The 57,342-nt window shown below is 67.5% G+C and carries 49 protein-coding genes (2 of these 49 only partly in view); 13 read left to right on the top strand and 36 right to left on the bottom strand.

The features are described from left to right. Both xacC and C5C07_RS16725 read right to left on the bottom strand, forming a co-directional pair. On the bottom strand, positions 1-819 hold the 5' portion of the coding sequence (xacC, locus tag C5C07_RS16730; RefSeq protein WP_115805606.1) for a pentonolactonase XacC. 36 nt of this gene lie to the left of the window's left edge; 819 of the gene's 855 nt are visible here — the first part of the coding sequence; the start codon lies at positions 817-819; its stop codon lies off the left edge, out of view. 77 nt (positions 820-896) lie between these two features. Beyond that, a complete protein-coding gene (locus C5C07_RS16725; RefSeq protein ID WP_162832780.1) occupies positions 897-1,658 on the bottom strand; it encodes an SDR family oxidoreductase in 762 nt (253 codons plus the stop codon). 100 nt (positions 1,659-1,758) lie between these two features. Between C5C07_RS16725 and C5C07_RS16720 the strand changes: the two genes are divergently transcribed. From C5C07_RS16720 to xacK, 6 genes are all read left to right on the top strand, one after another. After that, the gene (locus tag C5C07_RS16720; RefSeq protein ID WP_008097042.1) at positions 1,759-2,523 is read left to right on the top strand and encodes an L-arabinose 1-dehydrogenase; all 765 of its coding nucleotides are present in this window, start codon (positions 1,759-1,761) and stop codon (positions 2,521-2,523) included. Between the two features lie 296 nt (positions 2,524-2,819). Further along, positions 2,820-4,130 (top strand): ABC transporter substrate-binding protein, encoded by a 1,311-nt coding sequence (locus C5C07_RS16715; protein WP_181950722.1) that lies wholly within the window; start codon positions 2,820-2,822, stop codon positions 4,128-4,130. 55 nt (positions 4,131-4,185) lie between these two features. Beyond that, positions 4,186-5,139 carry a xylose/arabinose ABC transporter permease XacH gene (gene xacH, locus C5C07_RS16710; protein WP_008097040.1) on the top strand — a complete coding sequence of 318 codons (954 nt, stop codon included), beginning with the start codon at positions 4,186-4,188 and terminating at the stop codon, positions 5,137-5,139. 2 nt (positions 5,140-5,141) lie between these two features. Further along, positions 5,142-6,071, top strand: a complete 930-nt coding sequence (gene xacI, locus C5C07_RS16705) for a xylose/arabinose ABC transporter permease XacI (RefSeq protein WP_004972182.1) — start codon at positions 5,142-5,144, stop codon at positions 6,069-6,071. Positions 6,072-6,074: 3 nt separating this feature from the next. Next, positions 6,075-7,226, top strand: a complete 1,152-nt coding sequence (xacJ, locus tag C5C07_RS16700; protein ID WP_115805605.1) for a xylose/arabinose ABC transporter ATP-binding protein XacJ — start codon at positions 6,075-6,077, stop codon at positions 7,224-7,226. Between the two features lie 2 nt (positions 7,227-7,228). Further along, positions 7,229-8,380: a xylose/arabinose ABC transporter ATP-binding protein XacK gene (xacK, locus tag C5C07_RS16695; RefSeq protein ID WP_115805604.1), complete on the top strand. Its 1,152-nt coding sequence runs from the start codon at positions 7,229-7,231 to the stop codon at positions 8,378-8,380. Between the two features lie 327 nt (positions 8,381-8,707). Here the strand turns inward: xacK and C5C07_RS16690 are convergent, their stop codons facing one another. Beyond that, a complete protein-coding gene (locus C5C07_RS16690) occupies positions 8,708-9,946 on the bottom strand; it encodes a xylonate dehydratase (protein ID WP_115805603.1) in 1,239 nt (412 codons plus the stop codon). Positions 9,947-10,126: 180 nt separating this feature from the next. Between C5C07_RS16690 and C5C07_RS16685 the strand changes: the two genes are divergently transcribed. Continuing rightward, complete coding sequence (locus tag C5C07_RS16685; RefSeq protein ID WP_050460034.1) at positions 10,127-11,575, top strand: 2,5-dioxovalerate dehydrogenase; 1,449 nt, start codon at positions 10,127-10,129, stop codon at positions 11,573-11,575. 312 nt (positions 11,576-11,887) lie between these two features. On the opposite strand, the gene xacR is transcribed toward C5C07_RS16685, so the two are convergent. From xacR to cobN, 14 genes are all read right to left on the bottom strand, one after another. Continuing rightward, positions 11,888-12,643 (bottom strand): HTH-type transcriptional regulator XacR, encoded by a 756-nt coding sequence (gene xacR / locus C5C07_RS16680; protein WP_008097029.1) that lies wholly within the window; start codon positions 12,641-12,643, stop codon positions 11,888-11,890. Positions 12,644-13,258: 615 nt separating this feature from the next. Further along, positions 13,259-14,686, bottom strand: coding sequence for an MATE family efflux transporter (locus C5C07_RS16675; RefSeq protein WP_115805602.1), 1,428 nt, complete (start codon positions 14,684-14,686; stop codon positions 13,259-13,261). After that, entirely contained in the window at positions 14,686-15,534 is an 849-nt protein-coding gene (locus tag C5C07_RS16670; RefSeq protein ID WP_115805601.1) for a polysaccharide deacetylase, read from the bottom strand. Before C5C07_RS16670 ends, C5C07_RS16675 begins: the two co-directional genes overlap by 1 nt. Next, positions 15,531-17,510, bottom strand: coding sequence for an IucA/IucC family siderophore biosynthesis protein (locus C5C07_RS16665; RefSeq protein ID WP_115805600.1), 1,980 nt, complete (start codon positions 17,508-17,510; stop codon positions 15,531-15,533). Before C5C07_RS16665 ends, C5C07_RS16670 begins: the two co-directional genes overlap by 4 nt. Then, complete coding sequence (locus C5C07_RS16660) at positions 17,507-18,880, bottom strand: lysine N(6)-hydroxylase/L-ornithine N(5)-oxygenase family protein (protein ID WP_115805599.1); 1,374 nt, start codon at positions 18,878-18,880, stop codon at positions 17,507-17,509. The genes C5C07_RS16665 and C5C07_RS16660 overlap by 4 nt, the downstream gene beginning before the upstream one ends. After that, positions 18,877-19,578 (bottom strand): GNAT family N-acetyltransferase, encoded by a 702-nt coding sequence (locus C5C07_RS16655; RefSeq protein WP_049968725.1) that lies wholly within the window; start codon positions 19,576-19,578, stop codon positions 18,877-18,879. The genes C5C07_RS16660 and C5C07_RS16655 overlap by 4 nt, the downstream gene beginning before the upstream one ends. Continuing rightward, positions 19,575-21,356: an IucA/IucC family siderophore biosynthesis protein gene (locus tag C5C07_RS16650; RefSeq protein WP_049968724.1), complete on the bottom strand. Its 1,782-nt coding sequence runs from the start codon at positions 21,354-21,356 to the stop codon at positions 19,575-19,577. The genes C5C07_RS16655 and C5C07_RS16650 overlap by 4 nt, the downstream gene beginning before the upstream one ends. After that, the gene (locus tag C5C07_RS16645; RefSeq protein WP_115805598.1) at positions 21,353-22,906 is read right to left on the bottom strand and encodes an aspartate aminotransferase family protein; all 1,554 of its coding nucleotides are present in this window, start codon (positions 22,904-22,906) and stop codon (positions 21,353-21,355) included. Before C5C07_RS16645 ends, C5C07_RS16650 begins: the two co-directional genes overlap by 4 nt. After that, positions 22,903-24,333 (bottom strand): diaminobutyrate--2-oxoglutarate transaminase, encoded by a 1,431-nt coding sequence (locus C5C07_RS16640; RefSeq protein WP_255563891.1) that lies wholly within the window; start codon positions 24,331-24,333, stop codon positions 22,903-22,905. The genes C5C07_RS16645 and C5C07_RS16640 overlap by 4 nt, the downstream gene beginning before the upstream one ends. A 253-nt stretch (positions 24,334-24,586) precedes the next feature. After that, positions 24,587-26,371, bottom strand: coding sequence for an IucA/IucC family siderophore biosynthesis protein (locus C5C07_RS16635; protein WP_115805597.1), 1,785 nt, complete (start codon positions 26,369-26,371; stop codon positions 24,587-24,589). 142 nt (positions 26,372-26,513) lie between these two features. Further along, the gene (locus tag C5C07_RS16630) at positions 26,514-27,716 is read right to left on the bottom strand and encodes an ABC transporter substrate-binding protein (protein WP_008097018.1); all 1,203 of its coding nucleotides are present in this window, start codon (positions 27,714-27,716) and stop codon (positions 26,514-26,516) included. Positions 27,717-27,790: 74 nt separating this feature from the next. Beyond that, on the bottom strand, positions 27,791-28,606 hold the full coding sequence (locus tag C5C07_RS16625; protein WP_008097017.1) for a cobalt-precorrin-7 (C(5))-methyltransferase: 816 nt from the start codon (positions 28,604-28,606) through the stop codon (positions 27,791-27,793). Further along, positions 28,599-29,279 carry a precorrin-8X methylmutase gene (locus C5C07_RS16620; protein ID WP_008097016.1) on the bottom strand — a complete coding sequence of 227 codons (681 nt, stop codon included), beginning with the start codon at positions 29,277-29,279 and terminating at the stop codon, positions 28,599-28,601. Before C5C07_RS16620 ends, C5C07_RS16625 begins: the two co-directional genes overlap by 8 nt. Continuing rightward, positions 29,272-33,132 (bottom strand): cobaltochelatase subunit CobN, encoded by a 3,861-nt coding sequence (cobN, locus tag C5C07_RS16615; RefSeq protein ID WP_115805596.1) that lies wholly within the window; start codon positions 33,130-33,132, stop codon positions 29,272-29,274. The genes C5C07_RS16620 and cobN overlap by 8 nt, the downstream gene beginning before the upstream one ends. Positions 33,133-33,176: 44 nt before the next feature. On the opposite strand from cobN, the gene C5C07_RS16610 reads away from it, so the two are divergent. Beyond that, positions 33,177-35,300: a VWA domain-containing protein gene (locus C5C07_RS16610; RefSeq protein ID WP_115805595.1), complete on the top strand. Its 2,124-nt coding sequence runs from the start codon at positions 33,177-33,179 to the stop codon at positions 35,298-35,300. Positions 35,301-35,336: 36 nt separating this feature from the next. On the opposite strand, the gene C5C07_RS16605 is transcribed toward C5C07_RS16610, so the two are convergent. The 11 genes from C5C07_RS16605 to cbiT are packed head-to-tail and all read right to left on the bottom strand — an operon-like array spanning position 35,337 to position 44,014. Beyond that, positions 35,337-36,593 (bottom strand): PQQ-binding-like beta-propeller repeat protein, encoded by a 1,257-nt coding sequence (locus C5C07_RS16605; RefSeq protein WP_115805594.1) that lies wholly within the window; start codon positions 36,591-36,593, stop codon positions 35,337-35,339. A 5-nt stretch (positions 36,594-36,598) separates the two neighbouring features. Further along, positions 36,599-36,976, bottom strand: a complete 378-nt coding sequence (locus C5C07_RS16600; RefSeq protein ID WP_008097013.1) for a DUF3209 family protein — start codon at positions 36,974-36,976, stop codon at positions 36,599-36,601. A 2-nt stretch (positions 36,977-36,978) separates the two neighbouring features. Next, positions 36,979-38,199 carry a CbiX/SirB N-terminal domain-containing protein gene (locus C5C07_RS16595; RefSeq protein ID WP_049968716.1) on the bottom strand — a complete coding sequence of 407 codons (1,221 nt, stop codon included), beginning with the start codon at positions 38,197-38,199 and terminating at the stop codon, positions 36,979-36,981. Next, a complete protein-coding gene (locus tag C5C07_RS16590; protein WP_115805593.1) occupies positions 38,196-38,867 on the bottom strand; it encodes a cobalamin biosynthesis protein in 672 nt (223 codons plus the stop codon). The genes C5C07_RS16595 and C5C07_RS16590 overlap by 4 nt, the downstream gene beginning before the upstream one ends. Further along, the gene (locus tag C5C07_RS16585) at positions 38,864-39,118 is read right to left on the bottom strand and encodes a ferredoxin (protein ID WP_115805592.1); all 255 of its coding nucleotides are present in this window, start codon (positions 39,116-39,118) and stop codon (positions 38,864-38,866) included. Before C5C07_RS16585 ends, C5C07_RS16590 begins: the two co-directional genes overlap by 4 nt. A gap of 1 nt (position 39,119) precedes the next feature. Next, the gene (gene cobJ / locus C5C07_RS16580; protein WP_049968714.1) at positions 39,120-40,100 is read right to left on the bottom strand and encodes a precorrin-3B C(17)-methyltransferase; all 981 of its coding nucleotides are present in this window, start codon (positions 40,098-40,100) and stop codon (positions 39,120-39,122) included. 3 nt (positions 40,101-40,103) lie between these two features. Next, positions 40,104-40,961 (bottom strand): precorrin-3B C(17)-methyltransferase, encoded by an 858-nt coding sequence (locus C5C07_RS16575; RefSeq protein ID WP_049968713.1) that lies wholly within the window; start codon positions 40,959-40,961, stop codon positions 40,104-40,106. After that, entirely contained in the window at positions 40,958-41,926 is a 969-nt protein-coding gene (gene cbiG / locus C5C07_RS16570) for a cobalt-precorrin 5A hydrolase (protein ID WP_049968712.1), read from the bottom strand. Before cbiG ends, C5C07_RS16575 begins: the two co-directional genes overlap by 4 nt. Next, positions 41,923-42,759: a precorrin-4 C(11)-methyltransferase gene (cobM, locus tag C5C07_RS16565; protein WP_008097005.1), complete on the bottom strand. Its 837-nt coding sequence runs from the start codon at positions 42,757-42,759 to the stop codon at positions 41,923-41,925. Before cobM ends, cbiG begins: the two co-directional genes overlap by 4 nt. Beyond that, on the bottom strand, positions 42,756-43,463 hold the full coding sequence (locus C5C07_RS16560; protein WP_049968711.1) for a cobalt-factor II C(20)-methyltransferase: 708 nt from the start codon (positions 43,461-43,463) through the stop codon (positions 42,756-42,758). The genes cobM and C5C07_RS16560 overlap by 4 nt, the downstream gene beginning before the upstream one ends. Then, positions 43,460-44,014: a precorrin-6Y C5,15-methyltransferase (decarboxylating) subunit CbiT gene (gene cbiT, locus C5C07_RS16555; RefSeq protein ID WP_049968710.1), complete on the bottom strand. Its 555-nt coding sequence runs from the start codon at positions 44,012-44,014 to the stop codon at positions 43,460-43,462. Before cbiT ends, C5C07_RS16560 begins: the two co-directional genes overlap by 4 nt. 170 nt (positions 44,015-44,184) lie before the next feature. Between cbiT and C5C07_RS16550 the strand changes: the two genes are divergently transcribed. The 4 genes from C5C07_RS16550 (at position 44,185) to C5C07_RS16535 (ending at position 46,188) form a co-directional block, all read left to right on the top strand. Then, a complete protein-coding gene (locus C5C07_RS16550) occupies positions 44,185-44,370 on the top strand; it encodes a CbtB domain-containing protein (protein WP_008097001.1) in 186 nt (61 codons plus the stop codon). Between the two features lie 2 nt (positions 44,371-44,372). Beyond that, positions 44,373-45,227, top strand: coding sequence for a CbtA family protein (locus tag C5C07_RS16545; RefSeq protein ID WP_115805591.1), 855 nt, complete (start codon positions 44,373-44,375; stop codon positions 45,225-45,227). Next, positions 45,227-45,568: a ferredoxin gene (locus C5C07_RS16540; protein WP_049968708.1), complete on the top strand. Its 342-nt coding sequence runs from the start codon at positions 45,227-45,229 to the stop codon at positions 45,566-45,568. The genes C5C07_RS16545 and C5C07_RS16540 overlap by 1 nt, the downstream gene beginning before the upstream one ends. 125 nt (positions 45,569-45,693) lie before the next feature. Beyond that, entirely contained in the window at positions 45,694-46,188 is a 495-nt protein-coding gene (locus tag C5C07_RS16535; RefSeq protein ID WP_008096998.1) for an Lrp/AsnC family transcriptional regulator, read from the top strand. Between the two features lie 57 nt (positions 46,189-46,245). Here the strand turns inward: C5C07_RS16535 and C5C07_RS16530 are convergent, their stop codons facing one another. Together C5C07_RS16530 and C5C07_RS16525 are read right to left on the bottom strand one after the other, a co-directional pair. Further along, the gene (locus tag C5C07_RS16530) at positions 46,246-47,658 is read right to left on the bottom strand and encodes an APC family permease (RefSeq protein WP_115805590.1); all 1,413 of its coding nucleotides are present in this window, start codon (positions 47,656-47,658) and stop codon (positions 46,246-46,248) included. 260 nt (positions 47,659-47,918) lie between these two features. Continuing rightward, entirely contained in the window at positions 47,919-49,298 is a 1,380-nt protein-coding gene (locus C5C07_RS16525; RefSeq protein WP_115805589.1) for an NAD-dependent succinate-semialdehyde dehydrogenase, read from the bottom strand. Between the two features lie 260 nt (positions 49,299-49,558). Between C5C07_RS16525 and C5C07_RS16520 the strand changes: the two genes are divergently transcribed. Beyond that, positions 49,559-50,869, top strand: a complete 1,311-nt coding sequence (locus C5C07_RS16520; protein ID WP_008096995.1) for an aspartate aminotransferase family protein — start codon at positions 49,559-49,561, stop codon at positions 50,867-50,869. Between the two features lie 32 nt (positions 50,870-50,901). Here C5C07_RS16520 and C5C07_RS16515 read toward each other — a convergent pair whose 3' ends face one another. The 6 genes from C5C07_RS16515 to C5C07_RS16490 all read right to left on the bottom strand — a co-directional run. Next, positions 50,902-51,432, bottom strand: a complete 531-nt coding sequence (locus C5C07_RS16515) for an Lrp/AsnC family transcriptional regulator (protein ID WP_007274222.1) — start codon at positions 51,430-51,432, stop codon at positions 50,902-50,904. Positions 51,433-51,637: 205 nt separating this feature from the next. Next, positions 51,638-52,753, bottom strand: a complete 1,116-nt coding sequence (locus C5C07_RS16510) for a DUF917 domain-containing protein (RefSeq protein ID WP_115805588.1) — start codon at positions 52,751-52,753, stop codon at positions 51,638-51,640. Then, complete coding sequence (locus tag C5C07_RS16505) at positions 52,750-53,838, bottom strand: DUF917 domain-containing protein (RefSeq protein ID WP_049968705.1); 1,089 nt, start codon at positions 53,836-53,838, stop codon at positions 52,750-52,752. The genes C5C07_RS16510 and C5C07_RS16505 overlap by 4 nt, the downstream gene beginning before the upstream one ends. Beyond that, on the bottom strand, positions 53,838-55,382 hold the full coding sequence (locus C5C07_RS16500) for a hydantoinase/oxoprolinase N-terminal domain-containing protein (RefSeq protein ID WP_115805587.1): 1,545 nt from the start codon (positions 55,380-55,382) through the stop codon (positions 53,838-53,840). The genes C5C07_RS16505 and C5C07_RS16500 overlap by 1 nt, the downstream gene beginning before the upstream one ends. Next, entirely contained in the window at positions 55,375-56,466 is a 1,092-nt protein-coding gene (locus tag C5C07_RS16495; protein WP_008096978.1) for a DUF917 domain-containing protein, read from the bottom strand. The genes C5C07_RS16500 and C5C07_RS16495 overlap by 8 nt, the downstream gene beginning before the upstream one ends. Further along, on the bottom strand, positions 56,463-57,342 hold the 3' portion of the coding sequence (locus C5C07_RS16490; RefSeq protein WP_008096977.1) for an ABC transporter ATP-binding protein. Its footprint extends 194 nt past the window's final position; 880 of the gene's 1,074 nt are visible here — the last part of the coding sequence; the start codon falls outside the window, past its right edge; the stop codon is at positions 56,463-56,465. Before C5C07_RS16490 ends, C5C07_RS16495 begins: the two co-directional genes overlap by 4 nt.

Raw genomic sequence — 57,342 nt, 5'->3', positions numbered from 1 at the left:
ACCGGTCGCCTCCACGTCGAGGCGAAACAGCGCCCCGGCCGCGTCGCCTGCTCTCCCGTCCGGGTCGCCGCCGGCGGTCGTCACGTAGAGCGTATCGAGGTCGGACCCGCCGAACGCGACGCTCGTCACTTTCTCCGTCGGCACGTCGAACCGTTCGAGTTCGGTTCCGTCGCCGTCGTACTTGACCACACAGCCCCCCTCCCAGCGGGCGGACCAGATGTTGCCCGCCGAATCGACCGTCATACCGTCCGGCAGTCCGGGGGTGTCCGGCGATTCGACGAACCGCTCGCGGTCCGAGACGGCTCCCGTCTCCTCGTCGTAGCCGTACCGATAGATGGTGTGTGCCTCGGTCTCCGTGAAGTAGAACCGCTCGCGGTCGCGGGTGAAGCCCATCCCGTTCGGAATACCGACGCCGGTCTCGACCGTCGTCACCGTCCCGTCGGTGTCGAGGCGGAACAGCCGCCCGCCCGCGGATTCCGTGGGCATCGTCCCGCAGAACACCCGCCCGGCGGGGTCGGCGATGACATCGTTGAACCGGGTCGGCGAGTCGACAATTCGCGTCACCGCTTCGAGTTCGCCATCGACGACGCGGCCGACGCGACCGCGGTCCATGAACGCCAACAGCGACCCGTCGCGCTGCAGCGTGACGCCGGCGAGAACCGACGTTTCGACGGGACAGTCGTGCGCTCCCGTCTCGGGGTCGTAGCGGTGGAGCCGCCCGGCTTCGATGTCTACCCAGTACAGCCGCTTTTCGTCGGGGTGCCAGACCGGCCCCTCGCCGAGCCGGCACGACGTGTCGACCGCTCGTGTGACAGTCATGGCCGTTCGTTCGCAATCGACCGCAAAATACGCTTCCCCCGAGTTCGCGGGGGTCGCCGCCACTCTCGTCGACGCCTTCAGAAGTGCGAAATCTTGTCTCGCCGGTAGAGGTCGAGCGAGAGCACCGTGTTCGGCGACCGCTGCCGGACCGCGTAGGCGATGGCGTCGGCGACCTCTATCGCCTCCGTCACCTCGCCCTCGTCGAACGACTCCGCCTGCGTCTCGCCGCTCTCGGAGCCGAACTCGGTCCTGACCTCGGTCGGGTTGACGCAGGTCACGCCGACGTTCTCCTCGCCGATGGACCCCTGCAGGCTCGACGCGAACCCGCGGACCCACCACTTCGTCGCGGCGTACACCGGGTTGTGGGGTCGCGGGTGGTTCCCGGACATACTCCCGAGGAAGACGATATTGCCCTCCGTCTCCACGAGGTGCGGAATCGCCTCTCTCGCCGTGTAGAACATCCCGTCGACGTTGACGCCGGTCATCAGCCGGTACTCCTCGTCTGTGAGTTCAGCGACCGGCTTGTCGACGCCGAGACCGGCGTTGCAGACGACGATGTCGAGCGAGCCGAACCGCTCGACGGTCGCGTCGACGAGCGCCCGGACCGCGTCGGGGTCGGTCACGTCGGTCGGCACGACGCTCACGGCGGCGTCCGTCGCCGCGCGAATCTCGTCCGCGAGCGATTCCAGTCGCTCGACTCTGCGGGCGGCGAGACATACGTCCGCGCCGTCTTCGGCGAGCACGCGCGCCGTCGCCGCGCCGATTCCCGAACTCGCTCCCGTGACGAGCGCCGCCCGCCCGTCGAGCGGGTCTTCCAAAGCGGTTGGTCGGTCGACCATACACCGTGATTGTGACCCTGTCGCATACGTGTTTTCCCCGTGGCAATCCGGCGACGGGCGCTTGGAACACGTTTATTAGACTTCCGTCGATTGTCATTGTATGGCACGTATTGCGGTTACCGGAGCGGCTGGCAACGTCGGAAGAGTCACGGTCGAGACGCTGGACTCGGACCACGACGTGACGCCCATCACGCACCGAGAACGCGAGGGACTCGATAGCATCATCCTCGACGTGCGCGACGAGGACGCGCTGACTGAGGCGTTCGAGGGCCACGATATCGTCGTTCACCTCGCGGCCAATCCGAACCCCGACGCGGCGTGGGACAGCGTCTACGAGGTCAATATCGGCGGCACGTACAACGTCTACGAGGCGGCGCTGGCGGCCGACGTCGACCGACTCGTCTTCGCCAGCACGAACCACGTCCACCAGATGTACAACATCGCCGACCCGACCCGCCCGGAGACCCTGGCCGCCGACGCCGAGGCGGTCGGCGTGTCGGACCCGGCGCGTCCCGACTCGTACTACGGCGTGAGCAAGGTGTTCGGCGAGGCGCTGGGCAACTACTACGCGGACCGACACGGACTGGAAGTGCTCAACCTCCGCATCGGGTGGCTCCTGACGGCCGAGGAGGTCCGCGAGAAGATGGACGAGGAAGAAGACGTCGCGCGCTACGTCCGCGCGATGTGGCTCAGCCCCGACGACTGCGCACAGGGGATGCGCCGGGCCGTCGAGGCTCCCCTCCCGGACTCGCCGCTCGCGGTCAACCTCGTCTCCGCGAACGACGACCGGTACCTCTCGCTCACGGAGACGATGCGCGCCATCGGCTACCGCCCGCGGGACAACTCGGCGACTGTCGTGGAGTGAGCGGGGACCGGAGCGAACTGTGAGTGAGGTTCCGACCTGCCGCGAGGCGCGCCGCGGCTGACGACGCCCGTCCCCGCTCGCCGGTTGGTTCACCCGTCGAACGCGGTTCCGAACTATTATTCAGGAGAACGAACGCGAAACATTTTCGAGACGAGTTGATTCGACCCATCCGTTTTTATATCATCATCAGTCATTCACAACCTATATATGAGGGAAGATAACATGGGTACAACATGGCTGAGCATGGCTGTAGCGATGAAAGTGTGAACCGCCGAAAGTACCTGAAAGCCCTGTCCGTGGGTGCCGCCGCCGGCCTCGCTGGATGTACCGGGGGTGGCGGCTCCGAGACCGAGGCCACCGAGAGCGGGAGCGGTTCCGACGGCTCCGGCGGCGACACCGAGACCGGTGGGGACAGTTCAGGCAGCACGTGGGACTCGGAACTCGAAGTCCTTCACGGCTGGGCCGGCGGCGACGGCGAGGCGGCGGTCACCGCGCTCATCGAGGCGTTCGAGGAGGAGCACCCCGAGATGGATACGAACTTCCAGGCGGTCGGGGCCAGCGCGAACGTGAACCTCAACGCGACGATTCTTCGACGGCTCGCGAACAACAACCCGATGAGTTCGTTCGCCAACTGGCCGGGGAAGAACCTCGAACGGTACTCGGGCGCACTGATGGACCTCGAAGCCGACGTGTGGGACGCCGAGGGATTCAAAGACACCATGCAGTCCCGCGCGGTGGAACTGTGTAAGTTCAACGACAAGATGCCGGCGGTCCCAATCGGGTCCCACCGGATGAACAACCTGTTCTACAACACCGCCGTCTTCGAGGAGGCCGGCATCGACGCGTCGAGCCTCGATAGCGTCGACGCGCTCCTCGACGCGCTCGAAACCATCGACCAGAACACGGACGTGACGCCGATGGCGCAGGCGATGGTCGCGCCGTGGACGAACCTCCAGCTTTGGGCGCAGATTCTGACGAGCCAAAGCGGCGTCGAGGCGTACACGAACTTCATCGAGGGCAACCCCGACAGGGCGGCCGTCGTGGAGGCGCTCGAGGCGCTGAAGACTATCAACGAGAACTACATCACCGCCGACGCCTCGTCCATTAGCTTCACGACGGCGGGCCAGAAGGTCATCTCGGGGAAGGCGGCCACCATCCACCAGGGGAACTGGGTCTACGGCATGTTCCGCGCCGACGACAGCTTCAACTACAAAGAGCAGTGGGATTGGATACCGTTCCCGGGCACGGAAGGTATCTACTTCTACCACGTCGACTCCATCGTCGCGCCGAGCAACAACCCGAGCCGCGAGGAGACCATCGCGTGGCAGAAGTTCGTCGGCTCGAAGAAGGCCCAGATCGCCTTCAACAACCCCAAGGGGTCGGTTCCGCTCCGCACCGACATCGACCCGAGCGAACTGACCGACTTCCTCGCGATGACGTACGAGGACCTCACCGATTCGGAGGCCTACCCGCCGACCATCGCCCACGGGCTCGCAGTCACGCCCAAGACGATGGGCGCGTGTAAGACCGCCTTCGGCGACAACTTCATGGGGCCGTTCAAGGTCGAAGCCACCGCCGACGCGCTCATCGAAGCGGTCTCCGAGTAGGGCTTCGGTCGAAACTACACCTTTATCACTCACAAATAAAATAATAGGTATATCCATGGCCACACACGACAACACGGAGCACGTCTCCGACGCGACCGACGAGGCGGTCGGGTGGGAGTCGAAGCTCCAGTATTTCCTCAACAGCGACTTCGTTCGCTCCGCGCCGTACTGGGGAATCCCGTTCGTCCTCATGAGCATCGCCGTCTACGGTGGCATCGGCTACAACTTCGCCATCTCGTTTACGGACTACGAGGGCCTCGGAACCCCCGATTACTCCGTTCTCGACCTGGAGATGTACGCCCAGGCGCTGTCGAGCGACGCGTTCATCGCCGCCGCGCAGAACAACTTGGTCCTCCTGGTAGGCTTTACGACTATCTGTCTGGTACTCGGACTGTTCCTCGCAATCCTGTTGGACCACGGCATCCGCTTTTCCGAGAAGTTCCAGACGGTCTATCTCCTCCCGATGAGCCTCTCGTTCGTCGTCACCGCACAACTGTGGCTCTGGATGTTCAACGTCGAAAGCGGCATCCTCAACCTCGTCGTGACGACCCTCGGGTTCAATCCCGTGGACTGGCTGGGGAACCCATCAATCGCGCTCGGTGCGGTGATATTCGCCCTCATCTGGCAGTTCAGCGGGTACACGATGGTCGTCTACCTCGCGGGGCTCCAGTCGATTCCCGACGACCAGTTCGAGGCGGCCCGCGTCGACGGCGCGAGCATCACTCGGACCTACCTCCGCATCATCGTCCCGCAACTGAAGGAAGCGTCCGTCAGCGCGGCCGTCGTGTTGATGGTGTTCGCGCTGAAGGCGTTCACCTTCCTGTACGCTCTCGTCGGACGCTACCGCCCGCCGAACGGGACGGACATCCTGGCGACGCTCATGGTGCGCCGCGCGTTCAAGTTCGGTGAGTGGGCCTACTCGGCCGCCATCGCGACCATGCTCCTCGTCATGGCGCTCGGCGTCATCGGACCGTACCTCTACTACCAGTACAAACAGGGGAGTCTCTGACCATGTCACAGTCGTCATCCACAGGCAGTTTCGACGTCGCATCGCTCGTCGAGGACGTGAACCTCCGGCGCGTCGCCCAGTACGCGCTCGTCGTGTTCTTCCTCGGCTTCTTCCTCGTCCCGCTAGAGACGGGAATCATGACCGCCATCAAGACGAACGAGTCGGTCGCCCGCTCGCTCCCCTTCGCGCCGCCGGTCGGCGAGGGCTTCACCCTCGGTAACATCCAGTTCGCCCTCGAACAGCTCTCGGGGTCGTTCTTCAACTCGCTCATCATGTCGATTCCGGCGACTATCGGGAGCGTCCTGTTCGGGAGCATGGCCGCCTACGGCCTCACGATGGTCAACTGGCGGGCCCAGATGGGCGTGCTGATGCTCTTCGTCGTCGGCGTCTTCGTCCCCTACCAGGCCGTGTTGGTCCCGCTCGCGCGCTTCTGGAACAACATCTTCCCGCTCGCGCGGATGATAGAGCCGATGGTGGCGTCGATACCCTTCTTCCAGGGGTACCACGCGGAACTCGTCCCCCTCGTCATCACCCACATCGCCTACGGGATTCCCATCTGTACGATACTGTTCCGGTCGTACTACCAGAGCCTCCCGAACTCGCTCGTGGAGGCCGGTAAAATCGACGGCGCGAGCATCACGAAGATTTACCGGCGCATCATCCTGCCCATCTCGAAGCCGATGTTCGGCGTCGTGTTCATCTACCAGTTCACGCAGATTTACAACGAGTTCCTCTTCGCGTTCACGCTCGTCACCGGGTCCGACGCGCCCGCAGCACCGGTCACGCTGGTGCTGCCCGCAATCGGGGCGTCGACTTCCGGCATCGACTTCGGTATCAGGATGTCCGCGGCGTTCCTCGCCGCGGTTCCGACGCTCATCCTGTACGTCGCGTTCGCCGAGCAGTTCGCCAAGGGACTTCGCACGGAGGCCTAAGCTATGGGACAGATTCAACTCACCGACCTGACGAAGCGCTTCGGCGACACGGTCGCCGTCGACGACCTGTCGCTCGACATCGCCGACGAGGAGTTCCTCGTGCTCGTCGGCCCGTCGGGCTGTGGGAAGTCGACGACGCTCCGGATGCTCGCCGGCCTGGAGACCCCGACCAGCGGGGACATCTACATCGGCGGGGACCACATGAACTACCGCGTCCCGCAGAACCGCGACATCGCGATGGTGTTCCAGGACTACGCGCTGTACCCCCACATGACCGTCCGGCAGAACATCCGGTTCGGGCTGGAAGAAGAGGAGGGATACACGTCTGCGGAGCGCGACGAGCGCGTCGTCGAAGTCGCGGAGACGCTCGGCATCGCCGACCTGCTCGACCGCAAGCCCGACGAACTCTCGGGCGGTCAGCAACAGCGGGTCGCGCTCGGGCGCGCCATCGTACGCGACCCCGAGGTGTTCCTGATGGACGAGCCGCTGTCCAACCTGGACGCCAAGCTCCGGGCGGAGATGCGCACCGAGCTCCAGAACCTGCAGGACCAACTCGCCGTCACGACCGTCTACGTCACCCACAACCAGACGGAGGCGATGACGATGGCCGACCGTATCGCCGTCATGGACGACGGCGAACTCCAGCAGGTTGCCTCTCCCTTCGAGTGCTACCACGAGCCGAACAACCTGTTCGTCGCGGAGTTCATCGGCGAGCCGATGATAAACCTCGTCCGCGGAACGCGCTCGGAGTCGACGTTCGTCGGTGAACACTTCTCGTACCCGCTCGACGAGGACGTGATGGAGTCCGTCGACGACCGCGACGACCTCGTCTTGGGGGTGCGCCCCGAAGACATCGAAGTCGCCGACGCGGCCCCCGACGACGCCGCGCTCGACGATCACGAACTCCAGATGGACGTGACTGTCGTGGAACCCCACGGCGACCAGAACGTCCTCCACCTCTCGCACCCGGACCAACCTTCCGACGACGACGCGTTACAGGCGGTCACGGAGGGAATGCACCTCGTCACGCGGGGCGACCGCGTCACGGTGAGGATTCCGCCGGACACGATTCACGTGTTCGACGCGGAGACCGGAACCGCGGTACACAACCGCCGACACGACCAGGAAGCCGACCTCACAGAACTCGAACAGTAGCTATGGCACGATTGACACTCGACGACGTAACGAAGGTTTACACCGAGGACGGCGGCGGCGACATCGTCGCCGTCGAAGAGATATCGCTCGACATCGACGACGGGGAGTTCCTCGTGCTCGTCGGTCCGTCGGGGTGCGGGAAATCGACGACGCTCCGGATGATGGCTGGACTCGAAACCGTCACCGAGGGCGAACTCCGACTCGAAGACCGCGTCCTCAACGACGTGTCCGCGCAGGACCGGGACATCGCGATGGTGTTCCAGTCGTACGCGCTGTACCCGCACAAGAGCGTCCGCGGCAACATGTCGTTCGGCCTCGAAGAATCGACCGACCTGCCGGACGACGAGATACGCCAACGGGTCGAGGAGACGACCGATATGCTCGGCATCTCCGACCTGCTCGACCGCAAGCCTAGACAGCTTTCGGGCGGCCAGCAACAGCGGGTCGCGCTCGGGCGCGCCATCGTACGCGACCCCGAGGTGTTCCTGATGGACGAGCCGCTGTCCAACCTGGACGCCAAGCTCCGGGCGGAGATGCGGACGGAGCTCCAGCGCCTCCAAGAGGAACTCGGCGTCACCACCATCTACGTCACCCACGACCAGACGGAGGCGATGACGATGGGCGACCGCGTCGCCGTCCTCGACGACGGCGAACTCCAGCAGGTCGGGACGCCGCTGGACTGCTACCACCGGCCGAACAACCTGTTCGTCGCGGGCTTCATCGGCGAGCCGTCGATGAACTTCTTCGACGGGTCGCTGGAGGGTGGCACCTTCCGCGGCGACGGCTTCGACTACCCGCTTTCGGACGCGACCAGAGACCAACTCGGCGGCGCGAGCGCCCTCACGCTCGGCATTCGACCCGAGGATATCGAGGTCGGCGAGCGGCGCTCCGGCGACCGAACCTTCGACGCCGAGGTGGTCGTCGTCGAGCCGCAGGGTAACGAGAACACCGTCCATCTGCGGTTCGCCGAGGGCCGCGAGGGGACTCGGTTCACCGCGACCACCACTGGACGGTCGAGGGTCGAATCGGGCGACCGGGCGACCGTCTCGTTCCCCGAGGACGCGATTCACCTGTTCGACGGGGAGACCGGCAACGCGCTGAAGAACCGAGAGCTCCCGTCGAACCGCGCCATCGGCGCGTTCATCTCCGACTGACGACTCGGTCGACACCCCCTGTCGCCGTTCGTTCTTTCACCCCTGCGAGCCCTCCAGGCACCCCACCTCCTCGGACTGACCATCCACACCTTCTCTCATCTTTTGTTCGCAAGCGCTGCTCCGGTAGTCGTCAGTACTCGCCTCCCGGCAGCGCGGTAGCGACGTGCGCGAGTCGCGCCGCTCCGGTATCGAACGACTGCGAGTAAAAGGCGGCCGCGGCGGACGCGCCGCGAGCGGTGAGACGCTCACTTCTCTCGGCTGCGGTGTCGCGTCCAGTCGGTGTGTTATGTCAGGCTGATGCGGCCGCTGTGGGACAGTTTTCTCGGGTTACTCCTCGTCGAAGAGGGTCTCTCCTTCGACCATGTGTTCTCCGACGGCGTCGAGGTCGAGCGTCAGCCCGAGGCCGGGCTTTTCGGGAATCTCCATGCGACCCTCCTGAATCAGGTCGTCCTCCTCGACGAGGTCCTCCCACCAGCCGAGCTGATAGGAGTGGTACTCGAGGGCAAGCGAGTTCGGGATGGCCGCGGCGACCTGCGCGGAGGCCATCGTCCCGATGGGCGACGAGACGTTGTGCATCGCCACGGGGATGTAGTACATGTCCGCGAGGTCCGCAATCTTCCGCGTCTCGCGCATGCCGCCGACGCGGGGCAGGTCGGGCGCGATGATGTCCACCGCCTGCGGTTCGAGCAGCGTCCGCTGGCCGAACTTCCGGTAGACGTTCTCGCCGACCGCGATGGGCGTCGTCGTGGACTGGGTCACGAGCTTCTGCACGTCGTGGTTCTCCGGCGGAACGGGGTCTTCGAGCCACCACACGTCGTAGTCTTCCAGCTCGGACGCGAGGCGCTTGGCGCTCCCGCCGGTAAAGGACCAGTGGCAGTCGAACGCGACGTCGGCGCGGTCGCCGACGGCCTCGGTGACGGCCTCGACGATTTCGACCTTGTGGTCGATTTCGGGGTTGCGGAGGTGGCGGTTCGCGCGGTCCTTCTCGTGGCCCGAGGGCACGTCGAGGTCGAACTTGATGGCGTCGTAGCCGAGCTCCTCGACCACGCGGACGCCCTCCTCGGCGCAGGCCTGCGGGTTGGCCTCGTCTTCGGTGTGGAGGTCGCAGTAGACGCGCACCTCGTCGCGGTACTTCCCGCCGACGAGCTGGTAGGCGGGCACGTCGAGGAGCTTCCCGGCGACGTCGTGAAGCGCGATTTCGATGCCCGAGATGGCTGAGATGACCTTGCCCGAAACCGAGCCCTCGCCCGACATCTTCTGGACGAGGTGCTCGTAGAGACGGTCGATGTCGAGGGGGTTCTCGCCGACGAGGAACGGTTTCATCCGCTCGATGATGGCGGTGTCGCCGCCGCCCCAGTAGGCCTCGCCGGTGCCGACGACGCCCGCGTCGGTGTAGACGCGGACGAGAATCCACGGGTAGTTCCCGTCGACCATCGTCGTCTGTACGTCCGTGATTTCGGCGTCGCGGACGCCGCCTCGCGGATTCGTGATATCCATCGTCTCCGCGGACAGGTCGCGCATCGTGTACTCCGCGTTCGGGTCGCTAAGCTTCGCTTGCTCAACCATTGCGCACGTATATCTCGAAAGCCACTACAAAAGTGTGTGGGTTGGTAGTTCGTCGCTCAGTTCGCGTGTACTCCCCGAGCAGTAACCGTCGCTGTCGCCCGAGCACCGGCCGTCGTTGACGGCTTACAAATGGTGACAATTTCGCAAGAATTGTATGTCGGAAGAGAGAACACACGACCGATGACGGAACCCAGTAAAAACTACGTCAACGGTGAGTGGGTCGCTTCGGAGACCGGCGAGACGGCCGAGGTGACGAACCCCGCGAACCCGAGCGAGGTAGTCGCGACGTACCAGCACTCGAACGAGAACGACGCTGCGGCGGCCGTCGACGCCGCCGTGGCGGCCGAAGACGAGTGGCGAAACACGCCCGGCCCCGAGCGCGGGCGCATCCTCCGCGAGGCGGGCACGCTCCTCGCCCAGCGGAAGGACGAACTGACGGAGATTCTCATCGCCGAGGAGGGGAAGGCGCGGCCCGAAGCGGCGGGCGAGGTACAACGCGCAATCGACATCTTCCACTACTTCTCGACGAAGGCCGCCGACCTCGGCGGCGCGAGGAAGGGTGCGAGCGGACCGAACACGAACCTCTACACGCGGCAGGAGCCCGTCGGCGTCGCGGCGCTCATCACGCCGTGGAACTACCCCATCGCCATCCCCGCGTGGAAGCTCGCCCCGGCGCTCGCCGCCGGCAACACCGTCGTCCTGAAGCCCGCCTCCATCGCGCCCGGCGTCGTCGTCGAAATCGCCCGCGCGCTCGACGAGGCCGGCCTTCCGGACGGCGTCCTCAACGTCGTCACCGGCCCCGGTAGCTCGGTCGGTAGCGAGTTCATCGGCAACGAGGGCACGGACCTCGTCTCGTTCACCGGTAGCAGTCAGGTCGGCGAGATGGTCTACGAGCAGGCCACAGACGCCGGCAAGCGCGTTCAGACCGAACTCGGCGGGAAGAACCCGACGCTCGTCGCCGACTCGGCCGACCCCGCCGAGGCCGCCGACATCGTCGCTAACGGCGGGTTCGGAACCACCGGCCAGTCCTGTACGGCGTGTTCCCGCGCCATCGTCCACGAGGACGTGTACGACGACTTCGTCGCCGAACTCGTCGACCGCGCGGAATCCCTCGATGTCGGCCCCGGAACCGACCACGAGATGGGCCCGCAGGTCAGCGAGTCCGAACTCTCCTCGACGCTGGAATACATCGATATCGCCGAGGGCGAGGGCGCGACCCTCGTCGCCGGCGGCGGCGTCCCCGAGGGCGAGGAAGTCGAGACGGGCCACTTCGTCGAGCCGACGGTGTTCACCGACGTCGACCCCGACATGCGCATCGCACAGGAGGAGGTCTTCGGTCCGGTCGTCGCCGTCATCGAAGTGAGCGACTTCGACGAGGGACTGGCGGTCGCGAACGACGTCGACTACGGCCTGTCGGCCAGCGTCGTCACCGACGACCACACCGAGGCGAACCGCTTCGTCGACGAGGCCGAAGCCGGCGTCGTGAAGGTCAACGACAAGACGACCGGCCTCGAACTCCACGTCCCCTTCGGCGGGTTCAAGCGCTCCTCGTCCGAGACGTGGCGCGAGCAGGGCGACGCCGGTCTCGACTTCTACACCATCGAGAAGACGGTCTACGACAACTACTGAGCGGCTCCCGACGGTCGTCGACAGCGACCGTCTGCAATCGTCTCGTTCTTTTCTCTCGTCTCCTCTCGTTTCCTCTGCTGTCGTTTTCTCACCCGTCATTCGCACCCTCACCCGGCCGAGACTGTTGGCTCAGCCCGCTCCAAACACGATTCTCTATAACAGAACGGCACTCTACGGGTGACTGCAGTATGGGTTACACGACTAGCTGTGTAATTTTCACTCGTAATCACACGCCGAGAGCTGTGTTAACACGGCTCTACATCGAGAATTCGAGGGGTTCGCGGTCTGTTCCGAGATAGCGAACAGGGTGCGTCAGTAGTTGATGTTGAGCTCGACGACGTTCGCCGCGCTCAGGACGCGTTCGGGGAGCGACCCGTGGAGGTCTTCGTCGCTGACCCGGCTGGCGGGTGCCGAGACGCTGATGGCACCGAGCACCTCGCCGGAGGACGATTTGATGGGTGCCGCGAGGCAGCGCAGCCCTTCGAGGCGCTCGCCGTCGTCGATGGCGTAGCCCCGCTCTCGAACCGCTTCGAGCACCTGAAACAGCTCCTGTCGCGTGCCGATGCTCTTCGGCGTCTTCTGTTCGAGACCGTGACGCTCGATTATCTCGTCCACCCGCGACTCCGGGAGGTTCGCGAGAATCGCCTTCCCGAGGGCGGTCGTGTGCAGGTTCGTTCGGAGGCCCGCGTAGGTGTCGAGGTCGACGGCGTCGTCGCCTTTCGCCCGCATCAGGTAGACGCCCATCCCCTGTTCTTCGACGAGGAGGTTGGCGAGTTCACCCGTGTCGGCGGCGAGCGACTTGACCTCGGGTTCGGCGACCTGATACACCTCCATCGACTTCCGACTGTGACCGCCGACTTCGAGGAATTTCAGACCGACGCGGTAGTCGTCGCCGTCCTTGAGAACGTACCCGTGTTTCTGGAGGGTCGTCAGGTGGTTGTGGACCGCGCTTTTTCCCATGTGGAGGTCGCTCGCCAACTCCGTGACTCCACAGGGTCCTTTCTCCATCAACTCTTCGACGAGCGCCAGTGTCTTCTCGGTGGTTCGCACCGGATGTTTGGCGTCCATAGCTACTCGTTGTCAAGTATCTGAATAAGTGTTCTGGTCCGGAGAACGGTGACGCCGAGTCGCAGAAAGGCGTCCCGTTCGACTCGGAAAACCGCTTTCGATGGTTGATGCTGAGCGTAACGCGAGAGTCGGCGGTGGGCGTTCATGAGTTGGACTTGTCACGGCGTCCGCCGCCGCCTCGCGCGTACTGGTATGACTGACACGTCACACGGTCGGACCGCTCGCGCCGACCACGCGTAACCTCGTGCCGGAGCATGATATTTTTTGGCATGGGTGTAGAGCTTGCCCGGCGGTCGTCTCCTCGGCGCGACCGGTTTGCCGTCGCGACCGGTGGTACCTCCCCGACGCTCACCTCGATTATCGACTGAATTTATTTATGGATATTTACATAGTTCCTATAAAATAGTCAACGAATCTCGATGATTCGGTCCCGTTTGACTCATATCTGAATAGTCGTTTTTGTCGCTGGGAATGGGCTCTTACAGGATGTCTGGGCTACAAGTGAGTCTGCGAATAATCTCGTCTACCCCTACTGCGTAAACGTGTCAGATATCTCGCCCCAAAATATATTCAATCTGTGATTTCGTCGATGAGTCCTCGGCCGCCCCGCGGGCGTCAGTCGTCGCCGGTCACGGCCCCCCTCACACCGCTTCGAGCGAGCGAGCGCCGCCGGGCGGTCCGGTAGAACCACAGCGACGCGACGCCGCCGCCGACGACGTTCGAGGCGGCGAACGCGACCCAGATGCCGCCGGGACCGAGGGCGCTCGCCCCCCACAGCGCAGCCGGAATTCGCACGACGCCGAGGGCGAGGATAACGATGAGCGACGCTGCTATCGTCCGCCCCGCCCCGCGAAGCCCGCCGGTGAACACCCGCATCAGTCCGACGAATCCGAACGAGGGGGCAATCGTTCGGAGGAAGGAAACGCCGGCGTCGACGACGGTCGCGTCGGCCGCGAACAGGCCGACGAGCGGACGGGCGGCGACCCAGACGACGACGCCGCAGGCGCTCATGGCGCCGAACAGGAACGCCGCGGCGAAGCGGTTAGTCGCCGTCGCGCGGTCGGTCGCTCCCGCGCCGAGGTTCTGTCCCGTCATCGTCTCGACCGCGCTCGCGAACGCGACCGTCGGGAGGATGACGACCGAGAAGATGCGCGTCCCGACCCCGTAGCCGGCGACCACGCCGGTCGAAAACAGCCCGACGACGGCCAAGAGGAGGTTGATTGAGACCGCCCGTCCGGTCTCTTCGAGGGCGGTCGGCAGGCCGAGTCGGAACAGCCGCCTCGCGGCCGCGGCGTTCGGGACGAACTGTCCCGGTCGGAGCCGAAGCCCGCGTCGTCCGTCGAGGAGGATGCCGACGCCGACGACGGCCGCCAGCCCGCGACAGCACACCGTCGCTATCGCCGCCCCGCGGATGCCGAGTTCCGGCGCGCCCCACCAGCCGAAGATGAGAATCGGGTCGAGGACGACGTTGAGCGCGACCGACCCCGCCATGACGAGCATGGGCGTGACGGTGTCGCCGCGGCCCCGCATGAGCGAGATGAACGCGTAGAACGCGAACACGAACACCATCCCCAGCGAGACGATGCGCATGTAGGCGGTCGCGAGCGGGAGGACTGCGGGTGACGCGCCCATGAACGCGAGCACGTCGTCGACCGCGACGTAGGCGACAGCGCCGACGCCGACGGCCGCGATGGCCGCGTACGTGAGCGTCTGCGCCGCCGCCCGTTCCGCGTCGAGCGATTCGCCCGCGCCGGTGTGTTGGGCGACGAGAACGCTCCCGGCGATAGAGAGTCCCAGTCCCAGCGAGAGGAACAGGAACACCAGCGGGAACGCGAACGAGATGGCCGCCAGCGCCTCGGTGCTGTAGCGCCCCAGCCAGAGCGTGTCCGCGACGTTGTACGCCGTCTGGAGCAGGTTCGTGACGACGATGGGGAACGCGAGGTAGCAAAGCGGCCTCGCGATGCCTCCCTCGGTCAACTCGAGTTCGGACGGTCCGACGAACAGGCCGTCGAGGCGCGCTCGGAGCTTCGTCACGCGACCCATCAGTCGTATCGGTCGCGCCAGTAGCGCGCGAGTTCCGCGCAGGTCGTCACCCACGTGTCGCCGGTCGAGAGCATCCGCTGGAGCAGGGACTCGAGCGCGTCGACGCGGCTCGCTCGGCCCACAATCTGCGGATGCATCGTCAAGACGAACAGCCGACCGCGCTCGCGAATGCCGTCGAACTCGGCTTCCCACGTGTCGAAGACGGGACCGTGCGGCGAGATACCCGACTGAAACTCGAACGTCGGACCCATGTTGAACCCCCAGTAGACGAAGTCGTCCAACAGGTAGTCGTTGGGAATCTCCACGAGGTCGCGGTCCTCGCGGAGGTACGGCATATCCGTGTCCTGCCACGAGGCGTCGTACAGCATCCCGGCGTCCTCGACGAGGTCGAGCGTCTGGTCGCGCATCCCGCCGACGGTCCGGTAGCCGACCGGGGGCTCGCCGGTGAGGTCTTCGACCACCTCGATGGTCCGCCGGAACTCGGTCGCCTCGCGCTCGGCGGACATCTCGCGGGGCGAGACGTGCGTGTAGCCGTGGTGGGCGATTTCGTGGCCGTGTTCGTGGAGGAGCTTCACCGCCTCGGGCCACTCTTCTGCGACCTTGCCGGGGACGAAGAACGTGCAGTTCACGTCGTACTTTTCGAACAGTTCGACGAGCCGCGGCACGCCGACTTCCGGCCCGTAGTCGCCGCGGTAGTCCAACCGGGCGAACTCCGGGTCGAGCGCGGCGGCCGCGCGCCACAGTTCGTTGGCGTCGAGGTCGAACGTGAACGTCGCCGCGGCGCAGTACTCGCCCCACGGGTCCGGCTTGTGGTTCGAATCGACGCGCGCGAACAGTTCGTCGCTCATCGGTCGCCTCTCGCGTCGCTCTCCGGGACCCGGTCTCCGTCCTCGATTCCCGCCCGCGTCGCCGGTTCGAGGTCGAAAAGCGCGTTCGAGACGGTCCCGTGGGCCGTCACCGCCGGCGGCGCGTGGTCGTCGTCGTAACCGTACTCCACAAGCCGATTCCGGTTCAGACAGAGCTTGTCGTACTCCGGTTTGAACAGGTCGAACAGCTCGAAGCGGTCTTCCAGTTCCGGGAACCGCTCGTGGTACCGCTCGATGCTCGCGCGGACCTGCCGCCACAGGCGTGTCTCGTCGTAGCCCTCGCGGCGCTCTAGTCGGTCGGCCACGTAGCGCAGGACGCAGACGAACAGCGTGCCGACGATGTGCTGGCACATCCCGTCCGGCGACTTCCGGTGGACGATGTCGTCGTGTTCGTACAGGTCGTCGGGGAGTCTGTCGAGTTCCGGCAGTCGCGTCTCGCTGACCGCGATTTCGTCCACGTAGTCCTTCACCGCCAGCCGGGTCGGCCGGCCGTCCCGAAGGACGAGCATCGTGTTCGTCCCGTGGGGCATGAACACCATCCCGTAGCGGTAGAGGTAGTGCAACAGCGGTGGCAGCAGCACGTCGAAGCAGTCGGCTAGCCACTCGTCGATGGAACAGCCGGCCCGCTCGGCGAGCGTGGAGACGACGGGCGTGCCGTCGGCGTCCTCGTGCATGAGCGCCGAGAGCGTGAGCACCTGCTCGTCGTCGTCGACGAGGGCTTCGACGCTCTCGCGCCACACCGCCCCGAGCAGTTCGTGGTACTGGTACGGCGCGTCGTCCAGTTGCGAGAACTCGGGGTGGTCGTAGTTGAGACTCGCAATCTCGCCCGGCAGCACCAACTCGCAGTCGTCGCGGAGGAACGGGTCGTCGTCGCGAATCGACTGCACGTACTCCGTGACCCGGGGCGCGGCGCGCGCCTGCTCGCCGGGCAGTCCCCGATAGACGATGGTGTTCAGCACGCGAATCGGGACCTTGACGTGCGGCTTTTCTGGGTCCGTGAGGTTCGTCAACGTCCGCACCGACTGCTGCGGGAGGTAGCTGTCGGGACCGGTCCCCAGCGGGACGATGTCGCCGGCCGCGATGTCCTTGGCGAACAGCTGCGCGACGGTGTTTTTCCACTGCCACTCGTGGACCGGGAGGTAGTAGTAGTCGTCGGGGTCGTGACCGCCGGCCCGGAGCGTCGCGTCGAACTCCGCCGCGGCCTCGCCGAGTTGCTGGGCCATCAGCGATTCGTACCGCAAGCCCTCGACGCTCCGAAAGTCGGCGCGGTCGCGGTGTGCAGCGACCCAGACGAGCGACTGCGGCGTCTTGCGCTCGGGGGCGTACGCCCGGTAGTCGTCGTAGCCGAAGCCGATACGACCCTTGTTGATGGTGAACCACGGATGACCCTCCATCTCGCCTTCGACCGCGGCGTACGGCATGTCCAGTAGGCTCTCGTCGGCATCGGCCTTGCGGGCGTCGATGTGGGCGTCGGCGACCAGCGTGTTGTTGTACTCCCGGACGAGGTGACTCGCCGTCTCGGGGGCCACGCCGAGCGACCCCCGCGCGTCGAGGAGGAACTGGACGGGGTCGGTCGCGGGCCGCCAGCCCTCTCCGTCTCCGTTTCCGTTCGGGTTCTCGTCGGCGTCTTCGCTCTCCACCTCGCCGCCGACGTCTCCGTCCCGTCGCTCGATGCTGTCGGGGTCGACCCGATAACTGTCGAACGGCCGCGATTGGGCCGCGAACCGGTAGACGACGCCGTCGTAGTCGAGCCGGTACCGGGTCCACTCGCCGTCGGTGCCGCGTGCTTCGGGGTCGAGCAGCTCCTCGTACAGGAACTCCTCGAACAGCTTCGTGAGCAGGTCGCGGCTCACGTCCGCCCACCGGTCCGCGTCGAGCGCAGTCTGGAGCGTCTCCAGTCCGTCTATCTGTCCTGTGCGTCCTGTCCGTCCGTTCGTCCGCAGTTCCGGTCCGTTCATTCGTCTTCCTCCGCCGTCGATGCCGCCGCGGTCGCGCCGCCGGTCGTTTCGAGGAACCGCTCGACGGCGAAGTCCTGAAACACGGTGTCCTCGTCTTCGGGGTAGACCGTTCGGTCGCAGAGTCGGTTCACGATGTGCGCGTTGCGATAACAGCCGAGGCCGAGGTCGGGCGCGCCGACGCCGTGGGTGTGGCGTTCCGCGTTCTGGACGAAGATGCGCCCCGTCACGTCGTCGTCGAGGCGCAGTCGGTAGTCGTCGGTGACTCGGTAGCGACCCTCGTCGTCCCACTCGATGCGCGATTCGAGCGACGAGAGGAAACTCGGCGTCGGCCGGTGGTAACCAGTCCCGAGGACGACGACCTCGCTCTCGTGGGCGAACGGCGTCCCGGACTGCCACTGCTCGCAATCGAGGCGGTAGCGCGGCCCGTCGGGACCGGACACCCGCTCGATGCCCTCCACCGAGGTCATGGCGAACAGTCCCACGTCGGGGTCGCGGTCGCCGATGGAGCGACGGTAGAGCGCGTCGTATATCTCCGCGCTGGTGTTCACGTCGATGCCCTTGTACAGCAGGTCCTGTTCGGGGTACACCTCGTCGCGGGTCTCCTGCGGGAGGTCGTTGAAGTACGACGTGTACTCCGGCGTGAAGTGCTGGAGTCCGAGCTTCGAGTACTCCATCGGGAAGAACCCCTCCGAGCGCGTGAGCCAGTCGAGTCGGTAGTCCGCGTCGGCCTGCGCCTCCAAGAGGTCCAAGAACACCTCCGCGGCGCTCTGGCCCGACCCGACGACGGTTATCGAGTCGGCGTCGAGACACCGCTCTTTTCGGCTCCGGTACGCCGCGGTGTGGAACACGTCACGCTCGGGGTGTCCCCCCAGATTATCGGGGACGTGCGGCCGGCTTCCGACGCCGAACACCACGTCCTCGGCCCGGTAGCGGTGCTCCGCACCGCTTTCGGGGTGGCGGGCGGTCACCTCGAAGTAGCCGTCTTCGACCCACTCGACGTTCGTCACGCGGCGTTCGAACCGGCAGGCGTCGAGTCGCCGGCTGACCCAGCGCAGGTAGTCGTCGTACTCCCGCCGGGGAATCTGGAACGTCTCGTAGAAGTAGAACTCGTAGATGCGGCCGGTCTCCCGCAGGTAGTTGAGGTAGCTGTGGGGGTTCGTCGGGTCGGCCAGCGTCACGAGGTCCGCGAGGAACGGCACTTCGAGGGTCGTCCCCTCGATGAGCATCCCCTCGTGCCACGCGAACTCGGCGTCCTGTTCGAGGAACACCGCGTCCACGTCGTCGGGCGCGCCGTCGAGCATGGCGGCCAGCCCGAGGTTGAACGGCCCGAGGCCGACGCCGACCACGTCGTGGACGGGGGTGTCGCTCATCGCCCCACCTCCGTCTCCGCGTCGGCCGCGACGTCGACACACCTATCGGTGTCCCCGTCTGTGTTCGCGTCCGCGGGTTCCGCCACCGCGTCGAAGAACCGCTCGCGCTCGCAGTGCATCAACAGCGCCTCCTTGTCGGGGAGGTCGATGCGCCCCTGCGGCTCGTAGCCGCACCGCTCGAAGACGCGGATGGCGATTTCGTTGCGAACGTCCGGTTCGCTGACGACGCGACCCGCGTCGGTCGCGCGGAACTGAAACGCGGTAATCGCCCGCAGGAGGGGAACCGCGTAGCCGTGTCCGAGGTACTCCGGCGGCCCGATGAGTAGGTGGACGCCGCGGTCTTCGGGCTCCGCGTCGTAGCGCTCGCCGACCACGTCGTCGGCCGCGCGGTACGCCTCCCAGTAGCTCATCGGCGTGTGGTCCAACAGGCCGACGTAGGGCGTGAGGTGGTCGTCGCCGAGCTTCGAATCGAGCTTCGCCCGAAACGCCGCCTCCGGCAGGTCGAGTTGCCAGTACGGCTTGACGTGGTCGGAGCCGAACCACGCGCGGAGCCGGTCGAAATCGAGAGTCGGGTCGACCTCGGCGAACGCGACGGTCCGGTCGATACGCTCGTTTCGAACCCGATACGCGTACTCGCGGCCCGCGCCCGCTCGCGCCGCCACGGTCGCGGTCGCCGAGTCGGCGTTCGAGCCGGTCATGGCGTCGGCACCTCCAGTTCCGTGACCAGCGGGTTGTCGATGTCCGCGTACACCGACTGGTTCGCCAGCGAGCCCTCCAGTTCGTCCATGTCGTGGAACCGCGTGAGTAGGTTCGCCTTGCAGGGAATCGTCTCCCTGGTGAGGAGGTCGTCGAGCAGCGACGACGACGGCCGGTCGTACCGGCGGAGCGATTCGAGTTCCTCGCGGAGGACGCCCAAGAGGCGTCGCTCGTCGACCAGTCCGGCCGTGCCGAAGGCGTTGACGAGGCCGAGGGCGTTGTTGATGATGACGTAGTACCGGATGCGCTCGTCGGCGACGGCGTCCGGGCAGACGGTGTCGGCGCGCTCGCCGATGCCGGGCAGGAGCGCGTCCACCTCGTCGTACGTCGACTCGGGGAGGTAGTAGCCCTGATTGTCGCGGTAGCGGAACGTCTCGGGATAGCCGCCGTCGAGCGTCAGGACGCTGTTCTGCTGGTGGGCTTCGACGCCCAGTCCGCGTTCGAGATAGAGCCACAGTACCGGCCGAACCGACAGTTCGAGGTACTGGCGGAACCAGTCTTCAGCCACCGCATCGGTCGGTCTGCCCTCGTGCTCGGCGATTCCCTCGACGAGCGTCGCCAGCCGCGACGACCCGTCGCCGAGGTGGTCCTGACAGAGGCCGACCACGGGCGTCGCGTTCGCCGCCGCGTTGCCGCGGAAGGGGTTCTCGCGGAGGACGGTCTCGAAGCCGGACTCGCCGTCGCCGAGGTCGACCGTCAGGTACGCCGGGTCGCGGACGACGTCGAACGCCGGGAACCGCTCTTCGAGGTCGTCGCCGAGTTCGGTGTCCAGCAGTTCGGTGACGGCGACGCCGCGCTCCAGTTCGGGGAGTTTGTTCGTCCGCTCGGAGTTGGTGATTTTGACGTTCAGCGAGCCTTTGACCATGAACGGCGCGTCCGGCGAGTACAGCGTCCGAACCGAGGAGGTCGGGTAGAACTCTCTGCCGACCTGGCCGACGTATTCGAGGCCGTCCCCGAGGTGCGCCTGCACTTCGGGTTGCGCGCGGAGGTAGTCCGCCTGCCACGGGTGGACGGGAATCAGCACCTCGTCGGCGTCGACGCGTTCGGCGACGAACGACTCGGGGACCGACTCGTCCGCTCGGAGCGCCGACGCGACCCACTCGGCTGCCGACTCGCCGCGCGCGGAGTCCTGCGAGACGAGCGAGGGGTCGGCGCTGAAGTACGCCAGCGGGAACGACCCGCGGAGTTCGGGCGCGTAGGTCCGCGACTCGTGGTCGGGGATGCCCTGTCTGCTCTTCGGCGTCGGGTGTAGCGGGTGGCCGAACACGAGCGACTGCTCGGCGTCGCGGAAGGTGGTGTCGAAGCCGTAGAGTCGCTCCTCGTCGCCGCGGCGGGCCTCGACGAACCGCTCGATGTTCTGACAACTCTTGACAACTCGCAAGAGGAGTTCGTCGGCCGCGCCGGTGTCGTCGCGGTCGAGTCTGAGTTCGGTCGTGACGAGCGTCACGAGCATCGTGTACTCGAGCGGGAGCGTTTCGCCCCGGGGAAGCCGGTAGACGCCGGGGAGGTCGAACAGGTGGCGGTCCGTCGGCGACCGGTACGAAAGCGGGACGTAGAGGTCGACGCCCTGGTGGAACAGCGGCGCGTGGACGACTTCGTCGGCGTCCGTCTCGACCGGTGCGTCCCCGGCGGGGACGACGGTGTAGTCGCCCGTCTCCCGGAGGTAGCAGTTCAGGAAGCTGTGCATCGTCGCTGACTCGGCCGTGTCGTTCGGATTCATGCGTGTCGGTCGTCGGTCGTCGTTTCGAGTGCGGTGCCGCGGGTCGAAATCTCGCGCAGGAGTTCTCGGAGGTCCTCGCGCGTCGTTCGAGGGTTCAGGAGCGTCAGCTTCAAGCACGTCTCGCCGTCGACGGTGGTCCGGGCCACCACGGCCTCGCCGTCGTCGAGAAGGGAGTCGCGGATAGCTTCGTTCACCTCGTCGGCGCTGCGTCTGTCGGGGTCATCGTCCCGTCCGTCGCCGGGGACGTACCGGAAGACGACGACGTTCAGTTCGGAGTCGTGGACGAGGCGGAGGTCGGGGTCGGCCTCGACGAGCCTCGCGGCGTCGTCGGCGAGGTCGATGGTGTACTCGACCATCGACGCCAGCCCCTCGCGGCCGAGCGCCTGCATCGTGACGAAGGGTTTGAGCGCGTCGAACCGCCGGGTCGTCTGGACGGACTTCGAGACGAGATTCGGCACGCCCGCGTCGTCGTCGCGCTCCGGGTTCAGGTAGGCCGCGTTGCGGTCGATGAGGTCGTACGCCGACTCGTCGCGCACGAGGACCGCGCCGCAGCTAATCGGCTGGTAGAACAGCTTGTGGAAGTCGACCGCGACGGAGTCCGCGGCCTCGACGCCCGCGAGTTTGTCGGCGTGGTCGTCGCTCAGTGCGAGCGCACCGCCCCACGCGGCGTCGACGTGGTACCAGCAGTCGAGTTCGGCCGCGCGGTCGGCCAGCGGCCCCAGCGGGTCGATGCTGCCGAAGTCCGTCGTCCCGGCGGTCGCGACGATTGCGAACGGGCGCTTTCCGCGCTCGCGGAGGTCAGCGACCGCCTCGTCGAACGCTTCCATCGACAGGCGGCGGTCGTCGTCGGTCGGGACGGTGACGACGGCGTTCTCGCCGAGACCGAGGTGCGAGGCGGCCTGCTTGGCGGTGAAGTGGGCGTCGGCCGAACAGAGGATTCGGAGGTCCCTCGCTTCCGGCGGGAGGCCGGCCTGTTGCACGTCGACGCCGTACTCCTCCAAAATGACCTTGTTGCGGGCGAGGAGTAGGCCGACGAAGTTCGACTGCGTGCCGCCGCTGGTGAACACGCCGTCGCCGTCCTCGTAGCCGAACAGCTCGCACAGCTCGTCGACGAACCGCCGTTCGAGCTGCGTCGCGGCGGGGCTCTGGTCCCACGAGTCCATCGACTGGTTCGTCGCCGTCAGGAGCACCTCGGCCGCGAGCGCCGGAATCGTCGGCGGACACTGGAGGTGCGCGACGCAGGTCGGGTCCGAGACGCCGACGGAGTTTCGCAGAATCGGCTCGGTGCGGTCGAGCGCCGCGGCCACGCCGTCGCCCTCGTGGGGCAACATCTCCAACCGGGCGAGCGCGTCGTCGAGCTTCTCGGGCGTCGCCCCCGAGTACGGCGTCGCCTCGTCGGCGAACTCGTCGAGGACGAGGTCGCACGCCCGGCGAATCGCGTCCCGGTAGCGCGCTCGGTCGTCGCCGTCGCCGCTCAGGAACCACTTCGCGGCGTCCGGTCGCGGGTCGCGCCGCTCGCCGACGCCGTCGACGCCGCCGACGCCGTTCATGCGGCGACCTCCCGCCGGCCGTCGGAGCCGACTTCCTCGACCGCGGCCTCGACGGCGTCCGCGAAGATGCTCCCGATGGCGTCCACGTCGCTCGGCGTGACGACGAGCGGCGGGAGGAACCGGACGACGCTTCCGTGGCGGCCGCCGAGTTCGACGATGAGTCCGCGGTCGAAACACGCCGCGCGGACGGCGTCGGCGAGGTCCGGATGCGTCGGGAAGCGCCCGCAGGCGTCGGGCGCTCCCGCGGGGTCGACGAGTTCGACCCCGAGCATCAGCCCGCGACCGCGCACGTCGCCGACGGCGTCGTGAGCGCGCTTCGTCGCGTCGAGGTGGCCGCGGAGTCGGTCGCCCATGCGCGCGGCGTGGTCGTCGAGGTCGTGTTCGAGCACGTGTTCGATGGTGGCGATGCCGGCGGCCATCGCGAGTTGGTTCCCCCGGAAGGTCCCGGCGTGCGCGCCCGGCTCCCAGACGTCGAGCGACTCGTCGTAGACGACGACCGAAAGCGGGAGCGACCCGCCGATGGCCTTCGAGAGCGTGACCGCGTCGGGGACGATATCGGCGTGCTGGAAGGCGTACAGCTCGCCGGTCCGGCCGAGGCCGGTCTGAATTTCGTCCACGACGAGCGGGATGTCGCGCTCGCGGGTCATCCGCCGAATCTCGCGGGTCCAGTCGTCGGGCGCGGGAATCGCGCCGCCCTCGCCCTGCACGAGTTCGACCACCATCCCGGCGGGGTCCGTGATGCCGCTTTCGGGGTCGTCGAGGGTGCGTTCGACGTACCGGGCGGCGAGTTCGTGACACTCCTCGCCGCCGACGCCGAACGGACACCGATACTCGTACGGATACGGCAGGTGGTGTACGTCGGGCATCAGTCCCGGCACGTCCTCCTTCGGGTCGGTGTCGCCCATCAGGCTCAGCGCGCCGTTGGTCATGCCGTGGTAGCCGCCCTGAAACCCGAGGACGCTCCGGTTGCCCGTCGCGGTCTTGACGAGTTTGAGCGCGGCCTCGACGGCGTCGGTCCCGGCGGGGCTACAGAACTGCACCCGCGCGTTGTCGGCGAACTCGTCGGGGAGGCTGTCGAACAGCGTGTCGACGAACCGCTCCTTGACGGGCGTCGTGATGTCGAGGGTGTGGAGCGGGCGGTCCTCTGCGAGGACGCGCTCCATCGATTCGATCACCTTCGGGTGGTTGTGCCCGAGGGCGAGCGTGCCGGCCCCCGCGAGGCAGTCGTAGTACTCCTCGCCGTCCATGTCGGTGACGGTGACGCCCGAGGCCTCCCGTATCGCGTGCGGGAGGTGCCGGGGGTAGGTCCGCGCGCTCGACTCGCGGGCGGCCTGCTGTTCGAGCAACGCCTCGTTGCCGGCCGTTGCGTCGGTCATCGGGCTGTCCTCCGTCGGTTCGTCGTCGGTCTGTCGCTGTCGAGCATACAGTTTTAGGCTAGCCTAAAAATACAAAAAGTTTACTGCAGGAACGCCCTGTCTGAATAATAACGGGACAGCGCGGCCGCTACGCGGTCGCCGCGGAGCGTCCGCGACGACCCGCCTTCCCCCGCTTTCGGCGGTTTTCCCTGTCCGCACGCCGGCCGCGTCGGGTCGAGTCGGACGCTCGGGCTCGCGTCGGACGCTCGGGCTCGCGTCGGCCGCTCGGGCTCGCGTCGGCCGCTCGCGTCGCCGCCGCGTTAGCTCAGCGCTCCCCGTCGAACGCCGTCACCAGCGGGTTGTCGACCTCGACGAAAAGCGGCGCGTCGTCGAGGGAGTCGTCCAGTTCGTCGATGTCGTGGAACCGCGTCAGGAGGTTCGACTGGCGGGTCAGCGTCGGCTCGGCGAGCAACTGGTCGAGGAGCGACGACCCCGGTGCGTCGACCTCGCGGAGCGATTCGAGTTCCTCGCGGAGCACCGCGAGCAGTCGCCGCTCGTCGACCAGCCCGCTCCGCCCGAGCGCGCTGACGACGCCGAGCGCGTTGTTGAGAACCGTCCAGTATATCATGCGCTGGTCCGCGATGTCGTCGCTGCAGACGGTGTCCGTGCGCTCGCCGACGCCGGGGAGGAAGTCGTCGAGTCGGTTGTACCGCGACTCGGGGAAGTAGTAGCCCTGATTGTCGCGGTAGCGGAACGCGGTCGGATAGCCGTCTTCCAACAGGACGACGCTGTTCTGCTGGTGGGCCTCGACGCCGAAGCCGTACCGGAGGTAGAGCCACAGCACCGGCCGGACCCCGACCGAGAGGTACCGCCGAAACCACGACTCGGCGACCGCGCCCGCCGACCGCCCCTCGCGTTCTGCGAGCGTCTCGACAATCGTCCCGAGTCGGGAGCGACCGCCGCCGATGGGGTTCTGACAGAGCGCCACTACGGGCGTCGCGTTCGTCGCCGCGTCGCCGCGGAAGGGGTTCTCGCGGAGGACGGTCTCGAAGCCGGACTCGCCGTCGCCGAGGTCGACGGTGACGTAGGCCGGGTCGTCGATGAGATCGAACTCGGGGAACTCGGCGTCGATAACGTCGCGGAGGCCGGCGTCGAGCAGCTCGCTGACGGCGACGCCGCGGACCAGTTCGTGCCGCTTGTTGACCCGCGCGGAGTTGGTGATTTTGACGTTCAGCGAGCCTTTGACCATGAACGGTGCGTCCGGCGAGTACAGCGTCCGAACCGAGGAGGTCGGGTAGAACTCCCTGCCGACCTCGCCGAGCGACTCGATACCGTCGCCGAGGCGCACTCGAACCGCCGGCTGTGCGAGGAGGTAGTCGGCCTGCCACGGATGGACCGGGACGAGTCCGTCGTCGGTGTCGCCGTCGAGGTGTTCGGCGACGAACGACTCGGGCACCGACTCGTCCGCCCGGAGCGCGTCGGCTATCCACGCCGGGGCGCTCCGGTCGAGCGTCGAGTCGTGGTCGAGGAGGTCGGCCGCGACCCGGAAGTAGTGGAGCCGGAACGACCCGCGTAGCTCCGGGGCGAACCGCGGTTCGTCGTGCGGCGCGATGCCCTGCCTGCTCTTGGGCGTCGGGTGTCTGTGGTGGCCGAAGACGAGCGACTGCTCGGCGTCGCGGAACGTCGTCTCGAAGCCGTAGAGTCGCTCCTCGTCGCCGCGGCGGGCCTCGACCGCCCGGGCGGTGTTCCGACAGCTCTCGACGACCCGGAGGAGCAGTTCGTCCACCGCACCCGGCGCGTCGCGGGCGAGCGACAGCTCTTCGAGGAGCAATCGCGCAAGTCGGAGGTAGTCGAGGTCGACGGCCCGGCCGTCCGGGAGGACGGAGACGCCGGGGCCGCCGAACAGGTGTCGGTCCCCGGCGGAATAGTACGAAAGCGGCACGAACACCTCGATTCCCTGCTCCGGAAGCGGGAGTCGAACTCCTCGTTTACAGTCGGTCACAAGCGGCGTTTCGGCCGCGTTGACGACCTCGTGACCGCCGATTTCGTGGAGGTAGCAGTTGAGGAAACTGTGCAACGTCGCTGACGCGGCGCGGTCGTCCGGGGCCACGTCGGCATCCGGTGTCCGCCCGACATCTCGGCTTGTCGCCATGTGTTTTAGGCTAGCCTAAAAACATATAAGAATTCTGGCGGAATGCGCCGCTCGACGGCGGAGCGAAACGGGAAAAGCGGGGCCGCGAAGCGGGACCGAACTACAGGTCGCCGTTGACGATGTCGCTGACGCGCTGGGCGTCGAACAGGCGCTCGTCGGCGTCGTACAGCGTCTGCGCGAGGCGGTCAGTCACGACGAGGTTCGTGATAGGGCCCTGGTAGAGCGCGCCGGCGCGGTAGACGTCGTCGTTCTTGACCGCGGTGAGTTCGCTCGCGACTTCGTGGCTCTCCATGAACGAGATGACCGTGTTCTGGAACTCCTCGCGGGTCTTGGCCTCCTGTCCGCGCAGGAGAAGCACTTCGGGGTCGACCTCCAGGAGCGTCTCGAAGTCGACTGCGCCGCGGTTGCTGTAGAAGTCCTTCACGTCGGTCGTCGCGAGCGCGTCGTTGACCTTCAGGTCGTTGAGGTGCTTGAAGCTCGTCCCCTCGTCGATGATGTAGGGGTAGAACTCCTCGGGCTCGTCGCCGCCGCCCCAGACGACGGCGGCCGAGGGTCGTTCGCCCTGCGCGGGGACGACCGGCGCGAGGTTCGCCTGGAACTCCTCGTGGACCTGTTCGAACGCCTCGAAGCGGTCCTCGCGCTGGAACACCTGCGCGAGCTTCTCGAACGCCTCGTAGAGGCTGTAGTAGCGGTAGTCCTCGTGCCACGCGTAGCCGCGCGAGAAGATGCTGTTGCCGAAGAACGGACCGACTTGGGTGCTAATCTCCTCGATATCGCCCTCGCTCCACTGGCCGCGGTTCAGGAGGAAGTTCGGGTCGGCGATGTGCACGTCCGCGTTCATGTCGTAGAACTGCTCTTTGCCGACGCCGCTGTCGCCCCACAGCTGACGGATGGACGACTTGTCGACGCTCACGTCCGGAATCTCGTCGTAGTACTGCGTGTGGTACCGGCCGGGGAGCCAGACGCCCATCGGCGCGTCGAGGCCGAGCGCGACGCCCATGTCGGCCCAACTGCCGTTGTTCGCGACCCACGTCTCCGGGACCGAGTCGAACGTGACCTCGCCGACCGGTTCTATCGACACCGAGTAGGATTCCGACGCCTCGGTCGTCGTCTCGGTTTCCGTCTCCGTCTCTGTCGCCGTCTCGGTCGCCGTCGCCGTGGTCGTCTCGGACTCCGTCGTCGTCGTCTCCGACCCGCCGCCACCGGTACAGCCGGCGAGCAGACCGCCCGCGACGACCGCGCCGCCGTACTGCAGGTACTCGCGCCGCGTCGATTCTCGACCGCTGTGTCCGTCGTTTGCCATGTATTTTAGGCTTCCCTAAATGCTTAAAACGTCTTCGAAATTTAGGCGAGCCTAACTCCCCCGTGTGGGACGGCTCAGTCCGTCGCGTCGACGGGGGCCCTGACGGCGAGGACCGTGAGGTCCGAGTACGGCGTCGAGTCGGGGCCGCTCCCGCCGGCCGAGTCGCGCAGGTCGCCGAGCGTCGTTCGGGTGATTCGCTCGTCGTCGTGGGTCAGGCGTTCGAGCACGAGGGCGTCCAGCGATTCGTCCGCGCCCGAATCGAGGAGGAACTCCGCGATGTCGCCCGGCATCCAGTCGAACGGCCGCGGCAAGACGAGCAGGTGGCGTTCGCCCACCGCCTCGGCCAGTCGGTCGAGGTCGGCGTCGAGCGACCCGCTCTTGTGGAGCGTGACGAACCGCGTGTCCTCCATCGGCGTCCGGGCGCGACTCGCGGCTATCTGGAGCGACGAGATGCCCGGAATCACCCTGACCGGTGGCTCGACGGCCCGCTGGACCTTCCCGAGGAACTGGTAGCCCGAGTGGTTCGCGTCGCCCATGAGGACCGCCGTCCCGCGCTCGCCGGCCGCGACGCGCCTCCCGAACTCGGACAGCGCCTCTGCTTCGTCGGCGTAGCCGCAGGTGAGCAGGTCGGCGTCGGTCTCGTCGGCGACGAAGTCGACGACCGTCTCGAAGCCGACGACCACGTCGGCCTCCCGAATCGCTCGCCGCCCGCGAGGCGTCAGATACTCCGAGTTGCCGGGGCCGATTCCGACCGCGTAGACCGGCGCGGCGGCGTCCTCGGCGTCCTCGCTGCCTCCACCAATTTCGCCGACGCTCGGTTCGGGCGCGGCCGCGGCGAACGTCGCCGGGTCCGCCCCCGAATCGAGGTCGTACGGGTCGTCCTCACTCATGGTCTTCGAGGTCGACGTCGCCGTTGCGAACGTCGCTCGCGACGTGAATCAACTCGTTCGTGAGCGCGGCCGCGAGGCCGCTCCCGCCGCGTTTCCCGACGTTCGTCACCGCCGGAACGCCGTACTCGTCGGCGATTTCGCGGACGCGCTTCCGGCTCGCTTCGGCCTTGACGAAGCCGACGGGCGTCGCGACGACGGCCGCCGGTCGGGTCCCGTTTTCGATGCAGTCGCAGAGCGCCAACGCGGCGGTCGGCGCGTTGCCGACGACCGCGATTGCGCCGTCGTAGACGCCCTGCTTGTCGAGTTCGAGCACCGCGGCCGCGGTCCGAGTCATGCCCGTCTCGGCGGCGAGTTCGGCGCCGTTGCCGATTGCCTTCCGCACCGGGCAGTCGTGGCCGCGGCCCGTGACGCCGGCCTTCGCCATCGTGATGTCGGTCACGATGGGTCGCTCGTCGAGGACGGCCCTCGCGCCCGCGACGACCGGGCCGTTCTGACAGCGAAGGAGGTGCTGGAACTCGATGTCGCCGGTCGAGTGGACCGCCTTCTGTCGCAGTCGGTCGTTCAGCGTCTCGTCGGGGACGAACGTCCGGACGATGTCCATGCTCGTCTCCGCGATGTCCATCGCGTCCCGCGTCGTCGCGCCGAGGTCGGCGTAGGCGTCTCGTTCAGTCATCTGATTGGGTTCCGGCCATGGCGTTCGTCGTGTTCGCTTCGAGGTCGCCCTCCACGGAGAGGTTGATGTCCTGCAACCGCTCTCTCACGTCGTCGTCGGCATCCCACAGGTCGCGGTCGATGGCTTCGAGGAACGTTGCGGTGATGCTTTCGAGCGCCCACGGGTTCACGTCGCGCAGCCACTCCTGTCGGTCCTCGTCGAAGGCGTAGGCGTCGGCGAGACTTTCCCAGAGGGTGTCGCTGACGACGCCCGTCGTCGCGTCCCAGCCGAGCGCCACGTCGACCGTGGTCGAGAGGTCGCCCGCGCCCTTGTAGCCGTGTTCCTCCATGCTGTCGAGCCAGTCGGGGTTGAGGACGCGCGCCCGCATCGCCTTGCGGACCTTCTCCTCGTTCGTGTAGACGCTGACGTTGTCGGGGTCGCTGGAGTCCCCGACGTACGAGGCCGGGTCACTCCCGGAAATCTCGCCGACAGCCGAGACGAACCCGCCGTGGAAGGCGTACCAGTCGGAGGAGTCGAACTCGTCCTGCTCGGCGGTGTCCTCGATTTTCACCGTGGCTTCGACCCCGCTCAAGCGGCGCTCGAAGGCGTCGTGGGCCTCGGTCACGCTGCCGCGACTCCCGAGGGCGTAGCCGCCCCACTGGACGAACACGTCCGCGAGGTCGCTCCGGTCGTCCCACTCGCCCTCGTCGACGGCCTTGTTCGTCCCCGCGCCGTAGCCGCCGGGCGTCGTCGTGAACACGCGGTGTTTGGCCAGTTTCTCGGCCTCGTCGGCGGCGACGCCATCAGCCTCGAACTCGGCGGCGTCTTCCTCGACGTGCTTTTTCACGTAGTTCATCTCGTGGGGTTCGTCGAGTTCGACGACCGCGTCGACGGCGTCGTTGACGACGCTCGCGGCCTGCGGGAACGCGTCGCGGAACAGCCCCGAGACGCGGGTGGTCACGTCGATTCGCGGGCGGTCGAGTTCGTCCAGCGGAATCGGCTCCACGCCGTCGACGCGGCCCGCGTCGGTCCACACCGGTTCGACGCCCATGAACGCGAGCACCTGCGCGATGGTCTCGCCGCGGGTTCTGACCGTCGGCGTCCCCCACGCGACGACCCCGAACTCCTCGGGGTACTCGCCGTGGTCGCCGTAGTGGCGGTCGAGGACGCCCTCGGCGACCCGCTCGCCGACGCTCCACGCCGGCTTGGCCGGGACTTTCCGCGGGTCGAGCGTGTAGAAGTTCCGCCCGGTCGGCAGCAGGTCCACCCCGCCGCGGGTCGGCGCGCCGGAGCCGCCGGGGCGGACGTACTCGCCGGCCAGCGCGTCGGCGGTCTGCGGAATCTCGGCTTCCGCGGCCGCGACCCGCGGGGCCGCCTCGTCGCAGATGAACGCCAGCACTTCGCGGAGGTCGTCGTGCGCGCCGCGCTTGGCTCGCGCGTCGCCGAGTTGGTCGATATCGACGACGAGCAGGTTCATGTTCACCTCGTCGTCGGGGCCGGCGTCGACCTCCGACTCGGGCACGTCGAAGTCGCGTTCGGCGAGGGCCGACACCAGTTCGACGCACTGGTCGTAGACGCGGTCTGCGGCCTCCGAGAGGTACATCCCGAGGTCGTCGTCGTACGTCCCCGGTTCGTCTCGCATTCGGTCGTAATCGACGCCCATGACGCCCGCGACGCTCTCGCGGAGGCTCGGCGTGTCGGCGTTCGGGAGGCGCGTGAGCGCGACGAGGTACTCCACGAGGCGGTCGCTCTCGGGCGGTTCGCCCATCGTGTGGAGGCCCATCCGAATCTGCGTCGTCTTCACGTCGGTCAGGTACTCGTGGACGCGCTCGACGAGTTCGTCGAAATCGACGGCTTCGGGACCGACGTCGGCATCCGCGTCACCGATTGCGTCACCGACCGCGTCGGCGTCTTCGAACCCGAGTTCGACCGCGAGGTCGAGGTCGTCAACCGCGTCGAGGAGGAGTTCGCGGAGTTGGTCACCGCGCTCTGGGCGGGCCTCGTCCATGCCCGCCTCGCGGTACTCGCGGGCGAGTTCTTCGAGGTCCGCGAGGTCGTCGTACGTTCCCGCGGTGCGCATAACCGGCGTGAGGTAGTCCACGATGGCCGCGTACGACCGGCGCTTGGCCTGCGTCCCCTCGCCGGGGTTGTTGATGATGTACGGGTAGACGTTCGGAAGGGCCGAGACCAGTTGGTCCGGGGCGCTCTCGCCGTTCAGCCCGACGGTCTTGCCGGGGAGCCATTCGAGACTGCCGTGGGTGCCGAGGTGGACCACGGCGTCGGCCTCGAACGCCTCGCGGAGCCACGCGTAGAACGCCACGTAGTCGTGCGGCGGCTGGAGGTCCGAATCGTGGTACACCTTCGAGGGGTCCATCCCGAACCCGCGCGGGGGCTGGACGGTCACGAGGACGTTCTCGAACTCGACGCCCGGAATCGCAAAGGGTCGCTCCGGCGGTTCGCCCCACTCGTCGACGACGTTGTCGCGGAAGCGGTCGTCGGCGTCGGCGAACCAGTCGACGTACTGGTCGGGTGAGACCACGTCGACGCTCAGGTCCCGCACGTCTTCGGGCGCGACCCAGCGGTCGTCCAGCGTCAACTGCGAGGTGAGGTCGTCGATGAGCGCTTGCCCGTCCGCGGGGAGGTCGCCGACGGCGTAGCCCCGACTCCGGAGTTCGGACAGGAGGTTGACCGTGCTCGCGGGGCTGTCCATCCCGAAGGCCGTCCCGATGCCGTCGTCGCTCGGCGGGTAGTTGTGCAGGACGACCGCGACGCGCTTCTCGTCGTTCGGGAGGTGGCGGAGCCGCGCCCAGTTGACCGCGAGCCGGGCGACGTGGTCGACGCGGTCCTCGATGGGGAAGTGCTGTTTCGGCGCGCTCCCGACGCCCGCCTCGTCTTCCATCCGCTCTTTCCCGCTTATCGGGTGGGTGATGACGTTGCCGTCGAACTCGGGGAGCGCGACCGACAGCGCGAGTTCGAAGCCCATCACGCCCGTGTCGCTCGACTCGTACCGGCTTCGGGAGCGCATGGTCGTGATGGCCTGTAAGACGGGAACGCCGAGTTCGGTGAGGAACACGTCCTCTGCGTCCGCGCCCTCGTCGTCGGCGTCGCGGCCGCGCTCGCTCATCGACAGCGAGAACATGAAGGAGCTGACGACCGCGTCCACGACGGGGCCGTCGTCGTCTGAAAACCAGTTCCGCGCGACCCACTCGGCGTTCTCCTGTCCCTCCTCGTCGGTCGCGGGGTTGCAGAACGCGGGCAGGACGTTCGCGCCGAGCGATTCGAGTCGCTCCACGAGCGCGTCCACGTACCGAGTGTTCGCGTGCGTCCAGTGGGACTCGTAGAACCAGACGCCGATGGTCGGCTTGTCGGGGTCGTGAGTATCGAGCAGTTCGTCGTACTCGACGCCGGGGTAGTCCGGGTGGTAGACGCCCTCAGTCGGGAGTTCGACCGGGTCGTCGACTTCGGTCTCGACGCCGGCGTACTCGGCGGCGAGGAACCGACAGAGGTTCTCGACGTTCACCGCGCCGCCGCGGTCGAGATATTCGCAGACGCGCTCGCGGTCGGCGTCGGCGACGGTCGTGTCCTGCCGCGCGAAGGCGTCGCCGGTGGCCTCGACGACGAGCGGCACGCCCGCCGCTTCGAGTCGTTCGACCGCGTGGTCGTAGCCGGGCATGCTGTCTTCGGCTCCGTGGAGCCAGAAGACGGCCGCCGTCGTCGACTCCAACTCGTCGACGAAGGCGTCCGCGTCGGTCACGTCGTCCAAATCGCTCGCGGAGCGGACGACGAGGTCGATTCCGTCGAGTCGGCGCGCGGCCCGCTGGACCGCGCCCAACTCGTTTTCCGTCGCTGTGTACAGTCCGATTGTCGGTGTCATTGATAAAGTGTTATTGTCTTACTGCAAGTACGATTTCGTATTCGATGACGACTCAGACGCTGCCGTTTTCGGCTATCGTCGGGCAAGACGAACTGAAACGGGCGTTGTTGGCCGTCGGGGCCAACGACGACCTCGACGGACTCCTCGTTCGCGGCGAGAAGGGAACCGCGAAGTCGACCGCGGTCCGCGCCCTCGCCGACCTCCTGCCCGAACAGGAAGTCGTCGCTGGCTGTCCGTACGGCTGTCCGCCGGACCCGGACGACCCGGCCCGCCAGTGCGATTCGTGTCGCGGCCGCGACGACCCCGCGGTCGAGCGCCGGTCGGTCCCGCTCGTGACGCTCCCACTCGGCGCGACTCGCGACCGGGTCGCGGGCACGCTCTCCGTCGCCGACGCGCTCGACGGCGAGGCGTCGTTCGACCCCGGGCTCTTGGCCCGCGCGAACCGCGGTATCCTCTACGTGGACGAGGTGAACCTCCTCGACGACCACCTCGTCGACCTGCTTTTGGACGCGGCCGCGAGCGGCGTCAACCGTGTCGAGCGCGACGGGGTGAGCGTCGAACACCCCGCCGAGTTCACCCTCGTCGGGACGATGAACCCCGAGGAGGGCGACCTCCGACCTCAGCTCCGGGACCGCTTCGCCCTCCAGGCGACCGTCGTCGGCAGCCGCGACGTCGACGACCGCGTGGAGATTATCGACCGGGCGCTGGCGGGCGGCGACGACCCGGAGACGGTCGCCGACGCCCACCGCGAGGGGACCGCGGCGCTCGAAACCGCGCTCCGCGAGGCGACGGACCGCCTCGACTCGGTCGCGCTCCCGGTCGAGTTCAAGCGCGACATCGCCGAACTCTGCGTCGACGCCGGCGTCGAGGGCCACCGCGCCGACATCGCCATCGCCCGCGCGGCCCGTACCCTCGCGGCGCTCGACGGCCGGACGAAGGTGCTCGAAGGCGACGTGCGCGAAGCGGCCGCGCTCGCGCTCCCGCACCGACTCCAGAGCCGCCCGTTCGACGACGACCCGGACGTCGACGACGTGCTCGACGACCACTTCGACGAGGCGGACGGCCGGGACGACGGCGACGGAGAGCAGGACGGTGGCGGTGACGGGAGCGAAGGTGCCGGTGGCGACGGTGGAGGCGACGGCCGCAACGACGACGGTGGCGAGGAAGCCGGTTCCGACGCCGCGAGAGAGGGTTCCGATTCCGATGCTGGGGACGGCGATGACGGGGACGATGCCGGCGGCGACGACCGAGGTGGAGCGGTCGGCGGAGCCGACGAGAGCGGACCCGAAGACGGCGATTCGGAAGACGGGACTTCCGGAGACGGCGATACCGACGACTCCGCAGACGACGACCCCGACGAAGCAACGCCGCTTCTCCCCGGGCAGAGCCGGGCCGCCATCGGCGACGTCGAGCGGCCGCCGGTCGAGGACGCGGCCCTCGACGCGGAGACGCCGGGCGACGGGAGCCGCGCCGCAGTTCGGGAGTCGCGGCAGGGGCGAGGCTCGCGGGTGCGGACCGAACCGGCGACCGAGACCGACGACATCGACGTGCCGGCGTCGGTCCGGGCCGCCGCCTCGGCCGGTCGGTCCCGCGTCACCCGGTCTGACCTCAGAACCGCGGTCGCCCGCGGGTCGGCCGCGACGCTCGTCGTGTTCGTCGTGGACGCGAGCGCGTCGATGCGCGCCGCGATGCGGCGGGCGAAAGGCACCGTGCTGTCGCTCCTCGAAGACGCCTACGAACAGCGCGACGAGGTCTCGTTCGTCGCGGTCGCCGGCGACGACGCCGAGGTGTTGCTCCCGCCCACCGACAGCGTCACGCTGGCGGCGCGGCACCTGAAGGAACTCCCCACGGGCGACAGGACGCCGCTTCCGTCCGGGCTGGACGCCGCCCGTCGGGTCATCGACCGCTCGGACGCCGCCGGCGCGCTCGTCGTCGTCGTCACTGACGGCCGGGCCAACGTCGCGGACGGCAGTCCCACCGGACAGACCCGGTCGGCGGCGCGGAACCTCGCCACCGCCGACGCCTCGGTCGTCGTCGTCGATGCCGGCGACGGCGGTATCGGAGTGACCGACATCCTCGTCTCCGAGACGGGCGCGCGGCGCATCCCGCTGTCCGACCTGTCGGCCGAGCGGGTCGCCGAGGCCGCGCGCTCCGCGGACGGGCAGTAGCGGGGACTCGGTCGTCTCTTTTGGCATGGTGTGTTCCTATCGAATCGGTCGCGTGTGGAGTCGATACGCCCCGCGAGTGACGCCCTCGTCGTGGTACTCGACCGGCTCTTCGACCACCGCGAGGACGCCCCCGCCCGCGGCGACGGCGGTCGGGATTCCGGGGAGTCCCTCCGTTTCGACGTGTCCCGCGTCGGGGGCGAAAACGTGGACGCCGTGGCGCTCTGCCTCCCGCTCTCGGAAGTGCTGGGCGGACGGCACGAACACCCGCGAGTCGGTGGCGGCGGCCGCCCGTGCGAATCCGCCGGTGTCGCGGGTCCACAGACGGTCGCCTCCGGCGACTGAGACGCCGACCGCGGTGTGTTCGTCGGGGTGTCGCGCGTCCGGGTCGCGGGTCGACTCGGCGAACGTGTTCCCCGTGACGAAGACGGCGGTTCCGTCGGCGACGCAGACGTGGTTCGGGTAGGCGTAGACGGTCTCGTCGCCGACGCGGCGCTCGGTCGCGAGGTCGAGTCGCCACCGCGTCTCCCCGTCGAAATCGATGAGGTAGCCGCGTTTGTCGCCGTGGCTGGCGACGGCCAGCGCGTCGCCCGCGAAGGCCACGTCGCCGACGCGTCGGTCCCCGTCGGTGTCGGGGTCCCACGACGCGACCCGCGCCCCGGAGTGTGCGTCGAGGAGAATGAGGCCGTCCTGTTCGGGGTTCGGACAGCGGTTGTACGCGACGGCGACGCGGTCCCCCTCGGCAGCGACCGCGATGGGCGACGCGTGGACGTGTCTGCGCCACGCGAGTCGCCCGCCTCGGTCGAACCCGAGGACGACGCTCCGCCAGACCCTGTCCTCGCCGTCCCGTTCGTAGCGCCGGGCGGCGACGACGACCCTGTCGCCCGTCACCGCGAGGTCGACGACGTACGGTCGGAAGAACAGCGAGTCTTTCGTCGCCGTGCCCACGTCGTCAGCCGTCGCGTACGTCCAGCGGGTGACGCCCGTCTCGGCGTCGAGGACGCGAACCAGCCCGTCGCCGCCGCGCTCGCCGACGACGAGCAGCTCGTCGCTCCCGGCCATCGACACCACGGAGTGCTCGCCGCGCGTCCGCCAGCGCTCGCCGGCGTCGGGCGCGGCGTCGGAGGCACTGGCCGCGTCGGCAGTAGTCTCCAGCGCCATAACGCGGCCGTCCGCGGTCCCGACGAAGACGGCGTCGTCGGTCGCTTCGACCGCGGAGCGCGCCCAGTTGTGGCGACTGCTCGCGGGCTCGACTTCCCCGAGGTCGCGGCAGGCCGTGAGTGGGGACGGTGCCATCGGGCTCAGTCCTCGACGGGAAAGGCGTCGTGGAGCGTGTGGTGCGCCTCTCCGAGGTCGTCGAGGAACGCATCGGCTCCCTCGCGGATGCGGCGAAGCGACCGCTCTGCGTCGCGGACGGCGACGAGCCGTCCCCGGAGGTAGCCCGATTGCGGGTCGTCGTCGTCGATTCGCGTCGCCTCTTCTTCGAGGTCGACGAGCGCGGCGTCGAGATGCCGCTGGGCCTCGTCGAGGGTAGTCGCGTTCGCGAGCGCCTGAATCGGGCCGGCGTCGTCGAGGTAGTCCTCGAGTTCGGCTTCCGCGTGTCGCTTCGCGTGTTCGTCGGTCGTTCCGGTGATGTTTAACAGCGCGAGTCGGAGCGCTTCGAGTTCTGCGCAGGCCATGATTAGAGTGATTGGTGGACGAGGTTCGAGACGATGCGGTCCCGTTCGAGGTGGGACGAGACGATGCGGTCGGTGTCGTCGGGCGTCACGCCGCCGTACCAGACGCTGTCGGGGTAGACGGCGACGATCGGGCCGTCGCCGCACTGGCCGAGACACGAGCTTCGAGAGACGTGCACGTCGCAGTCATCGGCGTCGCGCACGCCCTGTCTGAGCTCTTCGAGGACGGTCGCCGCGCCGCTGGCGGCGCAGGTCTGGTTCGTGCAGACCGCGACGTGTTTCTCGGGGGCGTCGTGGACGTGCGGGTCGTCGTCGACGTCGCTTCGGTCGGCGTGTTCGGCCTGATGGACGAGCGAGCGGAGCATCGCGCGAGCGCCGCCCTCATCGTCCTCGTAGCCGGCGAGTTCGACCTTGTACTTGCAGGTGTCGCAGGACATCTCGACGCTCCCCGAGCGGGCCTCTCGATACCGGTCGGCGAGCGTCTCGACCACCCGGTCGTCCGTGCCGAGCGGTCCCGATGCGCCGGCGTCGACGTAGGGGTACTCCTCGTCGAACGTCTCGGCCGTGTCCACGATTCGCCCCGTCAGCACGCCGTCGCCGAGCATGTACGGGAGGACGACGACCGCGTCCGGGCGGTCCTTGGCGACGGTGTGAAGCGTCTCCTCCAACCGGGGCGTGGTGACGCCGATGAACGCCGATTCGACGCGGGTGAACCCGCGGCCCTCGTACAGCAGGCGCGCCAGTTTGTGCACGTCACCGTTCGAGTCGGGGTCGCTCGACCCGCGGGCGCAGAGCACGACCGCCACGTCGTCGTCCTCGCGGTCGACGCCGAGGTCGGACTCGACCGCCCGCGCCCGCTCGTCCAGCAGGTCGACGAGCGAGGGGTGGATGCCGAGGTGCGACCCGAACCGGAACTCGGTGTCGTCGTGGGTCGCGCGGGCCCGCTGGACCGCCAGCGGCACGTCGTTTTTGACGTGGCTCGCGGCGAAAAGTGAGAGCGGGACGACGGTCATCGTCCGGCAGGTCGGTGCCATCGTCTCGATTGCGTCGTCTATCGAGGGCTCGGCGAGTTCGATGTACGCCGCGTCGACCGGAACCGACAGCCGCGACTCCAACTTCGCGGCGAGCGTCCGCACCTGCTCGTTAGACTCCTCGCGGCGCGAGCCGTGGCCGACGAGGAGGACGGCGTCGTCGTCGAGCGCTGGGTCGGGCCGTTCGAGGCTCATGCGTTCTCGGCCTCTTCGAGACTGCGGACGAGCTTTCGGCGCCGCGTCGGCGCGAACAGGCTCGTCTCGTCGCTGCCCTCGTAGACCCACTCGCCGAAGCCGGCGGCCGCGTCGTCGTCGATACCGAACCAGTAGCCGCCCGACGAGGTCTCCTGAATCGGGCCGGTCGGCGCGTCGACCGGACAGGCGTCGAGCAGTCGGTCCACGGTGTCGAGGAGCGCCCGGTCGTGGTGGACGAACGAGATGCCGACCGTCCCCGCCGAGGACTTGAAACAGACCGTCCCGCAGGATTCGAGGAGCCCCCGAAGGAGCTGTTTTCGCTGGTCTTCGAACACATCGAAGCGGTAGCCGCCGGCGTCGTCACCGACGGGGAGACCGAACGCGGCGCTCGCGCGTCTGACCACGTCGCCTTCGACCATGACGTGGTACTCGTCTTTGACGCGGGTGACGGCGGTGTTGTGCGCGTATTCTCGCTCCGTCTCTCGGCGGTCGATGTCGCCGCCGCCGGCGATGGCCGCGAGGCGGTTCGCGCAGGTCTCGTCGTTCGTCAGCGCCGTGAACTGCCCCCGCTCGACGCGGCCGCCGCCGGCGACGTGGCCCCACAGGTAGGCCGTCTCGGGCGCGCTCTTCAGGAGGTCGTCCGCAGGGTCGACGCCGGCGTCGCTCACGCGTCCACCTCCCGTACCGAAATCGCGCCGGGCGGACAGGCTCGCGCCGCGAGTGTCGCGTCGTCATCCGCCTCGGCGTCGCCTTCGAGGAGGGCGATGACGCGTTCGTCGCTGCGCTCGACGCGCACGACGCCGGCCGCGTCGGGGTCGATCGTGGCGAGCCCGTCGTCGTCCTCGACGAACCGCCCGTCGCGGGCGAGACAGGCGAAGATGCCGTCGCAGGCGTCTCGGTCGATTGCGATTTCGAACATCTCAGTACTCGTACTTCTGCTCGTAGCCCCGCGGCGTCACCATCCGGTCGTCCCAGACGTACGTCTCCTCGTTGCCGACCAGAAGCGTCGTCGTCATGTCCACGAGGTCGGTCTCGCCGAGGTCGGGCAGTTCGCGGAGTTCGACGATTTCGACTTCCTCGTCGTCGCGGCCCGCGCCGTGGACGATGCCGACCGGCGTGTCGGGCGCGCGGTGTTCGAGGAGAATCTCGCAGCACTTCTCGTAGTTTGCCCGGCGCTTGCGGCTCCACGGGTTGTAGATGGCGATGGTGAAGCCCTCCTTGGCGGCCGCGTGGAGGCGCGACTCGATGGTCGGCATCGAGGTCAAGTGGTCCGAGAGGCTGATGGTCACGGTGTCGTTGACGAGCGGCGCGCCCAGCCGGGCCGCGCAGGACTGCGCCGCCGGGACGCCCGCGACCACGTCGAAGTCGACCATGCTCGCGGTCGCGCCCTTCGATTCGAGGATTTCGAGCGCGAGGCCGGCCAGCGCGTACACGTTGGGGTCGCCGCTCCCGACGATGGCCACGTCGTTGCCGGCGAGCGTTCGGTCGACCGCCTCCTCGGTCCGAGAGACCTCGCCGCACATCGGCGTCGAGTAGATGTCGTCTGCGCCCTCGACGATGTCGTCTGGGAGGAGTTCGATGTAAGTCGTGTAGCCGACGATGTGGTCGGCCTCGCGGAGGGTGTCTTTCGCCAGCGTGGTCATCTCGCTCGCGCGACCGGGACCGAGGCCGACGGCGACGAGTTGCCCCGGTTCGCCGTCGAAGTCCTCGATGGTCGCTTCGACCTTCTCGGCGGTCTGTCCCTTCTTCGAACCGCCCGAACTGCCGCCGCACTTCGAAGCAGCGTCGCCGTCGCCCTTCGAGGACGACGCGCCACACCTCGATTCTGAGTCGGCTGCGTCAGTCGATTCCGCCGTCGCTCCGCCGCACTTCGATTCGGATTCCGTGTCTGATTTGCTCATGCGTTAGAAGTCGTCGACGTCGCGCCCGCCGCGGGGCGTGACGAGATACGTTTCGTAGTCGTTGCTCCAGGGTTCGGTCTCGTGGGTGCCGATGAGAATCGAGGTTCCCATCCCGCCCACGTCGTCGTCGTGGGCTTTCGCGTCGCCGAGGGTCGTCACCGAGAACGTCTCGTCGTCCAGATTGCGGCCCGCCTCGCCGCGGCCGGCGTCGTTGAAGATGCCGACCGGTACGTCGTCGGCCCGCTCCTCGCGGACCACGTCGATGGCGCGTTCGTAGTTCCGCCAGCAGTTGTACAGGACGATGACGAAGCCGCTGATGGCGGCCGCGCGCAGTTTCTCTTCGATTTCGTCCCAGCCGCGCCACTTGTCGGACAGCGAGACCGTACAGAAGTCGTTCGACAGCGGCGCGCCCATCATGGCCGCGCCGCCGAGCGCCGCGGTGACGCCGGGGACGATTTCGATTGGCACGTCGGTCGCCTCGTCCGTCTCCGCCATCGTGAACACGAGGTCGGACTTCCCGTAGACGTTCGGGTCGCCGCCGGAGACGTGGACCACGTCCTCGCCGTCTCGGACGCGCCCGAACGCCTCGCGGGTCAGTTCGACCTGCTTTCCCATCGACGAGCGGACGACTTCCGGCCCCTCGTCGCTTTCTTCGGGTGGGAGCGTTCCGTCGTCGCGAAGGAACTCCTGATAGAGGTTCGAAGCGACCACGCAGTCCGAGGTCGAGACGAGTTCCTTCGCCCGCTGGGTCATGTGGTCCGGGAGGCCGGGGCCGATGCCGACGACGTAGAGCGTCCCGTAGTCGTCGGGCACCTCGTCGCGGCCGCTGGAGCCGGACGCCGGTTCGCCGCCGTCGCTCATCGTCCCACCGCCACGGTCACGGCGTCGTCGTAGCGCCGCTTTTCGACGACCAGTTCGTGGTCGCGGCCGCCGGCGATGGCGCTCGCCTCGGCGATGCCGGGCCAGCCGATGAGTTCCTTCGACCGCGAGGGCGTCGGCCCCTCGAACTCGGAGAGGGTCTCCTTTTCGAAGTAGACGACGCCCGCGCCGATTTCCTCGGCAGCGTCGAGCATACCGGGTTCGTCCGCCTTTCGCGTGCCGGTGGCGACGAACTCCACGTCGTCCCAGTCGCGGTCGGCGTCGTCGAGCGCCCGCTCCCACGCCGTCAGGAACTGCGCTTTCTTCGCGCCGGAGACGCTCCCGGTCCCGAGGACGACGCCGTCGTCGCCGTTGCGCTTCAGGACTGTCACGTCGTCGCCGACGAGGACCGCCTTCGGGCCGTCGAGTCGGGCGACCGGGCCGAGTTCGTCGTTGAGGACGGCGAGGTTCGTCGCCACGGTCGAATCGCCGTTGACGACGTGGGAGTCGAGCGCCTTCGCCTTGCTCTCGACGCCCTGTTTGCCCGCGGCCTCCGAGGCGGTCGTCATCGCCGGGACGGCCCCGAGTTTCGAGAGGTCGTAGGCGACTTGGTTCGCGCCGTGGTGGCCGCCGGTGAGCGGAATCGCCCACGTCAGTTCCTCGTCGACGACGACGACCGCCGGGTCCTCCCACTTGTCGTCGAGGAGGCCCGCGGTCTTCCGCATGGCGATGCCGCTGGCCATGAGGCCGACGAAGCAGTCGTACTCGCCCCAGTGGTCGGCGAACACGTCGCCGTGGTAGGTGAGAACGTCTATCCGGTCGTAGTCGTCCGCGAGGTCGCGCTTGATTTCTTCCGCCGTGTCGAGCTTTCGTTCGAAGCTGACGATGGCGATTTCGTCGGCGACCTCGCCGTCGCTGTCGGGAGTACTACAGTGGCCGCTTTCGGAGTCTGTCGAGTTGCCGCTCATTGTGTCTGCCCCTCTGTTTCAGAATCGGGTTCGTCGTTCGGCGCGTCGCCGCCGCGGGCCCAGTCGCCGTAGAGGAACGACCGCTCGTAGTTCGAGCCGTTCACCGCCTCGCCGATGATGACGAGCGCCGAGGCGCGGTAGCCCGCGTCTTCGACCCGCTGGCCGATGGTCTCGATGGTCCCCTCGATAACGTCTTCGTCAGGCCACGAGGCGTGGTAGACGACCGCGACGGGCGTGTCGGGGTCGTGGCCCTCGTCCAGTAGTCGGTCCATCGTCTCGGCGACGGCGTGGGTGCCGAGGTAGATGCAGACCGTGGTGTCGCCGAAGCCGACGAAGTCGCCGATGTGGTCTTCCTCGGGCGAGAGCGTCCGACCCCGCGGTCGAGTGAAGACGACGTGGTTCGAGACCTCGTTCAGCGTCAACTGGGTGCGGAGCGTCGCGCTCGCGGCGAACGCGGAGGTGACGCCGGGGACGAGGTAGCTCGGAACGCCCGCCTCGGCCAGCGCGTCCATCTGCTCCAAGGCGGCCCCGTAAATCGCCGGGTCGCCGCTGTGGAGTCGGACGACGGTCCGGCCCGACTCGTAGGCCTCCGCCATCAGGGGAATCAGCTCTTCGAGGTCCTTGCCGACGCTGTTGACTCGTTCGGCGTCGGCGCAGAACTCGTCTAAGAGCTCGCTGTTGACGAGCGACCCCGCGTGAACCACGAGGTCGGCGTCCTCGACGAGTTTTCTTCCGGCGACAGTGAGCAGGTCCGGGTCGCCCGGTCCCGCGCCGACGAAGGGGATTCCCTCCTCGTCGGTGAAGCCGGTGTCCGCGTCGCCGTCGACGCTCACGCCGACCCTCCCGATTCGACGCCGTCGAACGCGGCGGTCGCCACCTCGCGCTCGACGCCCTCGCGCTCCGCGTAGGCCAGCGTGTAGTAGTCGCGCTCCGCGAGTTCGTCGGGGTCGTCGGTGACGACCGTCTCGCCTTGCTCCATGAACAGGCGGCGGCCGAACCGAACGTCGTAGCCCGCCTCGGTCAGTTTCTCGTGGGTCGTCGGCGCGTCGGTGACCTTGAACAGCACCATGCGGTCGGGGCCGGTCGGCGCGGAGCCGTTCGCGGCCTCGCGGAGCGCGAGCCCTGTCCCGGACTCGATTTCGACGCCGAGCACGGTCGTGAAGGCCGTCATCGCGCTCACGCCGGGGACGACTTCGAGGTCGACCTCGGGGTGGAACGCGTCGAGGGTGCGGCGGAGGTGACCGAACGTCGAGTAGACGTTGGGGTCGCCGAGGGTCACGAACGCCACGTCCTCGGACTCGGCGCGGGCGGCCACCTCGGCGGCCGCCTCCTTCCACGCGCGGCGGAGTTCGTCGGGGTCGCGCGTCATCGGGAAATCGAGGTCGCCGATACGCTCCTCGGGGACGTGGTTCAGCGCGACCGTCCGCGAGAGTCGGCCGGGCGAGTAGACCACCGCCGCCGATTCGAGCAGGCGTTTCCCCTTGACGGTCACGAGGTCGGCGTCGCCGGGGCCGAGACCGATGCCGTAGACGGTCATAACCCCTCCGCGTCGCGTCGGCCGACGACGACGTAGACCGGGTTGTTCGACCGGAAGCTCGTCGCGCCGGCGAGTTCGTAGCCGTGGCTCACCTGCAGCTGGACGACCTCCGAGAGCAGGTCGCGCTCGCGGAACGCCTCGATGGCGTCGCCGGCGGGCTCGACCCGCGAAACGTTCATCACGACCCGGTCCACGCCGGTCTCGACGGCGTGGTCGAGGACGGCCTCGAAGTTTCGACTGCCACCGATGAACATCGCGTCGGCGTCGGCCGGGAGGCCGTCGGGAGCCTCCGCGTCGCGGAGCGTCACGTCGGCGTCGTACTCGTTCGCCCCGAGGTTCTTCCGCGTCACGTCCAGCCGCTTCGGTTTCCGTTCGACGGCGGTCACGCGCTCGACCCGCCGGGCCGCCTCGATGGTGACCGAGCCGGTACAGGAGCCGACGTCGACGAAGTGGTCCGTCGGCCGCAAGCCGAGTTTGTCGAGCGTGACCGCTCTCACCTCCGGTTTCGTGGGTCCCGCCTTGGCGTCGTGCGGGAGCGTTACCTGTGACATTCGACTCGACAATCCGGGCGCGGTTTGAAAACAATTGTGCTTGGAGTACAGCAAATTAACTTTCATAAAACCGCCCCACCGAGTTATTAAATCTAAGTTGTCGAAACACAATCTGGCTTGTCTTCGAAAGTTTTACAACCGGACTTGGTTTTCATCAATCTGAGTTTATCATGGCTACGGCGAACACCGTCAACGGCCGAATCGAACGCGCCCGAACCGAACTGTCTCCCACGCAGATGGCCGCGGGACTCCTCTTCATCGCCGCGTTGGGCTTTACGCTCCTGTTCGTGCAGGACCCGCTCGTCCACGACTCGCTGCACAATTTCCGCCACGCGGCCGGTATCGCCTGCCACTGACGATGTTCGCCGAGTACCTGACGCGGGGAGTGAAGGCGGGACTGGTCGCCGGACTGGTGTTCGGTCTGTTCATGGCCATCGTCGCCAACCCCCTCGTCGCCTACGCGGACGAACTGAACCACGCCGCCGTCGAGGAGAGCGCCCACAGCCACGAGGCGGAGAGCGCCCACAGCCACGACGCGGAGGGGACTCACAGCCACGAGTCCGACGGCGCTCACAGCCACGAGTCCGGAGGCACCCACGCCGGCGAAGGCGGCGGCCATCACGACACCGCGGTGTCGATGGCGGTCACGAAGGCCGTGAGCGTCGCGGCCGGCGGGCTGTGGGGCGTCGTGCTCGGCGGCGCGTTCTTCGGGGTCGCGTTCTTCTTCCTCGAACCGGCGATACCCGGTCCCGACGCCGCGAAGAGCTACCTGATGGGGTTCGCAGGATTTGTCACCGTCTCGGGCGCGCCGTGGCTGGTCCTCCCGCCGGCCGCGCCGGGCGCGGAGCAGTCGCTTTCGGCGGCGACGCGGCTCCCGCTCTACGCCGGGATGATGCTCGCCGGGGCGCTCGCCTGTCTCTCGGCCGGCTACGCCTACGTCCGCCTGCGCGAGTCGAGCGGCCTCGTCGCGGCCGCCGTCGGTGCGGTCGTTCCGTTCGGTCTGCTCGCGGCCGTCGCCGTCGTCGCCCCCGATAACGCGGTTCACGGGGCGCTGTCGCCGACGCTCGAAACCGGACTCACCGGACTGTTCGCCTTTGGACAGCTCCTCTTGTGGCTGGTCCTCGCGGCGGCGCACGCCCAGTTCCGGTCGTCGGGCGAGTCCGAGTCGGCGACCCCGATTGCGGGCCGGGACGCGGCTCCCGCGGCCGACTGATGCGCGACCGAACCGACGAGGTCCGCGAGCACGGCTTTACCGACCACGTGCTGGTCTGTACGAACAGCCGAGAGTCCGACTACGCCGACTGCGCCGAGGCCGACGGCACGGCGGTGTACGACGCGGTGACCTCGTGGTTGCGCGACCGTGGCGTCTTCTGGTCGCGGGTCCACGTCGCCGAAACGAGCTGTCTCGGGCTCTGTAGCACCGAGGGGGCCGCGGTCGCCATCCACCCGCGAAACCGGTGGTACTCCGACGTTCGTCCGGACGACGTGCCGGCGCTGTTGGCCGACGAGTTCGGTCCCGACGCGTCGAACCTCGGCGTTCGACCCAATCGCTGACCGTCTCGGCGACGACCTCCGGCGTCTGCGCCGCGCCCGTCTCACCACCGTCTTGCCGCTATCTCCGTGACGAGGCCGGGATTGGACGCAGAACAATAATATCGTTGCACTTCTGATTACGGTTCATGGACGAGAAGGACCTTCGAATCCTCAAGGCTATCGGGACGCTCGAATCGGGGAGCCCCGACCGGATAACCGAGGAGACCGGCATCCCGAAGTCGACCGTTCACTACCGCCTCGAACGGCTCCAAGAGCAGGGAATCATCAAGAACGACATCTTCGACATCGACTTCGAGAAGGCCGGACTGAATCTCACGCTCATCACCGAGGTCTGGGCCGAGTACGGCTCGGAGTACCACAAGGAGGTCGGCGACAAACTCGGCGAGGTGCCCGGCGTCAACCAGGTGTATTTCACGCTCGGTGACACCGACTTCGTCCTGATTTCGCACCTCGCCTCGCGCGCGATGGTCGAGGACCTCATCTCGGAGTTCGAGGAGATAGACGAGATTTCGCGGACGAGTTCGACGTTCGTCATCACGACCATCAAGGACGAGCCGAACCCGCTGAACGACTACGAACTCGAAGAACTGAAAGACGCGCTGCTTCCCGACGTGTCGTAACGCGGTCCGCGTCGCATCCGAATTCTACCGCACCGCGCTTCGACCGCCGGAGGCGGCTTAGTCTTCGAGTTGCTGGGCGCTCAGGTGCGCCTTGGCCTCCGTCCGGGTCGGAAGCCCGCCGGCGACGGCCAGCAGGACGACGCCGAGCAGGCACCAGCCGCCGACCATCGCCCACTCGTAGGGCCACGCCAGCGCCGAAGGCGAGCCGGGGAGGTAGAGGCCGACGAAGAACACCGTCAGCAGCAGGCCGAGCGCGCCGACCGCGTAGCCCACCGGGAGCTTGAACGGCCGGTCGAAGTCGGGGTCGCGGTACCGGAGCACGAGGAACGAGACGACGACGAGGAACCACGCCGACACCATGCCGAGGCCCCCGGCGTTGACGACCCACACGAGCATCTGCTCGCCGAACAGGGGCGCGAGCGCCGCGAGGCCGCCGACGAGCACGATTGCGGTCGACGGCGTGTCGTGGTCGTCGTGAATCGTCGCGAGCCGCTCGGGGAGCATGTTCGAATCGGCCATCGCGTAGATGGCGCGACTGGCTCCGAGGACGAAGCCGTTCCAGCTCGTGAGGATGCCCGCGAGGCCGGCCAGCGCCATGATGCGGCCGATGGTCACGCTGTCGAACGCGATTTCCATCGCCGTCGCCGCGGGGAGCGAGCTCTCGACGAGCGTCGCGCCCGTGGCGACCTGTCCGGCCGCCCAGATGACGGCGATGTAGAACGCGGCGGCGCAGGCGACCGAGAGGCCGATGAGCCCGCCGAGGAGCTTCGGCGACACGTCGGCCTCGCCCGCGGCCTGCGGAATCACGTCGAAGCCGACGAACATGAACGGCGTCATGATGGCGACCGTGAACACGCCGCCGATGCCGGCTCCCGCGAGCGGCGGCGACGACGGCGAGGTGCCGTTGAACAGCGCGCCGAGGAGGAGCGTCAGGCCGGACAGCGTGATGACGAGCGCGAGAATCGCCTGGAACTGCGCGGCCGGGCGGACCCCCCGGTAATTGAGGTACGTGATGACCACGGAGCCGATGACGCCCGTCGCCACCCACGTGCCGTAGACCGGCTGGCCGGCGACCGTCCAGAGTTCGAACACGTTGAAACCGGGGACGATGTACGCGAGGGCGCTCGGGAGCGCCACCGCCTCGAACGCGACGACGCTGATGTAGCCGAAGATTATCGCCCACGTGCAGACGAACGAGCCGGCCGGCCCCAACGCCCGCATGCTGTAGACGTGTTCGCCGCCGACGAAGGGCATCGCCGAGGCGAGTTCGCCGTAGATGAGCGAGACGACGAACACCATGAACCCACCGAGGACGAACGCCGAAATCGCGCCGGTGACGCCGCTCTGGTCGATGAAGTACCCCGTCTGTACGATCCAACCCCATCCGATCATCGCCCCGAGCGCGAGCACGAACACGTCGCGCTTCGAGAGGACGCGTGAGAGTTCTCCTGTCATGGTTATGATTGACATCACCACATTCTAACTTACTCACTATATATCTTACTGTGTTCAATTTTTAGAGGAAATAAGGAACACAGTTCAATAGAGAATCATGGTCTGGAACGACAAACTGGCCGACGATTCACCGGAAAATCGGCAAACGGCCGGCGGTTCGAATGGTAGTCAACTCGCAGAATCGAAAAAAAGCGTCCGCGTTCGATTCGGTTTGATTCGCCTTCCGGGCGTCGCCGCCGGTGTTGTCGCGGCTGTCGCGCCGAGTTCCTGTTCGGTTACTCGTCGGCGGGCGCGTCCTCGACCCAGACCGTCTTCGTGTTGACGAACTCTCGAATCCCGTGTCGGGAGAGTTCGGTCCCGTAGCCCGAGTTTTTCGTCCCGCTGAACGGGACCCGCGGGTCCGACGCGACGATGTGGTTGACGGCGACGTTGCCCGCGGTGAGCCTCGTCGTGAGCGCCTCGCCGCGTTCGGCGTCGGCCGTCCAGACGCTCGCGCCGAGGCCGAAGGGCGTGTCGTTCGCCACGCGGACCGCGTCCTTCTCGTCTTCGACCCTGATGACGGTGGCGACGGGACCGAACAGTTCCTCGGTCCTCGCGGGCGCGCCGTCGGGCACGTCGGTCAGCACCGTCGGCGGATAGTAGTGGCCGGGTCGGTCGAGCGGTTCGCCGCCGAGTCGGAGCGTCGCGCCGGCCTCGACGGACGCCGTGACCTGTTCGTGGAGCGTCTCCATGAGGTCTGCTCTCGCCTGTGGCCCCACATCAGTCTCGGGGTCCGTTGGGTCGCCGACGGTCAGCGCGCGCATCTCTTCCGTGAAGCGTTCGACGAACTCGTCGTAGACGCCCTCGTGGACGAGGAAGCGCTTCGCGGCGATACACGACTGGCCGTTATTCTGGGTTCGTGCCCGCGCGGCCTGCTTCGCGGTCGCTTCGAGCGGCGCGTCGTCGAGGACGATGAACGGGTCGCTCCCGCCGAGTTCGAGCACCGTCGGCTTGAGTTCGCGGCCGGTCGTCTCCGCGACGGCCCGCCCGGCGCGGGTGCTTCCGGTCAGACTCACGCCCCGAACCCGGTCGTCTTCGATGACGCCGGCGACGCGCTCGGCGGGAATCTGCAGCGAGGTGAACACGTCGTCGGGATAGCCCGCCCGCTCGAAGACGGAGGCGATGGCGTCGGCACAGCCGAAGACGTTCGGCGCGTGCTTGAGCACGGCGACGTTGCCGGCGGTGATGTGCGGGGCCGCGAACCGGAACACCTGCCAGAACGGGAAGTTCCACGGCATCACCGCGAGCACCGGGCCGATGGGCTCGGAGGAGACGTACGTCTTCGACCCTGGCACGGTGCCGATGTGCTCGTCCTGCAGGAACTCCGAGGCGTGTTCGGCGTAGTAGTCGCAGACCCACGCGCACTTTTCGACCTCGGAGACCGCCTGCGCTATGGGCTTGCCCATCTCTTCTGTCATCAGGCTCGCGTACTCCTCGCTGTGCTCGCGCAGCACGTCGGCCGCGGACGCGAGCAACTTCTCGCGCCGCGAAATCGGGGTCTCGCGCCACGATTCGAACCGGTCCCACGCGGCGTCCAAGCGCGCGTCGACCGTCGCCTCGTCGTGTTCCTCGTGCGTCTCGATGACTTCCTCGGTTGCGGGGTTGATGGATTTCATGGTCGGCTCTCGGGAGCGCGGCGGTCGCTCGCGACTCCCGCTTGCCCCGACTGTCGTCCCAGATATTGATAAATGTTCCAGTAGAGTGGGCTTATTTGGACTGTGTTCAACACGTCCTCGGTGGCGAACGGAGTCGAGTACGAGGTATCCAGCCACGTTCGAGTTCCGCGGCGACCGTTTCGTGACCGAAGCCGACGAGTAGACTTGAACTTTATCCCATACAGAATAATTTATTAGGATTCAGTTTAGACTTTGTGTTCATGAGAGAACGGGAGACGAACTCGTCGGTCGAGGCGGCGTACGACGACTACCTCATGCCGATTTGGAAATCGCTGAACGTCCCGGTCGAGCGGGCGTCCGGTTGCACCCTCGAGGACTTCGACGGCAACGAGTACCTCGACGTGTTCTCCGGCATCTCGGTGACGAACGTCGGACACAACAACGAGGCCGTCGTCGAGGCCGCGACCGAGCAGTTAGAGGAGTTCGTTCACGGCTGTTCGTACGTCCACCCGAACCGGCCGGTAGCCGACCTCGCGGAGACTATCGCCGAGGTGACGCCGGGCGACCTCCAGAAGTCCTTCTTCTGTAACTCCGGCACTGAGGCGGTCGAGGGGGCCATCAAGCTCGCCCGGAAGTACACCGGCTCCAAGGAGGTCATCTCGCTGGAGATGGGCTTCCACGGCCGAACCCTCGGAAGCCTCGCGCTCACCGGCAACAGGGCCTACAAGCAGGACATGGCCCCGACGATTAACGACGTGGCTCACACCGCGCCGCCGTACGCCTACCGCTGCCCCCGCTGCGACGGCGACACCTGCGGCGCGGACTGCGCCGACGCGCTCGAACGGGTCATCGGCTCGCACACCAGCGGCGACCTCGCGGCGGTCGTCGTCGAACCCGTCATGGGCGAGGCCGGCATCGTCGTCCCCTCGGAGGCGTGGCTCAAGCGCGTCCGGGACATCGCCCACGACCACGGCGCGCTCCTCATCGCCGACGAGGTCCAGACCGGCTACGGCCGCACCGGCGAACTGTTCGCCAGCGAGCACTTCGGGGTCGAACCGGACATCCTGACGCAGGCGAAGGGCATCGCCAACGGTCTGCCCCTCGGCGCGTTCACGGCCCCCGCGGAAATCGCCGACGCGTTCGGCTCCGGCGACCACCTCTCGACGTTCGGCGGCAACCCCGTCGCCTGCGCGGCCGCACTGGCGACTATCGAGGAACTGGAGAACGGTATCATCGACACCGCCCGCGAGAACGGCGAGTGGCTCTCGGCCGAACTCGCCACGCTCGAATCGGACTACGACGTGGTCGGCGAGGCCCGCGGCCTCGGACTGATGCAGGGAATCGAACTCGTCGACCCGGAGACGACCGGCCCGCAGCACGTCGCTCCCGCCCCCGACAAGGAACTCGCCGCCGCGGTCGGCGAGCACCTCCGCGAGGAGTCCAACGTCGTCATGGGCGTCGGCGGCTACTACAAGAACGTCATGCGCTTCCAGCCGCCGCTGACGATTTCGCAGGCGCAACTCGGCGAGGCCGTCGACGCGCTCCGAGTCGCGCTGGACGACCTGGCCTGAAAAGAGTCCTCCCTCCCGCGCTACCGACCGATTCAGGGGCGGTCCAGCTCTTTGTCCCACGCCTTCCACGTCTTCAGAAGCGGGATGATGGTGTAGTCGTCGACGATTTCCTCACCGTCGAAGAGGTCCCAGACGTACTCCTTCAGCGCGTTCAGGTCGGTGTGCCACGCGCTGAAGACGAGGTCGTACTCGCCGAGACAGGAACTCGTGTTGTAGACGAGTCCCTCGTCGATGAGCATCGTGATGAACTCGGTCCGCACGTCCGAAGAGACGTGCTGGTTGAACGAGACGAGCACCTGCGCGTCGGCGAGGTCGGCCTCCTGGAGGACGATGACCGCGAGGATTTCGAGCACGTCGCTCTCTTGAAGCTTCTCGCGGCGGCGACGAACCGCGGTCCGGGAGAGGCCGACGCGCTCGGCGAGCTCCGTGTCTGAGATGCGGCCGTTCTCGTTGAGCGCGCGGAATATCTCGTAGTCGTGCTCGTCGAGGTAGTTTTCGAGGACCGCCTCCGGCGTGTTCGGGTCGGACGGGGCGTCGGCGGACGTGAGGTCGGGGTTTTCCATGGTCGGATGTATTCGGGGGTGCGATTTGAAACTGCTGGTGGCGTAATCGAATCAAAACGACACGTAAGTTGTGCCGAATTGGCTAGTCAACGCGTCGGGGCGGGGTGGTGGTACGAGTTAGTTCGGTCGCGGGACGCCGCGCGAAACGCGGCGTCGAGGGCGATTCAGCGGTTCGGACGGCGGTGGGACTGCGGCGACTGCGTCGTCACCACCCGGTCTCGTCCCGCGGGAGTGGGTCGTAGGGGATCTCGTAGCCGAACGCTTCGGGGCCGATGACGTCGAGCGCCTCGGGCGTCGTGAGCAGTTCGGGCGCGGGCACGCCGAGGACGCGGACGCGCTGGCCGTACCGCAGGGCGTCGGTCATGACCGGCGCGCCGGTGTCGGTGTCGACGAGGCAGATGAGGTCGGGGACGGTCGTGAGAAGCTCGCCGTCGTCGTCCCGCGCGACGAGGAACTCGTTTTGGAACTCGATTTCGAGGGTCGCGTCCTCGTCCAACCCGGTGAGCGTGACGCTCCCGAGAGCGAAGCCGTCGCGGTTGCGACGGTGTACGTCCACGATTTTGCCGGCGAACAGCTCCTCGCCGCCGAGGAGTTCGCGGCCGGCGTCGACGGGGTCGGTGCCGGCGTCGCGGGCGCGTTCGACCGTCCGCCCGAGTTCGGTGGCGAGTGAGACGGTGTGGGGTACCGCGTACTCCGAGACGAACGCGCCGGTCATGAGCGGGAAGGCGTAGCCCGAGCGGCCGCCCATCTGAACGGTGATGGCCCGCGCGAGGTCTTCGAGGCGCTTGGCCGAGTCGATGTCTCGGTAGACGACCTGATTGCCGCGCTCGTCGGTCGTCGCCGCGTAGTTCACGGGCGTCCCGTAGATGAAGAACGTGTCCATCTGTAGCTCGGGGAACGCCCGGCCCATGCCGTCGGCGTCGACCACGGGGAGGTCGGTCATCGCCGCCACGCACAGCGGGGCCATGCTGTTCGCGCCGCCGATTTCGCCGGGGATGAGCGCGTCGACCGTCTCGCCGGAAAGCTCCTCGATGGCCCGAAGCGACTGCACTTCCTCGTCGCCGCCGGCGAACTTCTCGACGCTGATGGTGGGCGCGCCCATCCCGCCGACGCTCGCCACGGTGGCGTCGGCCGGCAGGTCCCGCGGGTCGACCAGTTCGACCGAGTCGGGGTAGGCGTCGTCTTCGAGGAGCGTCTGGAGTCGCAGGCGGCCGAGGCGGGGGTTGCCGCCGCCGCCGGTGCCGAGGATGCCCGCGCCGGTGCCGAGCGCTTCGAGGTCGTCGAGCGTTATCTCCGTCAGGTGTGGGATGTCGAAACTCATGGGTGGTCCGCGAGTGGTTCGTAGGTCGCGTCGAGGCCGAACGACGCCGGCCCCCACACGTCGAGCGCGGCGGGCGTCCGCATTATCTCGGGCGTCCGGATGCCGAGCACGCGGACTCGCGCCCCGTACCGGAGGCTCTCGGTCGGAATCGGACCGCCCGTCTCGCGGTCGAGGACGGTGATGAGGTCGGGGACGGTCGCCACGTAGCTCCCGTCGACCGCCGCACCGAGATTCTCGTTTTGGAACTCGATGCGCATCGTCGAGCCCTCGTCGCCGTCGAGGCCGTCGATATCGACGTGGCCGAAGACGAACCCGCGTTCGGTGCGGCGCTGAACGTCTACGATTTTCCCCTCGAACAGCGACCGCGCCTCGCCGTAAATCGACTCGCGGGTCACCTCGCGGATGGCGCTCATCGCGTCGTCTTCGGCGAGTCGGAGCGCGCGACCGAGGTTCTTCGCGAGCGACATCGTGTCGGGGATGGCGGTCTCTTTGACCTGCGTCCCGGTCATCGGGTAGTCCGAGACGTAGGCGACGCCGCCCATCCTGACGGTGACGCCGCGGGCCAGCCACTCCAACTGGTCGTTGTCCTCCGTCTCGATGAGGCAGGTGCTCCCCTGCTCGTCGCTGACGGCCGCGGGCGTCCCGCTGACGCCGTAGATGTTGAACGTCTCGTGTTGGAGTTCGGGGAAGGCGCGTCCCATGCCGTCGGCGTCCACCACGGGAAGCCCGCGGCGGGCCGCGACGGCGAAGGGGAACGTCGAGTTGATGCCGCCGCACTCGATCGGCATCGTCGCGTCGGCGGTCTTCCCGAGTTCGCGCTCGATTCGCTCCATCGAGGCGACGGCCTCCCGCCCGCTCGGGAGCTTTTCGACCGAGACGGTCGGCGCGCCCATCTGGGCGGTCGGGATGACGAAGTCGTCCGCGTCCAGTTCGTCCGGGGGGAGGAGTTCGACGGGGCCGAACTCCTCGATGGCCTGCTTCGCGACGAGTTTGCCGACGTGGGGGTCGCCCCCGCCGCCGGTGCCGAGGACAGTCGCGCCGAGCGCGATGTCTTCTATCTCCTCGACGCCGATTTCGACCGTCATCAGTGGTCGAGCGCCCCGGCGGCCTTCACCTTGATTCGCACCGCGTTGCCGGGCAGGTACGAAAGCGGGACCTCCTCGACGTCGACGATGTCCACGCTGTCGGCGTCCGCGCCGGCGGCGAGCGCGTTGTCGGTGGCCTCGTCTTTCGCGTGCTGGATGGCCTCCTCGCGGTCCATCTCGTCGAGGCTGTAGATGCGGTCGACCTCGCCGGAGACCTGCGCGATGGCGACGCCGACGGCGTTCGCGACCTCGTAGTGGTCGGGCTTGTGGACCTCGCTCGCGCCCGCGATGTCGTCGGGGACGAGGATGCTCCCGCCGCCGACGATGACCACGGGGACCGGCTCGGCGCTCGTCTTCATGCGGTCGACCTCGCGCTCGACGCGCTCTCTGACGTACTCGCGGGCGGCCTCGACGATTTCACCGTCGACGTCCGGCGTCTCGGAGCCGATGTCGATGGTGCCGGCGGCGACTTCGAGGTCGGTCGCGGTCAGCGTCTCCCCGCCGAAACACTTCGCCTCCTCGGTCAGTTTGTAGCCGACGCTCTGGGGGCCGACGGTGACGCCGTCGTCGGTCGAGACGATGGAGCCGCCGCCGATGCCGATGGCGATGATGTCGGGCATGCGGAAGTTGGTCTTCACCTCGCCGATTTCGACGGCGACGCTGCTCTCGCGGGGGAAGCCCTCGGTGACCGCGCCCACGTCGGTGGTCGTGCCGCCCACGTCGACGATGATGCCGTTTTCGACCGCGGAGAGGTACGCCGCGCCCCGGACCGAGTTCGAGGGGCCGCTGGCGACCGTGAAGATGGGGTAGCGGATGGCGTAGTCGACGCTCATCAGCGTCCCGTCGTTCTGGCCGAAGTAGAGGTTCGCGTCGATGCCGCGTTCGTTCATCGCGTCGACGAAGGCGTTCGCGGCCTCCGAGGCGACGCTGGTGAGCGCGGCGTTGAGCGCTGTCGCGTTCTCACGTTCGAGCAGGCCGACGCTCCCGATCTCGTTCGAGACGGAGATGGGTACGTCGTCGCCGACCTCCTCGCGGATGAGTTCGGCGACCCGCGTCTCGTGGTCGTCGCGGACGGGCGAGAAGACGCTCGTCACGGCGAAGGCGTCCACGTCGGCGAACTCGCGAACCTGCGCTCTGACCTGCTCCTCGTCGAGGTCGTTGAGGAGGCGGCCGTCGAACTCGTGGCCGCCGTCGAGGATGGCGACGTTGTTGCCGATTGCCTCGGCGAGGTCGTCGGGCCACTCCAAGAGCGGCCGGATGCTCTGGGTCGCGGGCGCGCCGATGCGGATGACGCCGACCTCGTTGAGGCCGCGGCGCTCCGTGATGGCGTTCGTCGCGTGGGTGGTGCCGAGCATCACGTAGTCGAGTTCGTCCTCGGAGACACCGCTGTCGTCGAGGACCACGTCGAGGGCGTTGAGGATGCCCGACGTGATGTCTTCCGTGGTTGGGGTCTTCGTCTTCGCGAGGAGGTTGTCGTCGCCGTCCATGACGACGGCGTCCGTGTTGGTGCCGCCGACGTCGATTCCGATTCGGTAGTCAGTCATGTTTGGGTTGCTGGAGAGTTTCGATTGGTTCGTAGTCGATGCTGTAGTCGAAGTACCCCGGCCCGACGAGGTCGAGTCCCTCGTCGGTCCGCCACTTCGGCGAACACGGCATCCCGATGACCCGCACCCGGTGGCCGTAGGCGAGTCGCTCGGTGGTGACGGGGTCGCCCGTCTCGGCGTCCAGGACGGTAATCAGGTCGGGGGTGCTCGCCACGACGCCGCGCTCCGAGTCGCGGGCGACGAGGTTCTCGTTCTGGAAGTCGAGGGTGAACGTCCGGCCCTCGCAGTCGTCGATGCCGTCGAGGGTCGCCTCGCCGACCGCGAAGCCGCCTTCGGTCCGGCGCTCCACGTCAGTTATCTTCCCCGCGAACAGTTCGTAGCCGTCCGTGAGGTCGAGGACCGCCTCGACGGGGTCCTGCGAGCGGTGCTTGGCGGTGCGAATCGCCTCGCCGATGTCGTGGGCGAGGGACATCGAGTCGAGAATCGCGTGCTCGCGGACCTCCGAGCCGGAGAGCGCGTAGGTGCCAATCATGCACGCGCCGCCCATCTCGATGCTCGTCACGCGGGCGAACGCCTCGGCGTACTCGTTGCTGACGGTGTTCACGAGAAGCGAGTTGCCCTTCTCGTCGGCGATGCTCATCGGGGTGGCGCTGACGCCGCCCATCGTGAGCGTCACCATCTGCACCTCGGGGAACGCCCGGCCCATGCCGTCGGCGTCCACGAGGGGAAGCCCGAGCGCGGCGGCGACGGCGATGGGGACGGTGCTGTTCAGCCCGCCCGCCTCGATGCTCATCGTCGCGTAGGCCTCCTGTCCGAGGTGCGTTTCGAGCGCCTCGAAGGCGGCCAGCGCCTCGGTTCCCTTCGGCATCTTCTCGACCATCACGGTCGGTGCGCCGAGCATCGCGCTCGGGATGACGAGCGCGTCGTCGGGCACGTCCCGCGGGTCGATGAGGTCGACGGGGCCGTGCTCTTCGATTGCCTGCTGTGCCATCAGCTTCCCGATGTAGGGGTCGCCCCCGCCGCCGGTCCCGAGGACGGTCGCGCCGGTGGCGAAGTCGTCGATGTTGTCTGTGGTTATCTTCATGGTTCGTGGGTGTTCGATGCGACTGTCTCGTCGGCGACCGCCGCGACGGCCACCTCGGGCACGTCGTCGAACGCGTCGGCGTACGCCTCGTCGTAGATGTGACACCGGACGCTGGGTCCGGCGTCGACCGCGACGAACTGCGGTTCGTCGGTCGAACACGCGTCCGTCGCGTAGGGACACCGCGTGTGGAACCGACAGCCCGTGGGAACGTCCCGCGGGCTCGGGATTTCGCCCCGGAGCGGTTCGTGTCGCGGCTTGTACGCCTCTTCCTCGTCGGTCGTGACGGGAATCGCGGAGAGGAGCGCCCGCGAGTAGGGGTGTCGCGGCCGCTGGAAGACCTCCTCCGTGGGGCCGCGTTCTTGAATCTCGCCGAGGTACATCACGGCCGTCTCGTCGGCGAAGTTGCGGACCAGAGAGAGGTCGTGGGTGATGAACAGGTAGGTGAGCCCGAACTCCTCCTGTAAGTCCTCGAGGAGCGCGATAATCTTCGCCTGCACGCTCACGTCGAGGGCGCTCGTCGGCTCGTCGAGCAAGAGCAGTTCCGGCTCGACCGCGAGCGCGCGGGCGATGTTCACCCGCTGTTTCTGCCCGCCGGAGAGTTCGTGGGGGTACTTGTTCCAGTACTCGTCGTTCAACTCGACGCGTTCGAGCAGGTCGACCACGCGCTCCCGGAGGTCGGACGTCGCCACCCCGCGGGCCTTCAGCGGGACCGCGAGCGACTTGCCGATAGTCCGCCGTGGGTTCAGACTCGACGTGGGGTCCTGAAACACCATCTGGACGCGCGACCGGAGGCGAGCCAGTTGCTCGTCGGTCGCGTTCGTGATGTCCTCGCCGTCGAACCTGACGGTCCCGCCGGTCGCGCCGGTCAGGCCGATA

Origin of the sequence: Haloferax sp. Atlit-4N (assembly GCF_003383025.1) — an archaeon.
In the GTDB taxonomy this organism is placed as follows: Archaea; Halobacteriota; Halobacteria; order Halobacteriales; family Haloferacaceae; genus Haloferax; species Haloferax gibbonsii.
This window is presented reverse-complemented; position numbering and strand designations above follow the sequence as displayed.

Coding starts and splice junctions, on each gene's coding strand:
- C5C07_RS16550 (WP_008097001.1), top strand. CDS start 44,185: ATGGCTACGGCGAACACCGTCAACGGCCGAATCGAACGCGCCCGAACC.
- C5C07_RS16720 (WP_008097042.1), top strand. CDS start 1,759: ATGGCACGTATTGCGGTTACCGGAGCGGCTGGCAACGTCGGAAGAGTC.
- C5C07_RS16545 (WP_115805591.1), top strand. CDS start 44,373: ATGTTCGCCGAGTACCTGACGCGGGGAGTGAAGGCGGGACTGGTCGCC.
- C5C07_RS16515 (WP_007274222.1), bottom strand. CDS start 51,432: ATGGAAAACCCCGACCTCACGTCCGCCGACGCCCCGTCCGACCCGAAC.
- xacJ (WP_115805605.1), top strand. CDS start 6,075: ATGGGACAGATTCAACTCACCGACCTGACGAAGCGCTTCGGCGACACG.
- C5C07_RS16505 (WP_049968705.1), bottom strand. CDS start 53,838: ATGACGGTCGAAATCGGCGTCGAGGAGATAGAAGACATCGCGCTCGGC.
- xacK (WP_115805604.1), top strand. CDS start 7,229: ATGGCACGATTGACACTCGACGACGTAACGAAGGTTTACACCGAGGAC.
- C5C07_RS16540 (WP_049968708.1), top strand. CDS start 45,227: ATGCGCGACCGAACCGACGAGGTCCGCGAGCACGGCTTTACCGACCAC.
- C5C07_RS16675 (WP_115805602.1), bottom strand. CDS start 14,686: ATGGGTCGCGTGACGAAGCTCCGAGCGCGCCTCGACGGCCTGTTCGTC.
- C5C07_RS16495 (WP_008096978.1), bottom strand. CDS start 56,466: ATGAAGATAACCACAGACAACATCGACGACTTCGCCACCGGCGCGACC.
- cbiT (WP_049968710.1), bottom strand. CDS start 44,014: ATGTCACAGGTAACGCTCCCGCACGACGCCAAGGCGGGACCCACGAAA.
- C5C07_RS16595 (WP_049968716.1), bottom strand. CDS start 38,199: ATGAGCCTCGAACGGCCCGACCCAGCGCTCGACGACGACGCCGTCCTC.
- C5C07_RS16690 (WP_115805603.1), bottom strand. CDS start 9,946: ATGGTTGAGCAAGCGAAGCTTAGCGACCCGAACGCGGAGTACACGATG.
- xacI (WP_004972182.1), top strand. CDS start 5,142: ATGTCACAGTCGTCATCCACAGGCAGTTTCGACGTCGCATCGCTCGTC.
- C5C07_RS16630 (WP_008097018.1), bottom strand. CDS start 27,716: ATGGCAAACGACGGACACAGCGGTCGAGAATCGACGCGGCGCGAGTAC.
- C5C07_RS16650 (WP_049968724.1), bottom strand. CDS start 21,356: ATGAATCCGAACGACACGGCCGAGTCAGCGACGATGCACAGCTTCCTG.
- C5C07_RS16510 (WP_115805588.1), bottom strand. CDS start 52,753: ATGAGTTTCGACATCCCACACCTGACGGAGATAACGCTCGACGACCTC.
- C5C07_RS16660 (WP_115805599.1), bottom strand. CDS start 18,880: ATGAGCGACACCCCCGTCCACGACGTGGTCGGCGTCGGCCTCGGGCCG.
- C5C07_RS16585 (WP_115805592.1), bottom strand. CDS start 39,118: ATGTTCGAAATCGCAATCGACCGAGACGCCTGCGACGGCATCTTCGCC.
- C5C07_RS16610 (WP_115805595.1), top strand. CDS start 33,177: ATGACGACTCAGACGCTGCCGTTTTCGGCTATCGTCGGGCAAGACGAA.
- cobJ (WP_049968714.1), bottom strand. CDS start 40,100: ATGAGCAAATCAGACACGGAATCCGAATCGAAGTGCGGCGGAGCGACG.
- C5C07_RS16575 (WP_049968713.1), bottom strand. CDS start 40,961: ATGAGCGACGGCGGCGAACCGGCGTCCGGCTCCAGCGGCCGCGACGAG.
- C5C07_RS16645 (WP_115805598.1), bottom strand. CDS start 22,906: ATGAACGGCGTCGGCGGCGTCGACGGCGTCGGCGAGCGGCGCGACCCG.
- C5C07_RS16625 (WP_008097017.1), bottom strand. CDS start 28,606: ATGAGTGAGGACGACCCGTACGACCTCGATTCGGGGGCGGACCCGGCG.
- C5C07_RS16620 (WP_008097016.1), bottom strand. CDS start 29,279: ATGACTGAACGAGACGCCTACGCCGACCTCGGCGCGACGACGCGGGAC.
- C5C07_RS16605 (WP_115805594.1), bottom strand. CDS start 36,593: ATGGCACCGTCCCCACTCACGGCCTGCCGCGACCTCGGGGAAGTCGAG.
- C5C07_RS16665 (WP_115805600.1), bottom strand. CDS start 17,510: ATGAACGGACCGGAACTGCGGACGAACGGACGGACAGGACGCACAGGA.
- cobN (WP_115805596.1), bottom strand. CDS start 33,132: ATGACACCGACAATCGGACTGTACACAGCGACGGAAAACGAGTTGGGC.
- C5C07_RS16530 (WP_115805590.1), bottom strand. CDS start 47,658: ATGTCAATCATAACCATGACAGGAGAACTCTCACGCGTCCTCTCGAAG.
- C5C07_RS16685 (WP_050460034.1), top strand. CDS start 10,127: ATGACGGAACCCAGTAAAAACTACGTCAACGGTGAGTGGGTCGCTTCG.
- xacR (WP_008097029.1), bottom strand. CDS start 12,643: ATGGACGCCAAACATCCGGTGCGAACCACCGAGAAGACACTGGCGCTC.
- C5C07_RS16655 (WP_049968725.1), bottom strand. CDS start 19,578: ATGACCGGCTCGAACGCCGACTCGGCGACCGCGACCGTGGCGGCGCGA.
- C5C07_RS16535 (WP_008096998.1), top strand. CDS start 45,694: ATGGACGAGAAGGACCTTCGAATCCTCAAGGCTATCGGGACGCTCGAA.
- C5C07_RS16525 (WP_115805589.1), bottom strand. CDS start 49,298: ATGAAATCCATCAACCCCGCAACCGAGGAAGTCATCGAGACGCACGAG.
- xacH (WP_008097040.1), top strand. CDS start 4,186: ATGGCCACACACGACAACACGGAGCACGTCTCCGACGCGACCGACGAG.
- C5C07_RS16520 (WP_008096995.1), top strand. CDS start 49,559: ATGAGAGAACGGGAGACGAACTCGTCGGTCGAGGCGGCGTACGACGAC.
- C5C07_RS16560 (WP_049968711.1), bottom strand. CDS start 43,463: ATGACCGTCTACGGCATCGGTCTCGGCCCCGGCGACGCCGACCTCGTG.
- C5C07_RS16500 (WP_115805587.1), bottom strand. CDS start 55,382: ATGACTGACTACCGAATCGGAATCGACGTCGGCGGCACCAACACGGAC.
- cbiG (WP_049968712.1), bottom strand. CDS start 41,926: ATGAGCGGCAACTCGACAGACTCCGAAAGCGGCCACTGTAGTACTCCC.
- C5C07_RS16725 (WP_162832780.1), bottom strand. CDS start 1,658: ATGGTCGACCGACCAACCGCTTTGGAAGACCCGCTCGACGGGCGGGCG.
- C5C07_RS16600 (WP_008097013.1), bottom strand. CDS start 36,976: ATGGCCTGCGCAGAACTCGAAGCGCTCCGACTCGCGCTGTTAAACATC.
- C5C07_RS16670 (WP_115805601.1), bottom strand. CDS start 15,534: ATGAGCGACGAACTGTTCGCGCGCGTCGATTCGAACCACAAGCCGGAC.